At 70.8% G+C, this 56,520-nt stretch carries 51 protein-coding genes, 1 tRNA gene and 2 pseudogenes (1 of these 54 running past the window's edge); 21 read left to right on the top strand and 33 right to left on the bottom strand.

The window, feature by feature from the left end; all coding sequences use genetic code 11:
• Positions 1-2,942: the 5' portion of a D-alanyl-D-alanine carboxypeptidase/D-alanyl-D-alanine endopeptidase gene (dacB, locus tag AC07FN_RS28250; RefSeq protein ID WP_478398342.1), read on the bottom strand. Its footprint begins 805 nt before the window's first position; the window shows 2,942 of its 3,747 coding nt (coding positions 1-2,942); the start codon lies at positions 2,940-2,942; the stop codon falls past the left edge of the window.
• A gap of 146 nt (positions 2,943-3,088) precedes the next feature.
• On the opposite strand from dacB, the gene AC07FN_RS28245 reads away from it, so the two are divergent.
• Positions 3,089-3,577, top strand: a complete 489-nt coding sequence (locus AC07FN_RS28245) for an inorganic diphosphatase (RefSeq protein WP_010308085.1) — start codon at positions 3,089-3,091, stop codon at positions 3,575-3,577.
• A gap of 272 nt (positions 3,578-3,849) precedes the next feature.
• On the opposite strand, the gene AC07FN_RS28240 is transcribed toward AC07FN_RS28245, so the two are convergent.
• Positions 3,850-5,469 carry an MDR family MFS transporter gene (locus AC07FN_RS28240; RefSeq protein WP_478398341.1) on the bottom strand — a complete coding sequence of 540 codons (1,620 nt, stop codon included), beginning with the start codon at positions 5,467-5,469 and terminating at the stop codon, positions 3,850-3,852.
• Between the two features lie 173 nt (positions 5,470-5,642).
• Entirely contained in the window at positions 5,643-5,894 is a 252-nt protein-coding gene (locus AC07FN_RS28235; protein WP_478398340.1) for a hypothetical protein, read from the bottom strand.
• 157 nt (positions 5,895-6,051) lie between these two features.
• Between AC07FN_RS28235 and AC07FN_RS28230 the strand changes: the two genes are divergently transcribed.
• Positions 6,052-8,667: a PEP/pyruvate-binding domain-containing protein gene (locus tag AC07FN_RS28230; RefSeq protein ID WP_478398339.1), complete on the top strand. Its 2,616-nt coding sequence runs from the start codon at positions 6,052-6,054 to the stop codon at positions 8,665-8,667.
• Between the two features lie 134 nt (positions 8,668-8,801).
• On the opposite strand, the gene AC07FN_RS28225 is transcribed toward AC07FN_RS28230, so the two are convergent.
• The 4 genes from AC07FN_RS28225 to AC07FN_RS28210 form a co-directional block, all read right to left on the bottom strand.
• Positions 8,802-9,497, bottom strand: coding sequence for a hypothetical protein (locus AC07FN_RS28225; RefSeq protein ID WP_478398338.1), 696 nt, complete (start codon positions 9,495-9,497; stop codon positions 8,802-8,804).
• 162 nt (positions 9,498-9,659) lie between these two features.
• A complete protein-coding gene (locus tag AC07FN_RS28220) occupies positions 9,660-10,472 on the bottom strand; it encodes an SLATT domain-containing protein (protein WP_478398337.1) in 813 nt (270 codons plus the stop codon).
• Positions 10,473-10,735: 263 nt separating this feature from the next.
• Positions 10,736-11,323 carry a M23 family metallopeptidase gene (locus tag AC07FN_RS28215; RefSeq protein WP_478398336.1) on the bottom strand — a complete coding sequence of 196 codons (588 nt, stop codon included), beginning with the start codon at positions 11,321-11,323 and terminating at the stop codon, positions 10,736-10,738.
• Between the two features lie 479 nt (positions 11,324-11,802).
• Entirely contained in the window at positions 11,803-12,345 is a 543-nt protein-coding gene (locus AC07FN_RS28210) for a YceI family protein (RefSeq protein ID WP_478398335.1), read from the bottom strand.
• A gap of 100 nt (positions 12,346-12,445) precedes the next feature.
• Here AC07FN_RS28210 and AC07FN_RS28205 point away from each other — a divergent pair, with 100 nt between their 5' ends.
• A complete protein-coding gene (locus tag AC07FN_RS28205; protein ID WP_478398334.1) occupies positions 12,446-13,300 on the top strand; it encodes a helix-turn-helix transcriptional regulator in 855 nt (284 codons plus the stop codon).
• 43 nt (positions 13,301-13,343) lie between these two features.
• On the opposite strand, the gene AC07FN_RS28200 is transcribed toward AC07FN_RS28205, so the two are convergent.
• Positions 13,344-13,988, bottom strand: a complete 645-nt coding sequence (locus AC07FN_RS28200; RefSeq protein ID WP_478398333.1) for a TetR family transcriptional regulator — start codon at positions 13,986-13,988, stop codon at positions 13,344-13,346.
• Positions 13,989-14,077: 89 nt separating this feature from the next.
• Here AC07FN_RS28200 and AC07FN_RS28195 point away from each other — a divergent pair, with 89 nt between their 5' ends.
• Both AC07FN_RS28195 and AC07FN_RS28190 read left to right on the top strand, forming a co-directional pair.
• Positions 14,078-15,004, top strand: a complete 927-nt coding sequence (locus tag AC07FN_RS28195) for a zinc-binding dehydrogenase (RefSeq protein WP_478398332.1) — start codon at positions 14,078-14,080, stop codon at positions 15,002-15,004.
• Positions 15,005-15,040: 36 nt separating this feature from the next.
• Positions 15,041-15,313, top strand: a complete 273-nt coding sequence (locus tag AC07FN_RS28190) for an FAD-dependent oxidoreductase (protein ID WP_478398331.1) — start codon at positions 15,041-15,043, stop codon at positions 15,311-15,313.
• A 56-nt stretch (positions 15,314-15,369) separates the two neighbouring features.
• Here the strand turns inward: AC07FN_RS28190 and AC07FN_RS28185 are convergent, their stop codons facing one another.
• Positions 15,370-17,085, bottom strand: a complete 1,716-nt coding sequence (locus tag AC07FN_RS28185; protein WP_478398330.1) for a 2-isopropylmalate synthase — start codon at positions 17,083-17,085, stop codon at positions 15,370-15,372.
• 175 nt (positions 17,086-17,260) lie between these two features.
• On the opposite strand from AC07FN_RS28185, the gene AC07FN_RS28180 reads away from it, so the two are divergent.
• Complete coding sequence (locus AC07FN_RS28180; RefSeq protein ID WP_478398329.1) at positions 17,261-17,944, top strand: FadR/GntR family transcriptional regulator; 684 nt, start codon at positions 17,261-17,263, stop codon at positions 17,942-17,944.
• A 59-nt stretch (positions 17,945-18,003) separates the two neighbouring features.
• Here AC07FN_RS28180 and AC07FN_RS28175 read toward each other — a convergent pair whose 3' ends face one another.
• Together AC07FN_RS28175 and AC07FN_RS28170 are read right to left on the bottom strand one after the other, a co-directional pair.
• Positions 18,004-18,849, bottom strand: a complete 846-nt coding sequence (locus AC07FN_RS28175) for an MMPL family transporter (RefSeq protein ID WP_478398328.1) — start codon at positions 18,847-18,849, stop codon at positions 18,004-18,006.
• Positions 18,850-18,895: 46 nt separating this feature from the next.
• Positions 18,896-19,555 (bottom strand): annotated as a pseudogene (locus tag AC07FN_RS28170) (MFS transporter); the annotation flags it as partial.
• Between the two features lie 159 nt (positions 19,556-19,714).
• Between AC07FN_RS28170 and AC07FN_RS28165 the strand changes: the two are divergent.
• A complete protein-coding gene (locus AC07FN_RS28165; protein WP_478398327.1) occupies positions 19,715-20,623 on the top strand; it encodes a LysR family transcriptional regulator in 909 nt (302 codons plus the stop codon).
• Here the strand turns inward: AC07FN_RS28165 and AC07FN_RS28160 are convergent.
• A complete protein-coding gene (locus AC07FN_RS28160; protein ID WP_478398326.1) occupies positions 20,620-21,519 on the bottom strand; it encodes a LysR family transcriptional regulator in 900 nt (299 codons plus the stop codon). The genes AC07FN_RS28165 and AC07FN_RS28160 overlap by 4 nt on opposite strands.
• Positions 21,520-21,642: 123 nt before the next feature.
• Here AC07FN_RS28160 and AC07FN_RS28155 point away from each other — a divergent pair, with 123 nt between their 5' ends.
• Entirely contained in the window at positions 21,643-23,010 is a 1,368-nt protein-coding gene (locus AC07FN_RS28155; protein WP_478398325.1) for an MFS transporter, read from the top strand.
• A gap of 128 nt (positions 23,011-23,138) precedes the next feature.
• Positions 23,139-23,276, top strand: a complete 138-nt coding sequence (locus AC07FN_RS28150) for a hypothetical protein (protein ID WP_478398324.1) — start codon at positions 23,139-23,141, stop codon at positions 23,274-23,276.
• Positions 23,277-23,292: 16 nt separating this feature from the next.
• Here AC07FN_RS28150 and AC07FN_RS28145 read toward each other — a convergent pair whose 3' ends face one another.
• Positions 23,293-23,751 carry a DinB family protein gene (locus AC07FN_RS28145; RefSeq protein ID WP_478398356.1) on the bottom strand — a complete coding sequence of 153 codons (459 nt, stop codon included), beginning with the start codon at positions 23,749-23,751 and terminating at the stop codon, positions 23,293-23,295.
• Between the two features lie 162 nt (positions 23,752-23,913).
• On the opposite strand from AC07FN_RS28145, the pseudogene AC07FN_RS28140 reads away from it, so the two are divergent.
• Positions 23,914-23,988, top strand: a pseudogene (locus tag AC07FN_RS28140) (VOC family protein); the annotation flags it as partial.
• Entirely contained in the window at positions 23,970-24,287 is a 318-nt protein-coding gene (locus AC07FN_RS28135) for a VOC family protein (RefSeq protein WP_478398355.1), read from the top strand. The pseudogene AC07FN_RS28140 and the gene AC07FN_RS28135, both read left to right, overlap by 19 nt.
• Positions 24,288-24,452: 165 nt before the next feature.
• Here the strand turns inward: AC07FN_RS28135 and AC07FN_RS28130 are convergent, their stop codons facing one another.
• Positions 24,453-25,379 carry an SMP-30/gluconolactonase/LRE family protein gene (locus tag AC07FN_RS28130; protein WP_478398323.1) on the bottom strand — a complete coding sequence of 309 codons (927 nt, stop codon included), beginning with the start codon at positions 25,377-25,379 and terminating at the stop codon, positions 24,453-24,455.
• A 97-nt stretch (positions 25,380-25,476) separates the two neighbouring features.
• Here AC07FN_RS28130 and AC07FN_RS28125 point away from each other — a divergent pair, with 97 nt between their 5' ends.
• The 3 genes from AC07FN_RS28125 to AC07FN_RS28115 all read left to right on the top strand — a co-directional run bounded on the left by AC07FN_RS28125 (position 25,477) and on the right by AC07FN_RS28115 (position 28,013).
• The gene (locus AC07FN_RS28125; protein WP_478398322.1) at positions 25,477-25,911 is read left to right on the top strand and encodes an Lrp/AsnC family transcriptional regulator; all 435 of its coding nucleotides are present in this window, start codon (positions 25,477-25,479) and stop codon (positions 25,909-25,911) included.
• Positions 25,912-26,100: 189 nt separating this feature from the next.
• Positions 26,101-27,507, top strand: coding sequence for an MFS transporter (locus AC07FN_RS28120; protein WP_478398321.1), 1,407 nt, complete (start codon positions 26,101-26,103; stop codon positions 27,505-27,507).
• Positions 27,508-27,524: 17 nt separating this feature from the next.
• The gene (locus AC07FN_RS28115; protein WP_478398320.1) at positions 27,525-28,013 is read left to right on the top strand and encodes a pyridoxamine 5'-phosphate oxidase family protein; all 489 of its coding nucleotides are present in this window, start codon (positions 27,525-27,527) and stop codon (positions 28,011-28,013) included.
• 171 nt (positions 28,014-28,184) lie between these two features.
• On the opposite strand, the gene AC07FN_RS28110 is transcribed toward AC07FN_RS28115, so the two are convergent.
• On the bottom strand, positions 28,185-28,718 hold the full coding sequence (locus AC07FN_RS28110) for a hypothetical protein (RefSeq protein ID WP_478398319.1): 534 nt from the start codon (positions 28,716-28,718) through the stop codon (positions 28,185-28,187).
• Between the two features lie 272 nt (positions 28,719-28,990).
• Here AC07FN_RS28110 and AC07FN_RS28105 point away from each other — a divergent pair, with 272 nt between their 5' ends.
• Both AC07FN_RS28105 and AC07FN_RS28100 read left to right on the top strand, forming a co-directional pair.
• Positions 28,991-29,428, top strand: coding sequence for an SAM-dependent methyltransferase (locus AC07FN_RS28105; protein ID WP_478398318.1), 438 nt, complete (start codon positions 28,991-28,993; stop codon positions 29,426-29,428).
• Positions 29,429-29,601: 173 nt separating this feature from the next.
• On the top strand, positions 29,602-30,090 hold the full coding sequence (locus AC07FN_RS28100) for a GNAT family N-acetyltransferase (RefSeq protein WP_478398317.1): 489 nt from the start codon (positions 29,602-29,604) through the stop codon (positions 30,088-30,090).
• Positions 30,091-30,288: 198 nt separating this feature from the next.
• Here AC07FN_RS28100 and AC07FN_RS28095 read toward each other — a convergent pair whose 3' ends face one another.
• From AC07FN_RS28095 to AC07FN_RS28085, 3 genes are all read right to left on the bottom strand, one after another.
• Positions 30,289-30,504 carry a hypothetical protein gene (locus AC07FN_RS28095; RefSeq protein ID WP_478398316.1) on the bottom strand — a complete coding sequence of 72 codons (216 nt, stop codon included), beginning with the start codon at positions 30,502-30,504 and terminating at the stop codon, positions 30,289-30,291.
• Positions 30,501-30,983: a hypothetical protein gene (locus AC07FN_RS28090; protein WP_478398315.1), complete on the bottom strand. Its 483-nt coding sequence runs from the start codon at positions 30,981-30,983 to the stop codon at positions 30,501-30,503. The genes AC07FN_RS28095 and AC07FN_RS28090 overlap by 4 nt, the downstream gene beginning before the upstream one ends.
• Positions 30,984-31,010: 27 nt before the next feature.
• A tRNA-Thr gene (locus AC07FN_RS28085) sits at positions 31,011-31,084 on the bottom strand.
• A gap of 231 nt (positions 31,085-31,315) precedes the next feature.
• Between AC07FN_RS28085 and AC07FN_RS28080 the strand changes: the two genes are divergently transcribed.
• Complete coding sequence (locus AC07FN_RS28080) at positions 31,316-32,698, top strand: hypothetical protein (RefSeq protein WP_478398314.1); 1,383 nt, start codon at positions 31,316-31,318, stop codon at positions 32,696-32,698.
• A gap of 123 nt (positions 32,699-32,821) precedes the next feature.
• Here the strand turns inward: AC07FN_RS28080 and AC07FN_RS28075 are convergent, their stop codons facing one another.
• Positions 32,822-35,167: a helix-turn-helix domain-containing protein gene (locus AC07FN_RS28075; RefSeq protein ID WP_478398313.1), complete on the bottom strand. Its 2,346-nt coding sequence runs from the start codon at positions 35,165-35,167 to the stop codon at positions 32,822-32,824.
• A 191-nt stretch (positions 35,168-35,358) separates the two neighbouring features.
• Between AC07FN_RS28075 and AC07FN_RS28070 the strand changes: the two genes are divergently transcribed.
• Both AC07FN_RS28070 and AC07FN_RS28065 read left to right on the top strand, forming a co-directional pair.
• Positions 35,359-36,435 (top strand): alpha/beta hydrolase, encoded by a 1,077-nt coding sequence (locus AC07FN_RS28070; RefSeq protein WP_478398312.1) that lies wholly within the window; start codon positions 35,359-35,361, stop codon positions 36,433-36,435.
• Positions 36,436-36,519: 84 nt separating this feature from the next.
• Entirely contained in the window at positions 36,520-36,759 is a 240-nt protein-coding gene (locus AC07FN_RS28065; RefSeq protein WP_478398311.1) for a hypothetical protein, read from the top strand.
• A gap of 66 nt (positions 36,760-36,825) precedes the next feature.
• Here the strand turns inward: AC07FN_RS28065 and AC07FN_RS28060 are convergent, their stop codons facing one another.
• From AC07FN_RS28060 to AC07FN_RS28035, 6 genes are all read right to left on the bottom strand, one after another.
• Complete coding sequence (locus AC07FN_RS28060) at positions 36,826-38,049, bottom strand: DNA polymerase III subunit delta' (protein ID WP_478398354.1); 1,224 nt, start codon at positions 38,047-38,049, stop codon at positions 36,826-36,828.
• Between the two features lie 63 nt (positions 38,050-38,112).
• Positions 38,113-38,445 carry a hypothetical protein gene (locus AC07FN_RS28055; protein ID WP_452618902.1) on the bottom strand — a complete coding sequence of 111 codons (333 nt, stop codon included), beginning with the start codon at positions 38,443-38,445 and terminating at the stop codon, positions 38,113-38,115.
• A 63-nt stretch (positions 38,446-38,508) separates the two neighbouring features.
• Positions 38,509-41,379 carry a type I DNA topoisomerase gene (gene topA, locus AC07FN_RS28050; protein WP_478398310.1) on the bottom strand — a complete coding sequence of 957 codons (2,871 nt, stop codon included), beginning with the start codon at positions 41,377-41,379 and terminating at the stop codon, positions 38,509-38,511.
• 179 nt (positions 41,380-41,558) lie between these two features.
• On the bottom strand, positions 41,559-42,152 hold the full coding sequence (locus AC07FN_RS28045) for a hypothetical protein (RefSeq protein WP_478398309.1): 594 nt from the start codon (positions 42,150-42,152) through the stop codon (positions 41,559-41,561).
• Positions 42,153-42,556: 404 nt separating this feature from the next.
• Entirely contained in the window at positions 42,557-43,159 is a 603-nt protein-coding gene (locus AC07FN_RS28040; protein ID WP_478398308.1) for a hypothetical protein, read from the bottom strand.
• 239 nt (positions 43,160-43,398) lie between these two features.
• On the bottom strand, positions 43,399-45,774 hold the full coding sequence (locus tag AC07FN_RS28035; protein WP_478398307.1) for a sodium-translocating pyrophosphatase: 2,376 nt from the start codon (positions 45,772-45,774) through the stop codon (positions 43,399-43,401).
• A 443-nt stretch (positions 45,775-46,217) separates the two neighbouring features.
• On the opposite strand from AC07FN_RS28035, the gene AC07FN_RS28030 reads away from it, so the two are divergent.
• Positions 46,218-48,596 (top strand): DEAD/DEAH box helicase, encoded by a 2,379-nt coding sequence (locus AC07FN_RS28030; RefSeq protein ID WP_478398306.1) that lies wholly within the window; start codon positions 46,218-46,220, stop codon positions 48,594-48,596.
• 103 nt (positions 48,597-48,699) lie between these two features.
• Here AC07FN_RS28030 and AC07FN_RS28025 read toward each other — a convergent pair whose 3' ends face one another.
• The 8 genes from AC07FN_RS28025 to ssd form a co-directional block, all read right to left on the bottom strand.
• Complete coding sequence (locus AC07FN_RS28025; RefSeq protein ID WP_452618896.1) at positions 48,700-49,371, bottom strand: bifunctional DNA primase/polymerase; 672 nt, start codon at positions 49,369-49,371, stop codon at positions 48,700-48,702.
• Positions 49,372-49,701: 330 nt separating this feature from the next.
• Positions 49,702-50,049 (bottom strand): Rv3654c family TadE-like protein, encoded by a 348-nt coding sequence (locus tag AC07FN_RS28020; RefSeq protein ID WP_478398305.1) that lies wholly within the window; start codon positions 50,047-50,049, stop codon positions 49,702-49,704.
• A complete protein-coding gene (locus tag AC07FN_RS28015; protein WP_478398304.1) occupies positions 50,046-50,429 on the bottom strand; it encodes a TadE family type IV pilus minor pilin in 384 nt (127 codons plus the stop codon). Before AC07FN_RS28015 ends, AC07FN_RS28020 begins: the two co-directional genes overlap by 4 nt.
• Complete coding sequence (locus tag AC07FN_RS28010) at positions 50,429-50,638, bottom strand: DUF4244 domain-containing protein (RefSeq protein WP_132484423.1); 210 nt, start codon at positions 50,636-50,638, stop codon at positions 50,429-50,431. The genes AC07FN_RS28015 and AC07FN_RS28010 overlap by 1 nt, the downstream gene beginning before the upstream one ends.
• A 34-nt stretch (positions 50,639-50,672) precedes the next feature.
• The gene (locus AC07FN_RS28005; RefSeq protein WP_478398303.1) at positions 50,673-51,374 is read right to left on the bottom strand and encodes a type II secretion system F family protein; all 702 of its coding nucleotides are present in this window, start codon (positions 51,372-51,374) and stop codon (positions 50,673-50,675) included.
• Complete coding sequence (locus AC07FN_RS28000) at positions 51,371-52,171, bottom strand: type II secretion system F family protein (protein ID WP_478398302.1); 801 nt, start codon at positions 52,169-52,171, stop codon at positions 51,371-51,373. Before AC07FN_RS28000 ends, AC07FN_RS28005 begins: the two co-directional genes overlap by 4 nt.
• Entirely contained in the window at positions 52,165-53,334 is a 1,170-nt protein-coding gene (locus AC07FN_RS27995) for a TadA family conjugal transfer-associated ATPase (RefSeq protein ID WP_478398353.1), read from the bottom strand. Before AC07FN_RS27995 ends, AC07FN_RS28000 begins: the two co-directional genes overlap by 7 nt.
• A 154-nt stretch (positions 53,335-53,488) precedes the next feature.
• Positions 53,489-54,574 (bottom strand): septum site-determining protein Ssd, encoded by a 1,086-nt coding sequence (gene ssd, locus AC07FN_RS27990; RefSeq protein ID WP_478398301.1) that lies wholly within the window; start codon positions 54,572-54,574, stop codon positions 53,489-53,491.
• A gap of 685 nt (positions 54,575-55,259) precedes the next feature.
• On the opposite strand from ssd, the gene AC07FN_RS27985 reads away from it, so the two are divergent.
• Positions 55,260-56,099: an HAD family hydrolase gene (locus tag AC07FN_RS27985; protein ID WP_093268185.1), complete on the top strand. Its 840-nt coding sequence runs from the start codon at positions 55,260-55,262 to the stop codon at positions 56,097-56,099.
• Positions 56,100-56,520: the final 421 nt, after the last annotated feature.

Raw genomic sequence — 56,520 nt, 5'->3', positions numbered from 1 at the left:
CTGGTGTCGACCTGCACGGACGACACGTTCCCGCCGGTCGCGGCCATGACCTGCGCCGCCAGGTCGTCGAGCCGCGGCGCGCCGTCGTACACCGACTCCTCGCCCGCCGGGAGCTTCGACAGCGTCGGGTCGCCGCCGCCGACCAGCACCACGCTGCCCGGCGTGCTGCCGCGAACGACCTTGGTGGTGAAGCGGTGCTGGTGGTCGAGCGCGAGCAGCGCCGCGCTGGTGGTCAGCAGCTTGCCGGTGGACGCGGGCATGAGCGCCTGGCCCTGGTTCTGCTGCCACAGCACCGAGCCGGTCTGGGCGTCGAGCACGACGCCGCCGAGCGTGCCCAGGGCCTGGGTGTTGGAGAGCGGGCCCGCCAGCGCCGAGCGGATGCCGGACTGCTGCGGCTGCGGCGCGTTCCGGTCGAGCGGCTTGATCGACGGGTCGAGCCGCACCGGTGCGGGCGGCTCCGCGATCTGCGTCTTCATCAGGGCGTCGACCAGCTGCGGGCCGAACGCGATGCCCGCCCCGAGCAGCACGACGACGGCCACGGCGACCGCGATCAGCGTCTTGCGCCGCCGCGGCGGCTCGGCCTTCGGCGGCTCCGCCCGCACCGGCGGCGCGGGCGGCGGGATCCGCTGCGGCTGCGCCCGCGAGCCGGTCAGGCCCGCGAAGTCCTCGGGGGCTGCCGGTTGCGGCGCGGCGAGACCGGCGAAGCCCGCAGGCGTTGCGGCCTGCGGCTCGATGCGCTGCGGCTGCGCCCGGGGCGGGGCCAGACCCGCGAAGTCATCGGGCGACGCGGTCGGCCCGGGCGGCGGGAGCGGCCGGCCGGAGGGCTTGGCGTGCGGCGCGGTCAGGCCCGCGAAGTCCGCCGCCGACGCGGCGCGCGGCGGCGGGCCGTCGAAGTCGGGCCGGGCGAACTGCTGTGTCTGCTCCGCGGGAGCGACCGGCGGCACGGCCTTGAACTGCTGCGTCGCGGGCCCCGGGTCGGCGGCGCGCAGCGCTTCGAGGTCCTTGAGATCGATCCGGGTGGTCTTCTCGGACTCGGTCTCGGCCGGGATCCTCGCGATCTGCTGCGTCGAATCGATGGGCGCGGACTGCTTGGGCGCGTCGATCCGCGGGATCTGCTGCGTCTCGTGGATCTGCGGCTGCCCGGCGAGACCGGCGGCCTCGACCCGGCTGATCTGCTGCGTCTGCGCGACACCGCTGGGCGGCGGTGCCGCCGGGGTGCCGCTCGGCGGCGGTGTCGCGTCGGTGATCGGCGAGAACTGCTGGGTCTGCTCGACCGGCGCGACCGGCGGCTCGACGACCCGAGCTTTTTCTTCGGCGCCGTCCGCGCGCTCGGGTTCCGGCTCGGCGGCGGCACCGGTCTCCGCCTCGGGCGTCGTCGCGGTTCCGGTATCCGCTTCGGCCCCGGCGGTCGCCGTGGTCTCCGCGTCGTCCGCTCCGGCTTCGGCCGCATCGGTTGCCGTGCCAGCGGCGGCTTCGGTGGCGTCTGCTGACTCGGTGTCCGGAGCAGCCTCTTCGGACTCGGTCGCCGAGGACGGCTCGGTCTTGGCGTCGGCCTGCTCCGGGGCGGAGTCCGCAGTCGTCGCGGCAGGGGCCTCGGTGTCCGCAGATTCCGCATCGGGCTCGGAGTCGCTCGGCTCGGCTTCCGCTTCTCCCTTGACCGGAGCACCGGATTCGGCCGGCGAACCGGATTCAGCAGCGGTTGCCGACTCCTCTTCGGCACCGGTCGTCCCGGTCTCGGCTTCCGATTCCGCAGCGGCTCCGGTACCGGTCGTCTCGCCCTCGGCCTCTGCCGCGGCTTCGGTACCGGTCGTCCCGCTCTCGGCTTCCGCAGCGGGTTCGGCTTCGGCCTCGCCGGATTCGGCCTCGGTCTCGGCGTCGGTCCCGGCTTCGGCCTCACCAGCGGATTCGGTGCCGGATTCGGCTGCCTCGCCCGCATCCGTCGCCTCGTCGGCTTCGGCAGCGGGTTCATCGCCCGCCGACTTCTCCGATTCGGCGGCGGGTTCGGCTTCAGCCGCAGGTACGTCCGGTGCGGAGTCGGCTTCTGCTTCGGCGTCGGCGCTGGGGAAGACCGGTTCGGCTTCGTCGCCGGACTCGACAGCACCGGATTCCGCGCCGGCCGCACCTTCCTCGGCCGCCGGAACGGGCTCGGGCTCGGGCTCGGAGGCCGGATCCTCGTCGGCTTCGGCCTCGTCGTCGGTCTGCGCTTCCCCCTCGTCGTCGGCCTGCGCTGCCGCATCCGACGCGGGTTCTTCGCCGAGGCTCCCGGCGACGCGCTTCGTCGAGCTCGCAGCCTCTTTCGCCGCCCCGCCGGCCTCGGCGGTGATCGGCATGGTCTCCTGGACCGCGCCATCCTCGACGGCCTGCGAAGACGCATCAGCGGCGGCCGTCTTCAGCCGCGCGCTCTGCTGCACGGCGGCCTCGTCGTCGTCCGAAACCTCGGCCTGCGAGTCGCTGTCCGGCTCTTCGCGATCGACGGTCTTCAACCGCGCCGTCTCCGCCTCCTGAGGAGGCTGTTCCTCGCTCCCGGCGGCGGTCTTCAGCCGCGCGGTCCCCGGCTCTTCCGAAGGCTGCTCGTCGGCGACGGTCGACAGCCGCGCGGTCTCCGCCCCGGCGTCGTCCTCGTCAGGCTCTTCGAGGCTGCCCGCGACCCGCTTCGACGCGGTCGCCGGCTGCTCGGCCGATGTGTCGTTGATCTCATCACCGGCGGATTCGCCGGAATGCTCGGAATCCGCGGCGTCCGACGAGGTCACAGCCTCGGTCGCCGGGTTCGGGTCGTTCCGGGGCGGGGTGCTCTTCGACGGCTCCGCGTCGTCGGCGGGCCGGTCCGGCGGCGTGCCGTCCTGGGACGACGCAGCGGTTCGGGTCGGGCTCTCGCTATCCGGTGTTGACGCGCGGACGTCGGTTTCGGCCACCTCACCCCCGGTGTTCTGGGGTTCGGGCACGTGCTCCTCCTCGACGGATCGTCAGCCTGCCAGATTGCGAGCTCCCACACTGCGGTGGGGCTCGGTGAGCCACCGTGGTCCACACTAGACGTGGTCGCGCGCGCGAGCGGGCGGCCGCATCCGACGCAAGACGAGTGAGGAACCGCGTGGACTTCGACGTCACGATCGAGATCCCCAAGGGGAACCGGAACAAGTACGAGGTGGACCACGAGACCGGACGCATCCGTCTCGACCGGACGCTGTTCACCGCCACCCAGTACCCGGCGGACTACGGGTTCGTCGAGGACACCCTGGGCGAGGACGGCGACCCGTTGGACGCGCTGGTCCTGGTGCAGGAGCCCACGTTCCCCGGCTGCCTGATCAAGTCCCGCGCCATCGGCATGTTCCGGATGCGCGACGAGAAGGGCGGCGACGACAAGGTCATCTGCGTGCCCTCGGATGACCCGCGGCAGGAGCACCTGCGCGACATCCACCACCTCGCCGAGTTCTACAGGCTGGAGATCCAGCACTTCTTCGAGGTGTACAAGGACCTGGAGCCGGGCAAGAGCGTGGAGGGCGCGACGTGGGTCGGCCGCACCGAGGCCGAAGCGGAGATCAAGCGCTCGTACGAGCGGGCCAAGGAACAGGGGCACTGAACCACCGCCCCGCAGGAGGGCCCCCACCGCGCTGGATGCGGTGAGGGCCCTTCGCATTTTCGGGGCGAACGTTTCCGCAGGTGATCGCCCGTGCACGGCAGGGGCGCTATAGCACCCCACCGCACTCACGGGCCCCGACCAGCGGCTCGGCAAACTTATCCACAGGCTTGTGGATAACAGGGTTTTCTGTGGATAAGTCGCCGTCCTGTGGATAACTTGTGCAATTTCAATGGAAATCGACGGTCCGATTTCCATTGAAATTGCGGCGCCGGTCAGTCCAGGCGGATGTCGCGCAGGAACCAGGTGAGCGCGAAGGCCACCAGCACCACGCAGCCGCCGACGAAGAACACCGTGTCCATCGAGCTGGCGAAGCCCTCCAGGACCGGCCGCGCCAGGCGCGGGTCCAGGCCGTACAGGAACGACGTGTCGTTGATGTCGATCCCGGCCGCGCCACCCGACTGCAGCGCCTCGACGAACGTCCGGTTCACCGGGTTCGCCAGCACCTCCGGGTCGCGCAGCGCGGCGGTGAACTCCGGCGTGGCGAACGCCGCGCGCGTCGAGTCCGCGATCCGCCCGCCGACCGTGCTGAACAGCACCGACAGGAACGCCGCCGCGCCGACGGTGCCGCCGGTCTGCCGGAACAGGTTCACCGACGCGGTCGCCACGCCCATGTCGCGCGAGGTGGCGCCGGTCTGCACGACGAGCGTCAGGGTCTGCATCAGCATGCCCAGTCCGCCGCCCATGATCACCGCCGTCAGTCCCACCTGGACCAGCGAGGTGTCCACGCCGATCAGGCTGAACAGGAACAGCGCGGTGGCCATGAACGCGGCGCCGACGATCGGGAACACCTTCAGCCGGCCGGTCTTGGAGATCAGCTTGCCGACGACGCCGGTCGACACCATGATCCCGGCGGTCATCGGCAGCAGCATCATCCCGGCCTCGGTCGGGTTCAGGCCCTTGACGATCTGCAGGTACAGCGGCACGGAGCTCAGCCCGCCGAACATGCCGATGCCGACCAGGAAGTTCAGCAGGTTGCCCATCCGGAACGACGGCCGCCGGAACATCCGCAGCGGCAGCAGGGCCTCGGCGCCCGCCCGGTTCTCGGCGAACACGAACAACAGAAGCCCGACCGCGCCGATGCCGTACATGGTCAGCGAGGTCGACGACAGCCAACCCCACTCACGGCCCTGCTCGGCGACGGTCAGCAGCGGCACCAGCAGCACGACCAGCGCCACCGCGCCCAGGTAGTCGATGCGGTGCCGGACCCGCTCGGTGGCCACGTTGAGCACCTTGGCGACGACGGCCAGCGCCGCCAGCCCGACCGGCAGGTTCACCAGGAACACCCAGCGCCAGCCGTCGATGCCGAGGAAGCTGTCCAGGCCGGCGAACAGGCCGCCGATCACCGGGCCGATCACGCTGGCGGTGCCGAACACCGCCATGAAGTAGCCCTGGTAGCGGCTGCGCTGCCGGGCGGGGACCATGTCGGCGATGATCGTCAGCGCCAGCGACATCAGCCCGCCGCCGCCGAGGCCCTGGATGGCGCGGAACGCGGCGAGCTCGTAGATCGAGTTCGCCATCCCGCACAGCAGTGAGCCGGCCAGGAACAGCGAGATCGCGGCCAGGTAGAGGGGCTTGCGGCCGTAGATGTCGGAAAGCTTGCCGTACAGCGGCGTGGTGATCGTGGCCGTGATCAGGTAGGCCGTGGTCACCCAGGCCTGCGCGGTCTGCCCGTGCAACTGGTCGGCGATGACCCGGATCGCCGAGCCGACGATGGTCTGGTCGAGCGCACCCAGGCCCATGCCCAGCATCAGGCCGGTGAGCACGGTCAGGATCTGGCGGTGGGTCAGTGCGAGTGCCGGGGCCTGCGCCGGGGGCACAGCCGTTTCCGACATGGCTTTCCCTTTCAGGGGTTGCTCCTCGGGATGGACCGGCGTGCGAGGCCGGCAGGAGCGCTGCGGCACGAACATCCCCAGAAATTTGCTTGCAGCACTCAACTAGTTGGCGCGGTCAAGCATGACCTCGGATCAAATGCGAAGCAACTTCGTTTCCTGTGCCCTGGGCCACGTCAGCGCCGTCGCGACGGCCTGGCCATTCCCAGCGTCGTGCCGTCGGCCCGGCGGAGCACGACGACCGGAGCCGTCGCGGCGTGCTTGCCGCTGCCCGGCGTGAACCGCTCGCGCGGCGAACGCGGTTGGTAGAACCAGGCGAGCTCGGTCCGCGCCCGCGCCACCGCGCGCCGCCGGCGCAGCTGCCTGCAGATCGCCGGGGCGAGCACCACCAGGCCGGACATCGTCGCTACCGCCATCCACCAATGCATCCCCGCTCCCTTCCTCGGGAGGAGAAATGGCACTCGGCCCGGCTCGTGATGCGACGGCCGTCGATACCCCCCGAATGGCCTAGCGGAAAATTCAACGCATGTTGATTTCTTGGCCATCGGCGAGCTACCTTGCTCCCAACGGCGAGGGAGGTATGCGATGAGCACCCTGGAGACCCGAACCCTGCTCGACCTCGGCGAGATCGGCGCCGGCGACGGCGAGCTCGTCGGCGGCAAGGCCGCGAACCTGGGCGAGCTGTCGGCGGCCGGCTTCCGGGTGCCACCCGGCTTCTGCATCAGCACGCACGCCTACGACGAGGTCTGCCGGGAACCGGCCGAGGACCTGCTGGACCGGCTGCCCGGCTCGGCCGCCGAGATCCGCTCCCGCCTGGCCGGCGCCGAGCTCCCGGCCGGGCTGGCCGCCGAGATCACCGCCGCCTACGCGGAACTCGGCCCGGACGCGCCGGTGGCGGTGCGCTCCTCCGCGACCGCCGAGGACCTGCCGCACGCCAGCTTCGCCGGCCAGCAGGACACCTACTTGAACGTCGTCGGGGAGGCCGAGCTGCTGGACGCGGTGCGACGCTGCTGGAGTTCGCTCTGGACGGACCGGGCGGTGGCCTACCGCGCCGCCAACGGCATCGACCACCGCACGGTGCGGCTGGCCGTCGTCGTGCAGCGCATGGTCGACGCGACCGCGGCCGGCGTGCTGTTCACCGCGAACCCTGTCACCGGGCGGCGGTCCGAGGCCGTGATCGACGCGAACACCGGGCTCGGCGAATCGGTGGTATCGGGCTCGGTCACCCCGGACCACTTCGTGGTGGAGTCCGGCCGGGTCACCGCGAAGCGGCTCGGCGACAAGCCCGCCAGCATCCGGCCGAAAACCGGCGGCGGCACGGAATCCGTTGCGCAGCAGGCCGATCTGCCGTCGATCACGGACGACCAGGCCGCGGCGCTCGCCGCGCTGGGCGCGGAGGTGGCGCGGCACTACGGCGCGCCGCAGGACATCGAGTGGGCCATCGACGGCGACGACACCGTCTGGCTGACCCAGTCGCGGCCGGTCACCACGCTGTTCCCGCTGCCCGCCGAGCCGCTCGGCGGCCTGCACGTCTACCTGTCGATCAACGTCGTGCAGGGCGTCTACCGGCCGATCACGCCGCTGGGCGCGGCGACGCTGGCGCTGATGCTCGCCAACCTGATGCGCAACATCGGCATCCCCGCCGAGGGCCACCGCCCGAAGCCGTGGCGGCAGGCCGACGGCTGGCTGTTCGCCGACATCACCGGCATGACCCGCAGCAGGATCGGCCGCGCCATCGGTCCCCGGGTGTTCGCGGTGGCCGAAGCCCGCGCCGGCAAGGTCTTCGAGTCGCTGCTCGACGATCCGCGACTTCCCCTGGACCCGAAGATCCCGTGGCCGCTGCTGCGCCGGATCGGCGGAATCCTGTTGCACACCAAGGCGCCCATCCAACTCGCACGCACGCTGCGCGATCCCGCGCGCGCCCGCGAGCAGCTCTTCGGCATGGTGCCGGAGATCCGGGCGGCCCTGGCCGCCGATGAGCCGTCGTCCGCGCGCGAGCGGCTGGCCGCGGCGCGGCGGGGCATCGCGGAGGTCGCGGTCCCGCGCATCGCACAGATCCCGCCGCGGATGCTGCCCGTCCTACTCCTCAGCCGGCTGCTACCGAAGCTGGTCGGCCGGGCCGCCACCGCCGAGGAAGTTCAGATCGTGCTGCGCGGCATCCCGCACAACGTCACCACCGAGATGGACCTGGAGCTGTGGGGCATCGCGCAGCTCGCCCGCCGGGACCCCGGAACAGCCCGGCTGTTCGGCGAATCCTCCCCCGACGAGCTCGCCGCGCACTACCGCGACCGGGCGCTGCCCACCGACGTCCAAACTGGACTCGATGACTTCCTGGCGCGCAACGGGCACCGGACGGTGGCGGAGATCGACGCCGGCGTGCCGCGCTGGTCCGAGGACCCGACGCACGTGCTCGGGCTCGTCGCGAACTACGTGCGGACGGGCGAGAGCGGGCACGACGCCGACGAGCAGTACCGGCGCGGCGTGGCCGAGGCGGAGCGGACGGCCGCCGAGATCGTGTCCCGGCTGCGGCGCCGGAATCCGCTGCGCGCACGGGTCGCCGGGTTCGTGGTGGACCGGGTGCGGCAGCTCGCCGGGCTCCGCGAACTGCCGAAGTACTGCATCGTGCTGGCGATCGCGAACGCCCGCCGTCACCTGCAGGCCGTGGGCGAGGAACTCGCCTCGAACGGCCGCCTGGAACGCGCGGACGACGTGTTCTTCCTGGAATACGAGGAGATCGACGCGGCCATCTCCGGCGCCGACCACCGGGATCTGGTGGCCCGGCGCCGCGAAACGCACGAGCGGGAGCTGCGGCGCCGGAACCCGCCGCGCGTGCTGCTCTCGGATGGCACCGAGCCCGAGGCGGCGCTGCCGGTGGCGACGGTCGACGGCCAGTTGGCCGGGACTTCGGCTTCGGCGGGCACCGTGACCGGGACGGCGCGCGTGGTGCACGATCCGGTCCGCGCGCAGCTCGCGCCCGGCGAGATCCTGGTCGCGCCGTCCACCGATCCCGGCTGGACGCCGCTGTTCCTGACCGCGGGCGGCCTGGTGATGGAGATGGGCGGGCCGAACTCGCACGGCGCGACGGTGGCCCGGGAGTACGGAATCCCCGCGGTGGTGGGCGTTCCCGACGCCACCACCCGCATCGCCGACGGCCAGCGGATCACCGTGCACGGCTCGGCCGGAACCGTCGAGCTCGCCTGACGACGATGGCCCTCGCCGGTTCGGCGGGGGCCATCGAGTCGTCATCGGGGGCGCCGTCGGCGGAAGCGTCCGCCGGTGCAGCGGTGCAGTCGATCGCGTTCTTCGGTTGTCGACTTCCGGCGTGGCGGGCGCGGTCAGGCGCCGAGCTGGTTGACGCCGCCGAGCGGGCCGTGGCTGACCACGTCGTTGACCTTGTCCAGCGCCGTCGCCGGGTCGGTCTTGCCGACTGGGAGGTTGCCGGTCAGGCTGCCCAACGGGCCCTGCGGGCCGGCGATGCCGCCGAGCGCGTCGCCGCTGCGGGACAGCGGCAGCTGGCTGCCGGCGAGCGGGGTGCTGGACGCCACGCCGTGGACCGCCTCGCCGACCATGTCGACGTCCTGCTGCGCGGGCGTGGTCTGCGGCCCGCCCGGCAGCGCCGAGTCCGCGCCGACCGGCAGCAGGTCGTTGGTCGGGCCGCCGGTGCGGGCCACGGGCGAAGCCTGCACGGCCGGGACGACGTCGCCGACCGGCGTCGCGCCGAGCGCGCTGCTCGGGTCGAGGCTCTTGCCGCCGGTCACGCCGCCGAGCAGGGCGCCGGCCGGGGTGCTGCCGAGCGGGTCGCCGCCGCTGCGGCCGGCGAGGTGCTCCTCGACCGGGACGACGTCGCCCACGGCCTGCTGCGCGGAGTGCAGCGTGCCCCCGAAGTGGTACGCCGTCTGCGCGAGGTTGTTGTCCGTGGGCAGCTCCGCGGGCAGCTGCGGGGTCTCGGCCGCGTTCGCGGTAGCTGCGAAGCCGACCGCGCCGGCGCCGCTGACCAACACAGCGGCCGCTGCGGTAAGGGTGCGCTTCATCGCAATGCTCCTCTCTGCACAGGCCGATTCCTGTGCGCCGGGCCGGAGATTACGGAAGGATCACCCACCACCATTCAGCGATCACATAGGTGGAAAATGTGGACAACCAGTGATCGTTTCCTGCGAAATAACGCCACTTTCGTGTACATGAGACGGAAGTGATTACTGGCCGATCCCCTCCGTCGATGCCGACGGCAATCGGCGCGCCCGCTCGGCCCGCAGCGACTCGACCGCGTCGGCGAACTCCGCGTAGGCCTCGCTCTCGCTGTCGAACCGCCGGTACCGGCCCACCCGCAGCTCCACCGACTCGTACTCGCGCTCCAGCGCGTCGCCGGCCTGCTGGCACGCGGCCGACCGGTCGCGGTACTTGGCATGCCCGGCGAACGCCGCCGCCACCGCCACCAGCAGGCACAACGCCACCGCAGCCCACCGGAAGTCCACGGCGGACACCGATGCCGCCGTCGCGGTCGCGGCGACGATCGAGCCGCCGATGATCAACGTCTGCAGGACGTTGTCCTTCCAGCGGTCCCGCCGGGCCTCGCTCCGGTAGCGCTCGATGAGCTCCGGCAGCTGCGCCCGGTAGCGCTTGTGCGCCCCCAGCAGATCCCCAGGCCCCAGTTCGTCCAGCAGGTGCTCGCGGTGCGCGTACTCCAGCGCGCGCAGTTCTGATTCCACCGCGCGAACCTTAAAGTGCTGCTGGTAGAGGAATTTCGCCGACACCGCCAGCGAGGCCAGCGCCAGCGCGAACACGATCGCGGCCGGCAGTGCGGACGTCCATAACCACAGCGCGGCCACGGCCGCGCCGATCAGCAACAGATTGCCCGGCACCGCCCAGACCAGCAGCAGCCGCTGCACCAGCCGCGCCCGGTAGTGCTCCTCGGACCGTTCGGCGATCCGGCGTTCCCAGTCCGCCGGCCGGCCGCCCCCGGCGAGCACTCCACCGCCGACGATCCCGGCCGCATCCACTCGCTCCATCACATCGATCCTTCCAGCGCGTTAGTGCGATCGAAGTAGCTCCCGGAGCACCACGACAATCGGCCAGGAGGGTGATGATCCATTCGGCCGATCGGTTCACTGCCGGATGTGCCGAGTGATCGTCGCTGAGTTCGCGCGACGCTGCACGATCGATAATGCGCAGTGATAACAGCGAGTACTGCCGCGCCCGACGCCGTGGGCGCGGTTTCCGGGGCCTGCCACTCTGACAGCGGCCGGGACGCTCCGGTCGACTTGGGGGTGCGCTACCGGTCCGTCAGCTCGGCGTCGACGTCGCGGTAGAACTGCTCCGGATCCACCGGCTGCCCGGCAACCTCGATCTGGAAGTGCAGGTGCGGTCCGGTGGATTCGCCCCGATCGCCCATGGTCGCGATCTGCTCCCCGGCGCGCACCTCTTCCCCGACCTCGACGAAATCCTCGTCGATGTGGCCGTAAATCGAAACGACGTCGCCGCGGTGCGCAATTCTGATCCACATGCCGTATCCGGAGGCCGGGCCGGAATCGATGACGGTGCCCCGGGCGGCGGCGCGGATCGGCGTGCCGATGTCGTTGGCGATGTCCACGCCGTTGTGCATGGTGCCCCAGCGGCCGCCGAAGCCGCTGCTGATCTCGCCGTCCGCCGGCGACACCCATGCATCGTCCGACTCGTCCGCCGACGCGGGCTTGGCGGGTGAGCGCGCGGCGAAGTGCACGGCCAGGTCGGGCCTGGACTTCGGGGGCTGCCAGTGGGCATCGTGCACAACCGGGGCAGCAAGGGCTCCTGCGGTGCAAAAAGCGCCGCCGAGGAGCAGGCCGGTCAACACGGCGGCCGCGGTCTTCTCTCGCATTGCCATTGCGCTTTTCCACTCCTCCCGCCACCGCGGTATTCACGCGGCGGCCGGGCCGAATTCCGCACCTGATCGCCGGTCATTCGAATCCGGCAGGCAAGCGGTTCCGGGCAAGATTGGAGCCGAACTGCGCTGGCAATGCATTTCGGAACTGGCTCAATGGCATGAATGCCGGGCAATTCGCGGTGTCCCGCGCGCAGGTGTCGGCGAATCCACCACAAGGAATCGCCATCGACACTGAGCGTCCACAGTGGTCGCAAGTCTCGGTGAACGGCGTGCGGCCCGGACCCGAAGCCCCTTCACCCGACCACGGAGGGTGCCGGGTGCGTCCATTCCGCCCGGTCACCTCCCCGGTCGGCACACCACCCGACCGGCAGTCACACGATCGAGTTAGAAATGGGCCCGCGCGGCGGTGCGGGTAGCGGCCCCGGCCGCCGGGTGCGCGACCGCGAGCCTCCTGGGCCGCCCGGGAGGCTCGCGCCCGGTCACTCGGGCTCGACGAACTGGACGTCGAGCTGGATCTTCACCACGTCGCCGAGCAGCGCCTCGCCGGGGCCGAAGTTGATGCCGTAGTCGCGGCGGCGGATCTCGCCGTTGGCCTCGAACCCGGCGTGCCGGCTGCCGTCGGGGAGGTCCTGAACGCCGCCGAACTCGACGTCGAAGGCGATCGGCCTGGTCACCTCGCCGATGGTCAGCTCCCCTTCGAGAGTCCAGTCCTCGCCTTCGCCGCTCAGCCGGGTGGAGCGGAACGCCAGCGTCGGGCGCTTCTCGACGTCGAGCAGGTCGGGGGCGAGGACGTGCGCGTCGCGGTCGGCGTTGCCGGTGTCGATGGACGCGACGGCCACGGTGGCGTTGATCGCGCTGCCGTCGAGCGTCCCGCCGACCACCAGCTCGGCGTCGATCTCGGCGAAGCGGCCCCGCACCTTCGAAACCCCGAGGTGGCGGATCGCGAAGCCGACCGAGGAGTGCAGCGGGTCCAGCGCCCAGCGGCCGGTCTTGAGGGGCAGTGCGGTCGTTTCAGTCGTCATGGCTCGAACCTGCCCGGCTCGCCGCCGCGGAGGGAGACCGCGCTGAGACTGTCCCTGGCAGGGCCACCACGGGCGCGACGCGGGCAGGTAGGTTCCGATCGTGCGCGACAACGAGTTCGGAGCCTTCCTGCGCGCCCGCCGGGAGGCCATCACCCCGGCCGAGGTGGGCCTGCCCACCGGGCCCCGCCGGCGGACGCCCGGGCTGCGGCGCGCCGAACTGGCCACGATCGCCGGGATCAGCGTCGAGTACCTCACCAGGCTGGAGCAGGGCCGGGACCGCCACCCGTCCCCCGAGGTGCTGGGCGCCATCGTCGACGCCCTGCGGCTGTCCACCGAGGATCGCGAGCAGCTGTGGCTGATCCTCGGCCACAACAAGCCGACCGCGCTGTGCCCGCGGGTGGCCGAGCCGCCCGGCCAGGCCGTGCGCCCGAGCGTGCAGGCGATCCTCGACCGGCTCGAACCCGGCCCGGCACTGGTGGTCAACCGGGTCTGCGACGTGCTCGCGTGCACCGGCGGCTACCGGCGGCTGGCGGGGCCGCTCGGCGTCCTGGACGCCGATGCGCCGAACCTGCTGCGCTACGTGTTCACCGACGACCGCGCCCGCGCCGCGCATCCCGAGTGGGCGCGCATCGCCGACGGCCTCGCCAACTTCCTGAAGCACGGGTTCCGCGTCGACGACCCGCACTCCGCGGACCTCGCCGCTGAGCTGACCGATGCCGCCGGGGCGTCCTTCACCAGCCGGTTCGAGACGCCCGCCGCCGTGCTCCAACGCACCGGCGCGGAGCGCTGGATGCATCCCGAGGTCGGCGAGCTGCTGCTGGGCTTCGAGATCGTGGAACTGCCGGACGTCGACCAGCGGATGATCATCTACCTGCCGGCCGACGAAGCGACCTCCGCGGCGCTCGACCGCCTCGACGGCCGCCAGCCCGGCGCCCTCCGGGCGGTCTCCGGCTGACCCCCTCGTGAGCGAAGGCTCCGGTTCTTACCGGACTCAACGCTCACGAGCGCCACTCGCCCGGCGACAGCGTGAGGACGCCCGGGATCGCGGCGAAGGCGCGCCGGGCGCATTCGACCAGGTCGTCGCGGGTGTGCGAATCCTCCCGCGCCAGCCACATCTCCATCGCGCGGTGGAACGCGGCGATCAGCAGGTCCATCACCAGGCGGGCGCGCACGTCGGCCTGATCGGGCAGCCCGAAGCGGCGGTGCAGGGTCTCCATCGCGGCACGGGTGGTCCGGCCGCAGAACTGCAGGCCGTGCGCGTCCATCGACGGCGTCGCGGCGGCCAGCCGCCTGCTGAGCAGCACCCGCTCCGCCCAGCCTTCGGCGGGCATCCGCTGCAGCGCCGCGAGCAACACGTCCTGCGCGACCTCCAGCAGCGGGCGGTCGTCCGGCTCGCGGGTTTCGAGGTCGGCCAGGAACTCGGTCCAGAGGTCTTCGGTCGGTGCCAGCGCCACGTCTTCCTTGCAGCCGAAATAGCGGAAGAACGTGGTCTTGGAGACCTCGACCGCCTCGCACAGCTCGTCGACCGTCGTGGCGTCGAAGCCCTGCTCGGTGAACTTCGCCAGGGCGGTGTCGATCATCGCCTGCCGGGTGCGCAGCTTCTTGCGCTCGCGCAGCGAGACGGGGCGGGACGGGGCGCTCATCGCGGACAGATTACCCGAGCCCTAGTGTGACCCGGAAACTTATGGTACTCAGTTACATAAGTTACTGGATCACATTCATGCGAGGAACCATGCGCGCACTGCTCGTCGACCGCTCGGCACCCGGCGGCCTCCGCCTCGGCCGGGCCCCGGATCCCGTTCCCGCGCCGAACCAGGCGCTGGTGCGGGTCACGGCGACCTCCCTGAACTACGGCGAAGTGCGGCACATCCTGGAGGAATCCCCGGACGGCAGCGTCCTCGGCTGGGACGCGGCGGGAGTCGTCGAGCGCGCGGCGGCCGACGGCTCCGGCCCGGCGGAAGGCACGCCGGTCGTCACCCTGGCCCCGGACGGCGCGTGGGCCGAACTCCGAGCCGTCGACACCCACCTGATCGGCACCGTCCCGCAGGGCGCCGACCTCGGCGCGATCAGCACCGTTCCGGTGGCCGGCGCGAGCGCACTGCGCGCGCTGCACCGGATCGGGCCGATCCTCGGCAAGCGGGTGCTGGTCACCGGCGCCACCGGCGGGACCGGGCGATATGCCGTGCAGCTGGCGCGGATGGGCGGCGCGCACGTCACCGCGTCCACCGGGAATCCGGCCGCGCACGGCGAGGGGTTGCGCGCGCTCGGCGCGCACGAGGTGGTGTCCAACCCGGCCGAATCGGCCACAGTGGACGGTGTGGTCGACCTGGTCGGCGGCGAGCAGTTGGTGGCCGCCCACGACCGGCTCGCCGAAGGCGGCACGCTGGTGGCGGTCGGGCACACCACCGGCGAGGGCGAGAACTTCCCGTTCGGCGCGCTCTTCGGCGCTCCGGAACGGCACGACCGCACGATCGCCACGTTCTTCCTGCTCCGCTGCACCGACCTGGCACCGGACCTGACCTGGCTGGCCGAGCGCATCGCGACCGGCGACCTGGACCCGCAGGTGTCCTGGCGCGGCGCCTGGGACCGCGCCCCGGAGGCGATCGAGGCGCTGCTCGGCCGGAAGCTGCACGGCAAGGCGGTCCTCGAAATCTCTTGAGGACCACGTAGGTTCGTCGCCATGGCAAGGTAGATCGTGGTCATCGGGGCGGGCATCGTCGGGGCATCGATCGCGGCGCAGCTGCCCGAGGAGGTGTCGGTGACGGTGCTCGACCAGGGCCCGTCCGGCCGGCTGCGGGGTTCGACCGGGCATGCGCCCGGTTTCGTGGGCCTGCTTGCGACAAGCCGTCGAGCTTCCCCGGCCTGGACAGCCTCCGCCCGGACCGCTTCGCCGGTCAGGACCCGACGGACCTCGAAGCCCGAGCACTTCGGCTGTACCGGGACATCTACGCCAGCCTGTGACCCGTGACTCGTGAGCACTTTGGAGCGCCAGAGCGATCCAAAGTGCTCACGACGCAAAGGGGCTCAGCCCGCGGCGGCCATCACGGCCCGCAGGCTCGACGCGACGACCGAGACGTCGATCCCGACCGCCCACGCGGTGCCCTCGGCCGTGCGGTGCTCCAGGTACGTCGCGGCGCGCGCCGCACGCCCCGGCTCGATCGACTGCTGGACGAGGCTCACGATGTCCACCGTCCGGTCGTGCTCCGCCAACATCTGCACCAGTGCGGACACGGCACCTTCCGCGGTCACCTCGTGCGTTGTGGTCTCGCCGCCGATCTCCAGCGTCGCGGTCAGCCGATCACCCGACGGCCCGTGGCCCACCGACCAGCCCGTCAGCGCGATCGACCGATCCGGGTTCTCCAGGTAGGTCGCGGAGAACAGCTTCCACAACGTCGCCGCGTCCGCCTCGGTGCCGGTGTCGTCGGTGTGCCGCTGCACCACCTGCGCGAATTCCGCCTGCAACCCGCGCGGCAGGTCCAGCCCGTGCTCGGTTTGCATGAGGTAGGCGATGCCGCCCTTGCCGGACTGGCTGTTCACCCGGATCACCGCCTCGTAGTCCCGGCCGACGTCGTGCGGATCGATCGGCAGGTACGGAACCTCCCAGCGCTCCTGGGATTCCGGGACTCCGCTCTCCCGCGCGCCCAGCGCGTGCCGCTGGAACCCCTTCCGGATCGCGTCCTGGTGCGTCCCCGAGAACGCGGTGTAGACGTACTCGCCGACGTACGGGTGCCGTTCGTGGACGCCTATCCGGTTGCAGTGCACGACGGTGTCCCGGACCGAATCGATGTCCGACAGGTCGATCATCGGGTCGACGCCCTGCGAGTACAGGTTCAACGCGAGCGTGATCAGGTCGACGTTCCCGGTCCGCTCGCCGTTGCCGAACAGGCAGCCCTCGACGCGCTGCGCACCGGCGAGCACCGCCAGCTCCGCGCACGCGACCCCGGTGCCCCGGTCGTTGTGCGGGTGCACCGACAGGATCACGTCGTCGCGCCGGTCGAGGTTGCCGCTCAGGTGCTCGATCTGGTCGGCGTACACGTTCGGCGTCGCGACCTCGACCGTCGCGGGCAGGTTGATGATCACCGGGCGGTCCGCGCACGCGTCCCACAGGTCGATCATCATGTTGCAGACCTCGATCGCGAAGTCCGGCTCGGTCAGGTTGAAGACCTCCGGGGAGAACTCGTACCGGATCCCCGGCCGGTCCCCGCCGCAGCGGAGCACGTCCTCGCCGGCCTTCCGGATCAGCTCGCGCAGGTCGCCCCGCCCGGTGCGCAGCACCGCGTCCCGCCACAGCGGCGCGGTCGGGGTGTACATGTGGACGACGACCCGGTCCAGGCCGGCGATCGATTCGAAGGTGCGCTCGATCAGATCCCGGCGAGCCGGGGTGAACACCGCGACGGTGACGTCGTCCGGCACCAGATCCGCTTCCGCCAGCCGCCGGACGAAGTCGAAGTCGGTTCGCGACGCGGACGGGTATCCGACCTCGATCTCCTTGTACCCGATCGAAGTCATCATCTCGTAGAAGCGCCGCTTGCGCGCCGGGTCCATCGGTTCGGCCAGCGCCTGGTTGCCGTCGCGCAGGTCGACGGGAACCCACAGCGGCGCCTGCGTGATGCGGTTCCGCGGCCAGGTCCGGTCGATCTCGGCGACGGCGACGCGGTCGAACGCGCTCCGGTAGCGGTGGTGCGGCATTCCCGACGGCTGCTGCGGGTTCCAGCGCGCGGGGATGTGTTGGGAGGTCATGTCTGCCTTCCGGGTTCGAACGGTCTCCACCAGCGCGCGACAACACCCCGCGACAGGGGGCGCCGGTCCGGTCAGCCCCTGCCGCGGCCGCTAAGGCCGCGAGCTCCCAACCACATGGCAGGCAACGTACAATACGTCAGGTCCTCAGACAACCTGATAATTCGGGAGGCTGTTCGTGTCGCTGCGTCGATACCCGCTGTCGGAGCAGGCCACCGAGGCGATGTTGCGGCGCATCGGTTCCGGCGACTGGCCGGTCGGCGGGAAGATCCCCAGCGAGACCTCCCTCGCCGCCGAGTTCGGAGTCGGCCGGTCGACGGTCCGGGAGGCGGTCCGCGAGCTCGCCGGCCGCGGGCTGCTCGAATCCCGCCACGGCTCCGGCGTCTACGTCATCCGGACCGATCCCGTCGAGGACTGGGCGACGACCGTCCGCAAGGCGGTGATCTCGGACGTGGCGGAGGGCCGCATCGCGGTGGAGGTGGAGGCCGCCCGCCTCGCGGCCGCGAAGCGCACCGACGAGGACCTCGCCGCGATCACGGCGGCGGCCACCCGGCGCGAGGCGCTCCAGCACGCCACGCCCGAGGAGTTCGTGGACGCCGACCTCGCGTTCCACCGGGCGATCGCCGAGGCGGCGCACAACACGATCATCACCGGCCTGTTCGATTCGCTGGCCGAGCGCGTCCGCGAGGCGATGCTCGACATGCTGGGCCTGATGCGGGAATCCGACGCGCAACGACCGGTGGACCAGCACGAGCACCAGGAGATCGCCGATGCGATCCGGGCCGGCGACCCCGAGGCCGCGGGCCGGGCCGCTCGGAACCACCTCGCGAAGATCCTCTCCTACGTCCGCCCGGAACCGTGAGCACCGGCTCGTGAGCACTTTGGAGCGTCATAGCGGTCCGAAGTGCTCACGAGCGTTCGTCAGCCGACCGGATCTGCCTGCCGGACCGGGATCGGGGTGGTTCCCGGTTCGGTGCGGTGCACCAGGCGAGACGGCCACCAGGTCGCCCGGCCCAGGAGGGTCAGCGCGGCCGGGAGGACCAGGACGCGGATCACGAAGGCGTCCAGCAGGACCGCGACCGCCAGGCTGAAGCCGATCTGCTTCATCTCCGCCAGGTGCAGGAACATGAAGGTGGCGAACACCGTGACCATCACGATCGCCGCGCTGGTCACGACCTTCGCCGACTGCCCGACGCCCTGCAGGACCGCCTGCCGGGCCGGGACGCCGCGCAGCACGGCCTCCCTGATCCGGCTCACCACGAACATCTGGTAGTCCATCGACAGCCCGAATAGGATGACGAACAGGAACAGCGGCACCCGCGAACCGATCGCGCTGGTGGCGCTGGGATCGAAGCCGAACAGCGTCGAGGCCAGCCCGTACTGGAAGAAGATCACCAGCAGCCCCATCGACGCCGCCGCGGACAGCAGGTTCAGCGCGACCCCGACCAGCCCGATCACCACCGAGCGGAAGACGACCACCGACACCACGAACGTCAGCACCAGCAACGCGATGATCACCAGCGGCAGCTTGCCGTTCTGGTGGGCCAGGTAGTCGACGTCGTGCGCGACGTCCCCGCTGACCGCCACCTCGACCCCGGGCAGCGCGCGGAAGGCCGCGGGCACGTAGTCGGACCGGAGGTGCGTCAACGACCGGGCCGCCTCCGCCGAGCTCGTCTTGAACGGCACCGGGACCTGCAACATGGCCACCCGCCCGTCCCACGAGGTCTGCGGCGGCGCGGACGCCATGAACAGCCGACGCCGCGCCACCTGCGAAGTTCCCGGCCACACCGGCCAATCCGTACGCCAGCAGGAGCGCGCTGATCAATCCGGCGTCTACAGAGGACACTTGTTCCAGCACGGGCCGCACGTACGTGTAGGCCGCGAAATGCCCGGACACCAGCAGCAAGATGACGAACAGCCCAACCCGCACCGCGCCGCTGCGCAACAACTGCGGCACGGCGCTGAAGCGCATCGGCTCCTCGGCGGGCAACGGCGGCAGCAGCACCGCGAGCGCGACCGCCACGACCAGCGACACAACGCCCATGACGGCGAACGACGCGCGCCAGCCGCCGAGCTCGCCGATGAACGTCCCCGCCGGGACGCCGAGCACCGAGGCCACCGCGATCCCGCTGAAGATCAGCGACGTCGCAGCGCCCACCGACCGCTCCGGCACCAGCCGCACGGCCGAGCTCGCCGCGATCGCCCACACCCCGCCGATGGACACGCCGACGAGCACCCGCAGCGCGACGAGCAGCGGCAGGTTAGGCGTCACCGCCGAGAGCAGGTTCGCCGAGGCCAGCAAGGCCATCAGTGCGACCAGCACCCAGCGCCGGTCCAGCCGCCCGGCGGCGACGGTGGGCAGCGGCGCGGCGAACGCCGCGATCAGGCCGGGCACCGTCATCGTCAGACCCGCCAAGCCTTCCGGCGCGCGGAGCTCCGCGGCGAGCGACGTGAGCAGGCCGACCGGCAGCATTTCGGTGGTGACCACGGAGAACGTCGCCGCGGCGACCGCCGCGACGGCGGGCCAGCCCCGCACCACGGGCGGGGTCGAGGTGTCGGTCGTTGTCATGGTCACAGCCTCGGTGGCCCGCCTACCGGGAACAACGCCGAAGTCCTCATCCTTGGATCAGCTGTGCTCATCGAGCGGAGGAGGGACATGGGCGGCCTGGAGGTGCGGGAGCTGGAGTGCTTCCGGGTGCTCGCCGAGGAACTGCACTTCGGCCGCGCCGGCGAACGCCTGTACGTGTCGCAGAGCCGGGTCAGCCAGCTGCTGCGCTCGCTGGAGAGCAGGCTCGGCGCGCGGCTGATCGACCGCACCAACCGCAGGGTCCGCCTCACCGCGCTCGGCGAGCGCTTCCTCGCCGAGCTCCGCCCGGCCTACGACGGCCTCAAGGACGTCGTCGAACGAACCCGAGCGGAGGCGCGAGGCGTGCGGGGCGTGCTGCGCCTCGGTTTCCAGGGACAGGTGTCCGAGCCCGTGATGGCCCGGATCGACGCCTTCCAGTCGCGATTTCCCGACTGCGCCACCGAGATCACCGAGATCCCGCTGAGCGATCCGTTCGGCGCGCTGCGCCGCGGCGAGGTCGACGCGGCGATCGTGCTGCTGCCGGTGCAGGAGCCGGATCTCGTGGTGGGACCGACGTTCTCGCGCCAGCAGCCGAACATCGCGGTCTCGCTGCGGCATCGCTTCGCCGCCCTGGATTCGGTTCCCGCCGAAGAACTCGCCGACTCCGAGCTGATCGCGCCCGCCGAACCGGCGCCGCCCTACTGGCGCGACGCCCAAACGCCGCCGCGCACGCCGAGCGGCCGCCCGATCCCGCGCGCGAGCACGATCACCACCCTGCAGGAAGGCATCACCCGCGCCGCCACCAACCGCGGCGCGATGCTGCTCTGCCGCCCTTGCGCGATCTCCCACGCCCGCAGCGACATCGCGTTCGTCCCGGTCACCGGCCTGCCGGACTCCGTCCTCGGCCTGGTCTGGCCCCGCGCCGCGGCGACCACCCGCGTCCTGGCCTTCGCCGACGTCCTCGCCGACGCCTAGCGGCTCGCGAGGTCTCGCGCGACCGCGTTGGCGGTGCGGGCGAAGGCTTGCACCGCTCCGTTGGTGTCGGCCGATCGCCAGACGAGGCCGTATCCGACCGGCTCGGCGTCCATGAAGCGCACGTACGAGACGCCGGGCCTGGCGAAGTAGGTGGCGGTGTGCGCCGCGCACAGCAAGGCGCCCTTGCCCGCCGCGACGAGCATCAGCGCTTCCTGCATGTTGGTGACCGCCGGGCCGCGGCCGATCGGCCGGCCGCTGGGCGTGTGCGTCGGCACGTGGTGTTCCAGCAGGTAGTCCGGCAACGCGCCGTCGATGGTCAGCAGCGGCACCTCTACGAGGTCTTCCACCGACACGGCGTCCTTGTCGGCCAGCGGGTGGTCGGCCGCGATCGCCAGCGTGCGCGGCTCCGTGAACAGGCCCGGGCTCCCGCTGAGATCGTCCTCGCGCACCGGGAACTCCGTCAGCTGCACGTCGAACTCGCCCCGGCGCAGCTGGCCGTACGGGTCCGCCATCGGCACCTCGCAGATCTCCACGGCCAGTTCCGGGTGCTCGGTGTGCATCGCCTCCGCCGCCTTCAACACGATCTCGCCGGCCAGCGGGTTGGAGAAGCCGACGTGGAGCACGCCGTTGATGCTCCGCGCGTTCGACACGGCACGCGCCAGGGCGGCGTCGATCGCGCGGTGGTGCGGTTCGAGGTCGTCGCGGAGCTGGCGGCCGAGCGGGGTGAGCGCGACGCGGCGGCTCGTCCGGGCGAACAGCGGCGCGCCGACGCGGCGTTCGAGGCGCTGCACGAGCTGGCTCACCCTGGCCCGCGACAGGCGCATCCGGTCGGCGGTTCGACCGAAGTGCAGCTCTTCGGCGAGGATCAGGAAGCACTCCAGTTCATCGCGCTCCATGCGCCGCCCTCCCCATCGGTAAGCCTGGTTGAACGAACGTCGAGGTCTTCGCCGTTGTTCCCGGCGGGCGGTGGTTCGACGCTGGTGTCATCGGAAATTCCCAACACCTTTGAGGAATCGCAGATGACTGCGCGCAACTGGGGCGTGCTGATGGTCCTGTGCGGGGCGATCTTCCTGGAAGGCATCGACGTGGCGATGCTCAACGTCGCGCTGCCCGCCATCCGCGCCGAACTCGGCATGTCCACCGGCGAACTGCAGTGGGTGATGAGCGCCTACGTCCTCGGCTACGGCGGGTTCATGCTGGTGGGAGGCCGGGCGGCGGACCTGTTCGGGCGCCGCCGGATGTTCATCGGCTGGCTGGCCGTCTTCCTGGTCTTCTCCGGCCTGGGCGGGCTCACCTCCGATGGCTGGATGCTGATCGTCGCCCGGTTCGTGACCGGTGTCGCCGCCGCCTTCATGACGCCCGCCGGGCTGTCCATCATCACCACGAGCTTCGAGGAAGGCCCGAAGCGCAACAAGGCCCTGCTCGTCTACTCCGGCACGGCGGCGGGCGGCTTCTCGATCGGGCTGGTCGTCGGCGGCCTGCTCACCGCGATCGGCTGGCGGTGGGTGTTCTTCGCGCCGGTCGCGATGTCGTTCCTCATCCTCGTCGGCGCGCTCGCCCTGGTGCCCAAGTCATCGGAGCCGGAGCGTCGCGCCGGACGCGTCGACGTGGCCGGCGGCGTCGCCATCACCGCCGCCATCGTGCTCCTCGTGCTCGGCGTCGAACGAGCCACGCACACCAGCATCGAGTGGACGCTGATCACGTTCGCGACAGGCGGCGCCCTGCTGGCCGCGTTCGTCGCCATCGAACGCCGTGCCACCGCACCGCTGGTGCGGCTGGGCATCTTCCGCAGCGCTCCTCTGCTGCGCACCAACGCCATCGGGCTGCTGCTGTTCAGCGGATTCTTCGGCTTCCAGTTCTTGGTGGTGCTGTACCTGCAGGAGCTGCGCGGCTGGTCGACGCTGCAGACCAGCTTCGCGCTGATCGCTCTCGGCCTCGATGCGGTGCTCGCGCCCACGCTCACGCCGTGGCTGGTCCGGCGGTTCGGCAACGCCCGGCTGATCTTCGGCGGCCTGCTGGTCTCCGCGCTCGGGTACGCGCTGTTCCTGCCGCTGGGCGCGGACTGGACGTACGCCGCGATGGCCCCGGGCCTGGTGATACTCGGCGTGGGGTTCGCGCTGGTGTACGGCCCGCTGACCATCGTCGCCACCGACGGCGTCGATGACTCCGAGCAGGGCCTCGCCGGCGGCCTGCTCTACACGTCGTTCCAGTTCGGCGCGGCGCTCGGCCTCGCCGGCTCCGCCGCGGTCAACGTCGCCGCGCTCGGAACGCCGCTCGACGGCTTCCGCGCGGCGCTCGCGGTCCCCTTCGCCGCGGCCCTGATCGCCACCGCGATCGGCGCCTTCAGCCTCCGGACCGGCAAGCGCCGGGAGCCGGTCCCGGCGTGACGAGCAGCGGTGCCCCGGTCGGTGGTATCCGACCGGGGCACCCGCACCTCAGTTGATCGCCATGGGCGGCGGGCTGCTCTTCCCGCCGGCTGTCGGCCGGGAGCTGTACCCGCGACCCGGAGTGTCCTATGGTGTCCTATGTGGACGTCACCGACCTGGAGCCGTGGACGTCCGCACTGGCCTGGCTGCCCGCCAACCACGACAAACCGTTCGTCGCCGCCCTGCGGAAGGCGGCGCGGGCGGTCCTGTCCCGCACGTGCGGCTGACGGTTCCCGGGCGCACTCAGGCCCCGACGACCCCGTCGATGCCCTCCCGCAGGAAATCCGCGTGGCCGTTGTGCCGGGCGTACTCGTGGATGAGGTGCAGCATCACCAGCCGCAGCGACACGTCCTTGCCCCACCTCGGCTGGGGCGCGGTCACGTCGAGCGACTCGGCGGCGGCTTCGATCCGGCGCGAGTGCTCGACCTCCGCCTGCCAGGCGTCGAACGCCTCGGAGCGGGTGGCCGCGCTCGCGTCGTAGGCGACCTGGAAGTCGCCGTCGTCCGACCACACCAGCGGAATGTCCTCGCTGTCGATCACCCGCCGGAACCAGGTGCGCTCCACCTCGGCCATGTGCCGCACCAGGCCGAGCAGCGAGAGCGTCGAAGGCGGCATCGACTGCCGCCGCAGGTCGGCGTCGGACAACCCTTCGCACTTCATGGCCAGGGTAGCCCGGTGGAAGTCGAGGTATGCCCGCAACATCTCCCGCTCGCCCCCGACCACGGGCGGATCGATCCGCTCGACCACAGCAATCCCCTTCGCTCGACGAACGCCCACAGTCTTCCTGCCCCGGCAAGGCCGAGTCGAACCATTAACCGGTCGAGTTCTGGACGAATACCGTGATCGGCCGACTACGGCGGCGCCATGATCCTTCGCCATGTTTCCATCGATTGCGCCGATCCCTACGGGCTGGCGACGTTCTGGAGCAAGGTGACCGGCTGGCCGATCTCCGGCGAGGACCGGCCTGGCGACCCCGAGGTCTGCTGGAGGCACCATTTCCCGTGCCAGGACTGCTCTTCCTCCGCGTCCCCGAGGGAAAAGCGGTCAAGAACCGGATCCACTTCGACTGGATGCCCACCGAGCGACTCCGCGATGAGGAGGTGGAGCGCATCCTCGGCCTCGGCGCAACGCTCTACGAAGACCACCGAACCGCCGACGGCCTCGGCTGGGTCACCCTGCTGGACCCGGAATCCAACGAGTTCTGCGTGGAACGCAGCAGCACCGAACGCGGCGGCTGAACCCACACCAAGCCGTTCGAGCAGGCCGGACTGTCCGCAATGGACACCGCGAACGTGCACGCCTACGCGTGCAAGGACAGAGCTTTGGTTCGGCCGGCCGTGTGCCCACTGCCAGTAACGCTGGAAGCCGCAGGCCACGCGCAGCCTCCGGCTTCTTGCTCCCGGTTACGAGCGGGCGCCCGGCAGCGGCGGGGTGCCGGTGACGGACATGACGACGGAGTAGAGCGCGGTGTCGGCAGCGATGAACATGCGGTTCCGCTTGGCGCCGCCGAAGCGGATGTTGGCGACGACGTCGGGGACCAGGAGGCGGCCGAGGAGCGTGCCGTCCGGGTCGTAGCAGTGCACGCCGCCGCCCATGGCTGCGGCCCAGAGCCGGCCGGCGTCGTCGAAGCGGATGTTGTCGAAGTTGCCGATCGCGCACTCGGTGAAGACGTCGCCGCCGGTGAGGGTGCCGTTGTCGTGGACGTCGAAGCCCCGGATGTGGTTGGCCCGGCTGTCCGAGACGAACAGCCGGCTCTCGTCGGGCGAGAAGACCAGGCCGTTGGGGCCGCGGAAGCCGTCGGCGACCATGCGCACCTCGCCGCTCGCGGGGTCCGCGCGGTAGACGTTGCACGCGCCGATCTCGCTCTCGGCGCGGTGCCCCTCGTAGTCGGTGGTGATCCCGAAGTCGGGGTCGGAGAACCAGATCGAGCCGTCGGACCTCACGGCGGCGTCGTTCGGGCTGTTGAACCGCTTGCCCTGGAAGCGGTCGGCGATCACGGTGATCGACCCGTCGTGCTCGGTACGGGTGACGCGGCGGTTGCCCTGCTCGCAGGTGATGAGGCGGCCCTCCCCGTCCAAGGTGTTGCCGTTGGGGTGACCGGCGGGCGAGCGGAAGACGCCGACCTCGCCGGTGGTCTCGTCCCAGCGGAGCAGGCGATCGTTGGGGATGTCGCTCCACACCACGTACCGCCCGGCCGGGACGTAGACGGGCCCCTCGGCCCAGCGGCAGCCTTCGAAGAGGGTCTCCAGCTTCGAGTCGCCCGCGTGGCACCTGCCCGCGCGGAACCGGTCATCGAGGATCTCGTACAACTGCGGTCGCTCGCCGAGCATGCTGCCGTCCCCATCATCGAACCGAATGTTGATCTGATCGACCCAAACTATGCAGAATGAGATTCGACAGATCAAGATGTTCACCGAAGGAGATCCGTTGGACGACGTCGATCGGCAGCTGCTCGCCATCCTCCAGGACGACGCCACGAGGCCGTATGCGGAGCTGGGGCAGGCCGTCGGGCTGTCCGCTGGGGCAACGCACGACCGCGTGCGCAAGCTCCGCGAGCGAGGCGTCATTCGCCGGACCGTCGTCGAAGTCGACCCCGCGGCGATCGGGCGGGGCGTGCTCGCCTTCGTCATGGTGGACTCGACGAAGTGGGTGGGCGACTCCGGCGACCAGTTCGCGGCCATTCCGGAGATCCAGGAAGCGCACGTCATCGCGGGTAGCGCTTCGATCCTGGTCAAGGTCAGGACTTCGACGACGGAGCAACTCCAGGACGTGCTGCGCCGCATGTACGCGATCGAAGGAGTCAGCGGCACGCAGGCCACCGTCGTGCTGGAGACCTTCTTCGAGCGCCCCGCCGCTCCGTAGCACCCGGGTTCCCGAAAGCGCTTCGCGTGAGGCTCGCCGCCGCATGCCAGGAACTTGAGGAAGCGATGTCCCGGCAGGAGACCGGTAAGCCTGGCTGAACGAATGTCGAGATCTTCGCCGTTGTTCGCCCGCACGCCTCGGCAGATCGTGTTGGTACGAGGCTTTTTCCAACGAGAACGAGGAATTCAGATGCGTGCGCGCGACTGGGGAGTGCTCTTCGCCATGTGCGGAGCGATCTTCCTGGAAGGCATCGACGTGGCGATGCTCAACGTGGCCCTCCCCGCCATCAGGGCCGAACTCGGTATGTCCACCGGCGAACTGCAGTGGGTGATGAGCGCCTACGTCCTCGGCTACGGCGGGTTCATGCTGGTCGGCGGCCGAGCCGCCGACCTCTTCGGACGGCGCCGGATGTTCGTCTTCTGGCTGGCCGTCTTCCTGCTCTTCTCCGGCTTGGGCGGGCTCGCCTCCGAAGGCTGGATGCTGATCGTCGCCCGATTCGTCACCGGCGTCGCCGCCGCCTTCATGACCCCGGCCGGACTTTCGATCATCACCACCAGCTTCGAAGAAGGCCCGCAGCGCAACAAGGCCCTGCTGATCTACTCCGGCACGGCGGCCGGTGGCTTCTCGATCGGCCTGGTCGTCGGCGGCCTGCTCACCTCCGTCCACTGGCGGTGGGTGTTCTTCGCACCGGTCGCGATGTCGTTGCTCGTCCTGGTCGCCGCGCTCGCCCTGGTGCCCAAGTCGCCGCGCCCCGAACGGACCGGCCAGCGCATCGACCTGGCCGGCGGCATCACCATCACCGCCGCCATCGTGCTGCTCGTCCTCGGCGTCGAACGCGCCACGCACACCGGAATCGGCTGGACGCTGGGCACGTTCGCCGCGGGGCTGGCCTTCCTCGCCGCCTTCATCGCCATCGAACGCCGAGTCGCCGCGCCGCTCGTCCGGCTGGGCATCTTCCGCTCCTGGGCGGTGGTCCGCGCCAACGCCATCGGGGTGCTCTTCGTCGGCGCGTTCTTCGGATTCCAGTTCCTCGTGGTGCTTTACCTGCAGGAACTGCGCGGCTGGTCGACGCTGCGGACCAGCTTCGCGATGATCGTCATCGGCCTCGACGCCGTCCTCTCGCCCACGCTCACCCCCAAGCTGGTCAACCGGTTCGGCAATGCCCGGGTGACCTTCGGCGGGCTGCTGCTCGCCGCGCTGGCGTACGCGCTGTTCCTGCCGGTCGGCGCGGACTGGGCGTACCTGATGATGCTCCCGAGCCTGATCCTGCTGAGCCTCGCGTTCTCGCTGGTGTACGGCCCGCTCACCATCGTCGCCACCGACGGGATCGACGAGGCCGACCAAGGCCTGGCGGGCGGTCTCCTCTACACGTCGTTCCAGTTCGGTGCCGCGCTCGGGCTGTCGACGGTCACGGCCGTCAACATCGCCGCCACGGCCTCCGGAACCCCGGCCGCGATGCTCGACGGCTACCACGCGGCCCTCGTCGTTCCGCTCGCCGCCGCGCTGATCGCCGGCCTCATCAGCGCGTTCGGGCTGCGGTCCCGCAAGAGCCAGGCGATCGAGCTGGACGACGCCAAGATCCTCACCACGCACTGACCGCACAGGAGCCCGGCATGACCACCAGGACCACCGACTTCTCGGACGTCCAGGACACGTTCAACAGCTACATCCGCGACATCAAGTACGCCACGATGATCACCGTCGACAGCCGGCACCGCCCCCGGGCCAGGGTCCTGCTCCCGGTCTGGGAAGTCGTCGACGGACAACCGGTCGGCTGGCTCGCGGCCTACAAGACGCCGATCAAAACGGCGCACCTCGCCAACAACCCGCACACGACGTACTCGTACTGGAACCCGCGCCAGAACGCGGTCTTCGTGGACAGCACCTCGGCCTGGGCGGACGACGAGGAGTCCAAGCGCCACGCCTGGAACGTGTACGTCGAAGGAGGCCCACGAGGAGTGGGCTACGACCCGATCCACTACTGGCGAGGAGGCCCGGAAGACCCGGAGTACGCGGTGATCCGAATAACCCCCTGGCGAATCCAACTGGTCCGGGGAACAGACCTCCACACCACGATCTGGCAACCAGAAAAAACCAGCTGAACCAGGCACCCAAGCACGGTCGGCTCGCCCGAACCCGGCGAGCCGACCACTCACGTCGGCTCTCCGGTCCGCCCGACCAAAGAGATTCAGTGCGCTTCTTGACCGGAAACCGCCCTTAGGCGTCGTCCGCCGGACCGTTCGGAGGCACGAACTCGCTGCGATGGGACTGGGTCAGGGCTGGTACCGCGCGGCGATCTTGATGACCTGGCCGCTCTCATCGAACCAGATCTTGGCCGACTGGTTGTCCTGCTGGATGAAGTCATCCAAGGTGATCGGCACTACCCCCAGCCCCTCCGAGTCGAGCTGGGGCTCGGCGGTCGGCGTGGCGCCTTCGAACGGGCTCAGCAACTCGACATCCGGAGCGAGCGCGACCACCTGAGTCGGTCCGCCTGCACTGACCGGGTGGGGAGCCGCCATGGAGGAGTCGTCCCACTTGCCTTCGACGTAGAAGACCATCCAGTCCCCGTTGTCCTTGGCGAACTCCAGATCGACGGCAATGTCGACGGTGTACCTGTTCGAGGCGATGACGTCTGCCCCGGCGCCCGTCTCCGAACTGGCCGTACCCCCGGCACTCGCGACGCCTGCCGCCGGTCCGGGCGGGGTCGATGCCGACTGCCCGGCCAGGGACGTGCACCCGCTCACGAACACCGCCGCGGCCAGCAACCCACCGGGAATCAGAACGGCCATACGACTGATCTTGCGCATCTGTCTCTCCTGCAACCGGGTTGTTTTCCGACTCTTCGATCAAACAGACGTGCCGGGACCACGGCGGTTGTCTGCAGTCGGAAAAACGATCATCCACCCCCGGACCCACTGCCCGAACGGGCATCACGGGTGCATGGAGAGCCAGGATCGTGGGGAACGGCTGGCCAATGAGCCTTCCCGCGCCGACCTACACTCCGCCGGATTCGGCGGCCGAACCCGGCTTCGAAGACCGGTAGCCTTCCCGTTCACTGATTTCGCCCTAGGCTCGGCCTATGCCAAGAGATCTTTCGCCTCGTCTCGGCGAGATCGTGGACGCGCTGCCGCTTACCCCGCAGGCGCGAGTTCTGGAGATCGGGTGCGGACCAGGCGCCTCCGCGCGCGCCGTGGCGGCGCGGTTGACTTCGGGGCACATCCTCGCGATCGACCGTTCTGCCAAGGCGATCGCTCAAGCCAAGACGGCCTCGGCCCAAGAGATCGCCTCGGGCCGCATGAGCGTCCGGCAGATCACGGCGGAAGATTTCGTGCTGGAACCCGGTGAGGCTCCCTTCGACATCGTCTTCGCGGTACGCGTGGGCGCACTCGATGGCCGCCATCCAGAAGCGGGGCGACGCGCGCTGGAGCGCATAGCCGCCGCATTGGTACCCGGTGGCCGGCTGTTCGTCGACGGCGGTCAACCGTTGCGCGAAATCCCGATGCCACCCCAGCGATAACCGACGACGAGATCAAACGCCGAGGCGCGAAAGGCGAGATTCCGGCGGCGCCCTGCCACACGGATTGCTGTTGTGCTTTGAACTCCCCCTGAGGCCTAGGGCCTGTCCCCGTGGCCCTCTGCGCACGCCTCTGCCCCATACGATCATGGCCATGCCTGCTCTTCCGTTAGACGATGCCCTGGCCGAGGTTCTGCCCGGGGGCGGTTACGAGCCTGTTCGCTCCGCAGGACCTGGCCGAGCTGGTCGTGTTGCAGCGCTGCTGCTGGGTCTCAGAGGCCATCGGGAACAACACGCTGGATGTGCCCGCTCTGCATGAGACCCACGACCAGGTCCTTGCCTGGGCACAGTCCTGGACGACCCTCGTCGTGCGTCGAGGCGGACGTCTGGTCGCCGCCGTGCGTGGACGGGTGGAAGGCGAGCAGGACTGGCAGGTCGGCCGTCTCATGGTCGCCCCCGACCTGGCGGGCAACGGCATCGGGTCCGCGCTGCTGGCCCTGATCGAAGCCCAGGCCCCAACGTCGGTGCGCCGGTTCGTGCTGTTCACTGGCGGCACAAGCCAGCGCAACATCCGCACCTACCAGCGGGCCGGCTACCAACTGACGCCAGCCCCGCACGTGCCCGGCCACATCGCAGGGGCCGTGTTCATGACCAAGCCCCGTTGAGACCCGGCTGCGGCAGTTTGGTTCGCGGCGCAGGTGCTCGGCCTTGAACACGATGGCCGGGCCATGTTCGTGACTACTTCCTGTCGGCGAGTACGAGTTGGTAGGTGTCGACCAGTTGCAGCCGTGCCCCACGGCCCGGCCTCACGCGGACGCGCGTAGGTCGCTACCCGGTTCGGATCACCATTTGGCTCTTTGAGATCAGCTCATGCGCGCTGATCTGATTTGAGCTGAAAGTGATCCGGACGGGTTGAGGAACCACATGGAGCCTTGCCCAAAGCCCTTGCGCTCACTGGTGACTTCGGCGCGTTTGCGGGCGCGTTGTTTGAGCGTGGCCTCGGCGATTCCGTCGGCCTTGGCGGCTTTGAAGATGTCGGCGACCTTGGCGCTGCCGCCGTTGTCGGCGAGGTAACTCATGAACCACTCGGCGGCCTCGTTGCGCTCGGATCGTCCCTCCGCAGATCCGGTGTCCTGGTTGAGCAGGTCACTGACGTTCTGGTCGGTTTCGCCGAGGACGATGAAGTGGCCGACATCGGTAGGCCGTCCGAGGTGTCAACGACTGCGGGTTCGACGCGGTAGCGAATGCTCGGCAGGCCCGACGGCGCGATATTCGTCTTGATCAGCGACAGGACGCACGATCCGTCTTCGGCTTCACGGTCGGCAGCGAACCCGATGGCCGAACGCATCACCTGCCCGAACTTGGCAGAGCCCGAGATCATGTGCAGTGGGTTGGCGTCGCCCGCCTTGCGGAAGTGGGCGACACCCACGACAGCGATCCGACTGGTTCCACGGACGCGCACCGGTACCGATGGGCACGCATCGGGCACGCAGAGACCGTTCGCGGGGAAGCTGCGTAACGCCGCCTTGCCCAGTGCAAAAGAAAAACCGCAGGTCACCTGAGTGATCCTGCGGTCTTCCGAGCGAGCCGCCTAAGGGAATCGAACCCTTGACCTACGCATTACGAGTGCGTCGCTCTAGCCGACTGAGCTAAGGCGGCGTTGCGTGGTCAAGTGTAGCTGGCCCGGAGCCGAGGTCGTTCTCGGCCCCCGCCGCTCCACGCACTCCCGGTTTTCCCTGGTCAGACGCCTGGCCAGGGAACTCCGACGTCCCGGCTTCGGCGGGATCCCACCTCTTGCCAGGGGGCTCTCGTCAACTTCTTCCGTCACCTCCTGGGATTCGGCTCGTTGGATCGGCAGTGATTCCTGTCACGCGATCGGGAGGTCGCCGGATGCGGGCTCTTCGCCGCTTCAGCACGTGTTCCGCCGTGGGGCTGGCCCTCGCCGGGTTGTCGTTGCCCGCCGCCTTCGCGCAGAGCACGCCGCCGACCACGCCCATCCCCGCGCCCGAGAACCCCGGGCAGCCTCCGGCGTCCGAGCCGACCTCGGCTCCCGGTCCGATCGTCGCCGATGCCGGCACCATGGTCGGGATCGTGCGCATCCTGCCGGACACCGTGCCGACCGACTCCGTCATCGACGATCCCGAGTTCGAGGAGCAGTTGCCCAAGCAGTCCGTGGCCGAGGCCGGGATGGGCCGGGCGATCGCGCAGGCGAACTCCACCGCATTCTTCGCCCACGAGCGGGCCATCGCCGAAGCCTCGCCGTTCGGCGTGGCGCTGTTGGGCAAGACTCCGCAGACGCCGACCGGGCTGGCGCAGACCGCGCTGCCCGATCACGCCGCGCCGACCAGCGGCGGTCTCCCCATGCCCGCGTCGCCGGCGGATCAGCTGGTCAAGCTCAGCGGCTTGGACGGCAGCGTGCACGCGCGCTGGGACGAGCAGGCCGGGCCGTGCGTGTCACCGATCGCCGATGCCCGGATGTCGCTGGGCAGCGCTTCGGCGGTCAACGCGCTGCCCGGCGGGCTGTCGCTGGACGGGCTCCTGAGCGGGGCACCCACCGCGGACGGCACCGGGTCCTTGCTGCACGTGCCGGATGCCGTCAACGCGCATTCCAACGTGCAGCTGGTTTCCGTCGCCGGGCAGACCGGCAAGGCCGTGCAGTCGACCTCGACGCTGCAGGTTGCGAGCGTTCGGCTGTTCGCCGGGACCTCGCAGGAGATCCGCGTCGACGTCGTCGGCGAGCCCCGGCTGGTCGCCACGGCCACCGGTGACCCCTCGACGTCCACTGTGGACTACAAGGCGCCGGTGCTGCGGGTCAGCCAGGGCGGCGAGGAACTCGGCGTCCTGGATGCGGCGCATCCGGACCTGGATCTGCCGCTGCCCGGGCTGGACCAGCGGATCGTGGACGCCGGCGTGCTGCGGATGAGCGTCGGGGAACTCCGGCACGACGTCGTCGGCACCGAGGTCCGGGCGGCGGCGAAGCTCTTCGACCTGCAGCTGCTGCGCGGCCACCCGGTGGGGCTCCCGACTTCGCTGGTGCAGATCACCTTCGGCGAGCAGATCGCCCGCGCCGGGGCTCCGGCGGGCGGCGTGGACTGCGACGGCTCGGCGGCCGTCGCGCCGCCGGCGGGGACCGGCCCGTCGGCCCACCTCCCGGACGTTCCGCCGCTCGCCCTGACCAGCAGCTCGTACTACGTGATCCCGCTGTTCTGGACCGGCACGGCGCTGCTGCTCCTGGGCTCGATCCTCATCGCCGCCCTCCCCCGCCGCAGCTGAGCAGTTCCCGATTTCCGGCCCACTCGACCGAAGCTCCGATTCAGGGGCCGTTCCAGAACGGGACGGCCTGACCGACTGGAACGCGGGGCGCCGAAAATCGCCACCCAGCCCGGCCCGGCGAGTTCAGGTGGCGGCGGGATGGTTCGTCCGGGTGGCGGGGTCGAGCCGGGCCTGGTTGGCGTGCTGCGCCCGGTAGGCGCGGCCGAGGTGGGCTTGGAGCCGGGCGTGCCGGAACTGGTGGACGGCACCGGCCTGGCGCAGCACTCCGCGGTCGTACGCGTCGTCCAGGAAAGCGATCACCTGCCAGGGAAGCCGGCCCGTCAGCGGCAGCCAGACGCGGGCCAGGAGAACCCACTGCCCCCAGGCGGTGAACGCCGCCGCGTAGGCGATCGCTCCGCTCGTCCCGCCCACCGCGCCGATGATGAGCCCGTCGAGCAGCGGCCAGTTGAGCGGGCCCAGCGAACCTTGGAAGAGATCGACGACGAGCCGCCCGCCGATGGCGATCAGGAGCATGGCCAGGGGCGCGAACAACGCGGTCTGGCGCACCACCGCCGAACGGTTCGCGGCCAGCATGCCGATCGGGGTGGCGGCGGAGTTGATGTCGAGGGGCGTCTCCAGCACGGACACGAGCGCGAGTCCCGTCCCGAGCGCCAGGCCGAAGATGAGCCCGAACACGAGGAAGTTGACGAGCATCAGCTCGATCGCCAGGTCATCCGGGATCGGGGTCTCGCTGAGCATCGTGCGCATGAACGTGCTCACCGGCGCGTATCCGAGCGCCACCACGAACCCGCCCAGCAGCCCGGCGCCGAACCTGGTGACGGCGGTGCGGGCGCGGCGGCCGGTTCTCCTGCCCTTGCCCAGCAAGCGCACCCGCATGCGGGACGGCTCGAACCCGACACCCCCGTACACGACCAGAAGCCCGTACAGCAGCCCGAAGGCCAGCCCGAGCTCGGTGCCGGTCATCAAGCCGTCCAGCAGGGCCAACCCGATGCCGAAACCGATCCCGTGCTGGATCGCGTAGCAGGGCAGGAAGACGAGCGCATCGACGACGGCGGTGACGAACGCGGACGCCAGCACGACGGCGAGGATGCGCGACGAGCGGCGCAGCGAGCCGCCGACCAGCCACCACTTGAGATCGCCGGTGCCGAGCCGGTCCAGGTTGTCGGCGAGATAGCCAAGCCAGTGCCGGGCCCGGTCCGGATCCCAGTTCCGCCGCCCGGCGGACGGCTGCGGGCGGTAGACGGCGGGCACGAAACTGCTCAGCAGGTGGTCTTCGAGGGCCGCCGGCGTCGGGAAGCGGTCGATGTCCAGCAGGTCGGCCGGGTCCTCGCCGGTTTCGCCGTAGACGGTCCGGGCGAGGCCGACCATCAGCGGCGTGCTCAGCACCGCGGCGAGGTTGGCGCTCGCCTCGCTGCCCGGGCGTTCGCGCAGCTCGTCCAGGACGGGATCCCAGGCGGTGCCCCGGCGCGCGGTGCGCGGCAGGTAGTTGATCAGGTCGGCGCGGCCGAGTTCGACCAGCTCGACACCGGCGGCGCCGGCCAGGGCGGTCGCCTCGACGGCCGCGGCGTACTCGTCGGGCCGGCTGGTCAGCAACAGCGGTAGCGACGTGGTGTTGAGCGCTTCCACCGCGCTGCGGTGCAGGCCGTGGGCGATCTCGTCGAACCCGTCGAGAACCGGCAGCACGCGGCCGCTTTCGACCAGCGCGGCGGCCAGCGTCGACCCGTTGGGGGCGCTCGCGACCAGGCCCGGGTAGTCGCGGGAGAGCTGGTCGATCAGCCAGTCCCGCAGCGCGGTGGCCGTCGGGTCCCACGATCCGACGCTGAAGATCACCGGCACCGGGTCGGTGGCGGCGCGGGTCCGCAGGTAGTCCAGGGTGAAGCGCAGCGCCAGGATCGTCTTCCCGGATCCGGCTCGCCCCAGCACCGCCAGCCGGCCGGACGGGATGCGCCGGTAGACGTCCGCGATCTCGGTGAGGTCGCCGGTCAGGTCCAGCGGATCCGCCGTGGATCCGGGCGGCACGCGGCGGATGTTGTCCGGGTGGTCGGTCAGGTCCGCGGACACCGGCTGCCACCGCACCGGCAGCGGGAACGGGTCGTGGATCCGGCGCTGTTCCGCCTCGCGCTGCCAGCGGGCGGCGACCGCTTGCGCGAGTTGATCCGCGGCTTCGGTCAGCGCATCCCGCGGCGCGAGGGACGGATCGGTGTCCGGCGCTGCCTCGGGGACCTCGACGACGGTGTCCTCGGCAGGCGCGCTGCCGACTCCGGCCAGCAGTTCCCGGTGCTCGTCGGGCGAGAGGTCCAGCGCGTCCGCCAACAGCTTCACCGTCCCGATCCGGGGATCGGTGGGCGAGTTGTTCTCCAGCCGGCGGATGGTGCGCACGCCGACCCCGGACCGCTCCGCCAGCTGCTCCTGCGTCATTCCCGCCCGACGTCGCAGCTGACGCAGTAGCGGACCGAACCGGCTCGTCACTTCGGCGCCTCTCGATGCGGCGTGTCCTGGCTCGGGGACCTTAGCGCGAAGAACGCGGGGACCGGCCGTATTTGGCCGGTTCGTGCCCTGGCCCGCTGACCAGCGCGAACAACATCATCTTCGGCACCGGCCGGCACCCGGCGGCCGGCGCTCGCCGAGGCGGCGAGGTCAGCCTTCGACAGGGGAACCGCATGACCCGTTTCCGGAAATCACTGTGGCGGGCGGTCGCGATGGCGGCCGGCCTGACCGTCGCTTCGACTCTCGTCGCCACCGCCGCGACCGCCGAAACCGAGCCGCCGCGCCTCGACGACGGCTTCGGCCTGACTGTGGTCCGCCAGCCCGAGTGGGTCGACGACGCCCACCGGACGTTCGTCTTCTCCGTGGCCTCCGACCAGGTTCCGAATCCCACGCTGCTGCCGGGCCAGACCGCGGGACAGCACGACATCATGGTCACCCTGCCCGAGGGCTACACCGGCAACGCCGACCGCTACCCGGTGCTGTACTCGCTGCACGGCAACCCCGACCGGGCGAACACCCAGGTCAACCAGCAGATCGCCGAGCAGGCGACCAAGGACGCGCCGCTGATCACGGTGCACCCCAACGGGGTTCGCAGCTGGTACTCGAACTGGGTGAACCCCGGCGGGCTGGGGCCGCAGAACTGGGAGAACTTCCACCTCGACCAGGTCATCCCGCTGATCGACGCGAACCTGCGGACCATCCCCACCAGGGAAGGCCGGGCCATCGCCGGCCATTCGATGGGCGGGTTCGGGGCGTTCCACTACGCCGAGCGCCGGCCTGAGCTGTTCAGCTACGTCGGCAGCTTCTCCGGCGGCCTCGACCTGCTCAACCAGGCGCAGCGGGCGGCGGTGATCGGCACCGAGCTGCTACCGGAGTCGGGCACGCCGACCGTCGCGGTCGATGCGATCTTCGGCTCGCCGGTCTGGCCGCTCGACGGGGTGTGGAACGCGCAGAGCCCCGCCCAGCACGTCGAGTCGCTGCGCGGCATGGGCGTGGCCATGTACACCGGCAACGGCGGCGACCTGACCGTCAACCCGCCCCAGGCCGTCGTCGAGAGCGTGGCCAGGGACACCAACCTGGTGACCGCGGCGAACCTGAACGCCGCCGGAATCCCGCACTACTTCGCGGATTACGGCGACGGCAGCACGTGGGCGCCGGGCTGCACCGGGAAGCACGCCTCGGTGCCGTGCCTGCAGAAGGACATGGAGCACTACGTCTCGCTGATCATGCAGCGCCTCCAGCACCCCTGATCTGCCGCAACCGGGAGTCTGGTCGGTCGGGCGGCGGGGAGGCGCCCGACCGGCCGGGGCGGCACGCGCTGGGAGAGAAACGGCATGGCCGACGAGAAATACCGGTACTGGTGCGGGGAATGCGACTACCGGACGCCCTGGCGCACCGAGTCGGCGGGAGCCGAGGAGCAGATCGAGCACTACGACCGCCGCCATCCGGGCACGCCGCCCGGCGGCCGCGTCGAGCTCCGCGCGAAGAAGACCGACGGTGTCGGATGCCTTGTGCTCCTGGCGGTCCTGTTCCTGCTCCTGCTGGCGGCGTTCACGTTCCGGTACTGGCCGTGACGCGATGGCATCGGCGGTGCAAGATCGTTCAGGGCTCCTCGAAGGCCCTGAGCGTCCACTGTGGAGTCAGCCGGTGTAGAGGGTGGCGAGCATGGCCTCCACCGCGATGATGGGCTTCACGTTCTGGGTCAGCGCGAGCCGGCATTCCAGGACCGAGTCGAGGCGGCGCAGCGCCGATTCCGACGTCCACTCCCCGGCCGCCTTCGCCACCGAGCGCTCGAAATCCGGGTGGTTGAGCGGCGCCGTCGAACCCGTGCGCATCACCAGCACGTCCCGGTAGAAGCCCGCCAGGTCGACCAGCGCCAGGTCCAGCGCATCGCGCTGGGAACGGGTGGCGCGGGATTTCTGGCGCTTCTCAAGCTCTTTCAGCGCGGCGTTCGCGCCGCGGGTCGCCGACGCCGTGCCCTTGCCGGTGCCGCCCGCGCCCATCGCGGTCTTCAGCTCTTCCTTCTCGGCCTCGTTGCGGTCCTCGTTCGCGGTGACCGCTTCCGTCTCGGCCAGCTTCACCAGCCCGGTGGCCGCCGTGAACACGTCCGAGAACCGGCGCAGCCCCAACGGGATCCGCAGCACCGACTCGCGCCGCTCCCGCGCCTCCTCATCCGTCGCCAGCCGCCGCGCCCGGCCGATGTGCCCGCCGCACACCGACGACGCCCACTGCGCGAGCTCCGCGTCCACGCCGTCGCGCTCGTGCAGCACCTCTGCGATCGCGCCGGCCAACGGCGTGCGCAGCTGCACCACGCGGCACCGGGAGCGGATCGTGACGGACACGTCCTCGGGGTGATCGGACGGCGCGCACAACAGGAACACGGTCCTCGACGGCGGCTCCTCCACCGCCTTGAGCAGCGCGTTCGCCGCGCCCTCGGTGAGGCGGTCGGAATCTTCGATCAGCACGATGCGCCACTGGCCGGTGGTCGGGCGCCGCGCCGCGGCCTGCACGAGAGCCCGCATCTCCGCGACCGAGATCGACAGGCCTTCGGGCGCCACCAGGCGCACGTCGGCGTGCGTGCCGTGCAGCACCGTCCGGCACGCCGGGCAGTGCCCGCAGCCCGGCTGCTCGGCATCGGAGCACTCCAAAGCGGCGGCGAAGGCACGGGCCGCGATCGACCGGCCCGAACCGGGCGGCCCGGTGAACAGCCACGCGTGCGTCATCGAACCCGGCGGAACCGGCTCGCCCCGCACCTGGCGGTGAGCAGCGCGCACGGCGGTGTAGAGCGTCCGCACCGCGTCGGGCTGCCCGACGACCTCCGCCCACACCCCGGTGCTGGGCACGTCCGGAGCGTCGGTTTGCATCACGTCGCCTCCAGTACTTCGCGAACACCCAGACTGTACGGGGCGGCACCGACCGGGCTGCGGTCAACCGGAGAACGCTTCGAGCACCCGGCGCAGCACCGCCAGGGCGACGAGCACCGCGACGGCCAACACGATCAGGAAGCCCACGACCGCCCCGGGCGTGCGGCGCGGCCTCTCCCCCGGCGGCTCAAGACGAGGTGTCTGGGGGCTGGCCGCCGGAGCGCGACGGCGCCGAATCGGCCTGCGCACGTCCTCCGCCGTACTAGGCGGCGTCCAGGGCTGCGGCGGCGCGGTCCGCTGCTGCGGCACCGCGAACGTGCCGAACAGGGCATCCGGACGAACCGGCAAGGGCGGCAACGGTTGCGTGCCGTCGAGACCGTGCAAGGCATCCCGCATGTCCGCCTCCCCGAGGCTTCCGGTAATCGGAAGTCTCCGCCTCGGGGCGGCGGAACACCAGGATCAGGACGACTTCGAAGTGGAACTCGCCCGCTTCTTCGCAGCCGTCGTCTTGGACGCCGTCGACTTCGCCGCGGTCGTCTTCGAAGCCGTCGTCTTCGACGCGGTCTTCTTGGCCGGGGCCTTCTTCGCCGGCGCCTTCTTCTTCGCCGGGGCCTTGGCCCGCCGCTCCGCGAGCAGCTCCACCGCGCGATCCATGGTCAACGACTCGACGTCATCGCCCTTGCGCAGCGAGGCGTTCGTCTCGCCGTCGGTGACGTACGGGCCGAAGCGGCCGTCCTTGATCACCAGCGGCTTGCCGGTGTCCGGCTCCTCGCCGAGCTCCCGCAGCGGGGCCGCAGCCGCCCGCCGACCGCGCTGCTTCGGCTGTTCGTAGATCTTGAGCGCCTCTTCCAGCGTGATCGAGAAGATCTGGTCCTCGGTCTCCAGCGACCGCGAGTCCGTGCCCTTCTTCAGGTACGGGCCGTAGCGGCCGTTCTGCGCGGTGATCTCGTTGCCGGACTCCGGGTCCTTGCCCACGACCCGCGGCAGCGACAGCAGCTTCAGCGCGTCGTCGAGCGTCACGGTGCCCAGCGACATGTGCTTGAACAGGCTGCCGGTGCGCGGCTTGTTCTTGTTGCCCTCGGGCAGGACCTCGGTGACGTACGGCCCGAACCGGCCTTCCTTCGCGACGACCTCGTGCCCGGAATCCGGGTCGGTGCCGAGGCTGCGGCCCTCCATCGGGGTGGCGAACAGCTTCTCCGCGATCTCCACCGTGAGCTCGTCCGGCGGCAGGTCGTCCGGCAGGTTCGCACGCTGCGACGAACTGTCGGCGAGCGTCCGCTCCAGGTACGGGCCGTAGCGGCCGACCCGCACGTAGACGGTGCGGTCCTCGTCGTCGTTGAACATCGGGATGGAGTTGATCTCCCGCGGGTCGATCTCCTCGACCCCGGAACCGACCAGCTTCTTCAGCCCGCCCGCGCGACCGATGGAGCCCTCCGGCCCCACGTCGCCGCCGAAGTAGAAACCGGACAGCCAGCTGGTCCGCTCCTCGCGCCCTTCCGCGATGCGGTCCAGCTCGTCCTCCAGCGCGGCCGTGAAGTCGTAGTCCACCAGCCGGCCGAAGTGCTTCTCCAGCAGCCCGACCACGGCGAAGGCGATCCACGACGGGACGAGGGCGGAGCCCTTCTTCCAGACGTAGCCGCGCTCCTGCACGGTGCTGATGATCGACGCGTAGGTCGACGGGCGCCCGATGCCCAGCTCTTCCATCGTCTTCACCAGGCTGGCCTCGGTGAAGCGCGGCGGCGGGTTGGTGGTGTGCCCGTCCGGCGACAGCTCCGGCGCGGTGATCGCCTGGTCCTGCACCAGCTGCGGCAGCCGCGACTCGGCGTCGTCGGCGACCCCGCCGGCCTCCGAGTCGACCGCCTCGACGTAGGCCTTCAGGAACCCGGCGAAGGTGATCGTGCGACCGGACGCGGCGAACGTGCACTCCTCGCCGCTGGTGGCGGTGCCGGTGATGCGCACCGACAGCGTGGTGCCCTTCGCGTCGGCCATCTGGGACGCGATGGTGCGCTGCCAGATCAGCTCGTAGAGCTTGTAGCCGTCGACGTCGTTGCGCAGCTCGCCCGCGACCTCGCCCGGGGTGCGGAAGCTCTCGCCCGCCGGGCGGATCGCCTCGTGCGCCTCCTGGGCGTTCTTGACCTTGCGGGTGTACTGCCGCGGCTGCGGCGACAGGTACTGGTCGCCGTAGAGGTCCCGGGCCTGGTTGCGCGCCGCGTTGATCGCCGTCTCGGACAGCGTCGTCGAGTCGGTACGCATGTAGGTGATGTAACCGTTCTCGTACAACCGCTGCGCCGTGCGCATCGTGCGGTCGGCCGAGAACCGCAGCTTGCGGCTGGCTTCCTGCTGCAGCGTGGAGGTCATGAACGGTGCGTACGGCTTCCGCGTGTACGGCTTCTCCTCGACGCTGGAGACGTGCAGCTCCACGTCGCCGAGCGCCGCGGCGAGGCTGCGCGCCTCCTGCTCGGTCAGCACCCTCGTGTCGGCGTTCTTCAGCCGTCCGTCCGGGCCGAAGTCGCGACCGGTGGCCAGCTTCGCGCCGTCCACGTTGACCAGGCGCGCGCCGAAGCGACGCGGCGAGGCGTCCGCGCCGGCGTCCATCGTCGCGGAGATGTCCCAGTACTCGGCCGGGACGAACCTGATCCGCTCGCGCTCCCGCTCGACCACGATCCGGGTCGCCACCGACTGCACGCGGCCCGCCGACAGCTTCGGCATGACCTTCTTCCACAGCACCGGGCTGACCTCGTAGCCGTACAGCCGGTCCAGGATGCGGCGGGTCTCCTGCGCGTCCACCAGGTCGTGGTCCAGGTCGCGCGGGTTCGCGGCGGCCGCCTGGATCGCCGATTCGGTGATCTCGTGGAACACCATCCGGCGCACCGGCACCTTCGGCTTCAGCGTCTCCAGCAGGTGCCAGGCGATCGCCTCGCCCTCGCGGTCACCGTCCGTCGCGAGGTAGAGCTCGTCGACCTGCTTGAGCGCGTCCTTGAGCTCGGTGACCGTCGCCTTCTTGTCCGAGCTCACCAGGTACAGCGGCTCGAAGTCGTTGTCGACGTCGACGCCCAGCCGGGCCCACGCCTGGCCCTTGTACTTCTCCGGCACGTCCTTGGCGTTCTTCGGCAGGTCCCGGATGTGGCCGCGAGAAGACTCGACGATGAAGTTCGAGCCCAGGTAGGAGGCGATCTTCTTCGCCTTCGCAGGCGACTCGACGATCACCAAGCGCCGACCCGCGGAGCCAGCCCCGTTGGGGGACCCCGAAGCCCGGCCGGTCCCGCCGGCCTTCTTCGTCCGTGTCGACCCAGCCACGCTTACCTGCTCTCTTCTTCCGGAGGCTTCCATTGCACCCGGTGCTACCCGACAAGTTCCTCAGTGTGCCCCTTATGCGCCGATTCGCAGCACGCCGGGAAGGCACAGGGTTGCACATAACACGCTGAGACTCGTCCACGTCTTCTTCTACGAACGTATCGGGTGACTGTGGTGTTCCGTTGCGTGACCTGGCGTGATGTGCGTCAAACCGGTCAGGACACCAGCGGCCACGTTCGCTCGATCGCACCATCGGGCATTGGACCGACGAGCTCGGCGAGGCGGGCGAGCCCCCGCCGACCGGTCACGCGCAGCGCCGGTCCGCCGGCGCGCGGGCCGACCGGCTTCGCCGGGAGACCGCAGCCGCGCAGCGCCGTGACCAGCGGCGCATGCGTGTCGGGCGCGTGCGGATCGAGCCCGAGGCGGTAGCCGGTGGGCTCGGCGGAGCCGGCGGTCAGCGCCCAGAGCCGGAGGGCGGCGCCGTCCGGGACGAAGTCCGGCGGGACCGACTTCACGGCGCCGCGCAACCAGCGGGCGGCGAGGCCGGTGAGGTCGGCGCGGAAGGCGGTGCGGATCAGCGGACGGCCTTCTTCGGAGCGGCCGAGCTCGGCCTCCACGCCGCGCTCGGCGCAGGCCGCGACCAGGGAGCGGGCGCGCCATTCGGCGTCGACCACCACGGACAGCCGGGCCGCGGTGCCGCGGCCGAAACCGACCGCCTGCCCCGGACCGCACAGCATGCCCGCGAGGTCGGCGACGTCTGGCTGCCGCGCCTCGGCCGAGTAGAAGGACAGCTGGTCCACGGCCCGCATGCTAGAACAGCAGTTCGACCTTGGCCAGCACATCCACCCGTTTGGTCACGGGTCCACCGCAGTTTCAATTGAAACCGGCCCCCACGAGCACCAGACGACAGTTTCAACGAGCGTTTTTCATCCTGGTCGGCCCGCAGCTGCGGGTCGCAAAGCTGTGCGTCGATGGGTGTCGCATGCGCCGCAGGCGCATAGCCCACCTACGCCACCGGCGCCGCCGCGGGTGAGGGGCACCCACAGTCCAGGGAGCCTCTGAGGTTCCGCTACCCGCACCGCCACGCAGAACGAGGTTGGAAAAACCTCAATTGAAACCGTCATCGGGGTTGTGAGTTGGAGCGAACGGCCTGTTCGCCTCACGAATCGAGGTGACAGGCCGTTCGCGTCACCATCCAGCCCAGTGGCCGTTCTCAGCGCGGGGGTTGCTGCTGGGGCGGGGCGAAGAACTGCTTGCACTCCGGGGCCTGCTGCGAGGCCGCCTTGAGCTCCTCGTTCCGGTCCAGCGCCGCCAGCTCGTCCTTGAGGTCCAGCTGCTGGCCCTTCTGCAGCTCCTGCTGCATCGCGGCCATGCCCTCCTGGAAGCTCTGCTCGTTGGTCGGATCGACCTGCTTCGCCTTCTCCGCCGCCGACGCCAGCAGGTCGCGGACCTGCGTGAAGCCCTGCTGGAAGCCGTCGTTGACCGAGTCCGCGCCCGCGATCGGCGCCGGCCCGAGGGCCCGCAGGCCGTTGATGGTGTCGTCGGCGGAGCGCACCGCCGAGTCGATGCGTTCGGTCACCGTCTGCTTGACCGTGGCCGTGTTCGTCTTGTCGATTCCCGGCAGCTGCTTCTGGGAGGTCGCGAAGTCACCCACCAGCCCGCACATCCGGCCCGCCCACGCCACTCCCTCCGGACTCGGGGCGGCCGGCTTCGGCGGCGGGGCGGGAGCGGGGGCCTGGGGCGGGCCTGCCGCGCACCCGGCGAGTGCCAGCGGGACGGCGGCGAGCACCGCGATGGACGTCGAACGGATCTTCATGCGCACTCCTCGCAGAGATCGGAGTTGCCTTCGGCGTGCGCTCGCAGACTCTTCCCCACCGCCTACCGCGCTCCGGAAGGCGGGGTCGCCCATCCGGCAAAACCCCAGCGCACGAAAAGGGCGCCGCCCCGCTCGGGGACAGCGCCCTTCCAGATCCGCACCGCCGGCGCGATCGGAGCGAACGGACTGCCCGCCTCGGAAATCGAGGTGAACGGTCCGTTCGCTTCACCGCCGACGCATCAGGCCGCGCCGTTGACCGCCTTGTCGTCCGAGGTGGATGACTCTGCGATCGCCGTGGAACGGCGCTTGGAAACCACCACGGCCGCGATGATCACCACGACCGCGACGGCCGCGATGCCGTACCGCACCACCGGGTTCGCGTCCGCGCCCAAGGTGAAGGTCACCACGGCCGGTGCGATCAGCAGCGACACCAGGTTCATCACCTTCAGCAGCGGGTTGATCGCCGGGCCGGCGGTGTCCTTGAACGGGTCGCCGACGGTGTCGCCGATGACCGTGGCGCCGTGCGCCTCGGACCCCTTGCCGCCGTGGTAGCCGTCCTCGACCAGCTTCTTCGAGTTGTCCCACGCGCCACCGGAGTTGGCCAGGAAGATCGCCATCAGGGTGCCCGTCGCGATCGCACCGGCGAGGTAGCCGGCCAGTGGGCCGACGCCCAGGCCGAAGCCGACCGCGATCGGCGCCAGCACCGCGAGCAGACCGGGCGTGGTCAGCTCGCGCAGCGAGTCGCGGGTGCAGATGTCGACGACCCGGCCGTACTCGGGACGCTCCGAGCCGTCCATGATCCCCGGCTTCTCCTTGAACTGCCGCCGCACCTCGTAGACCACGGCCCCGGCGGCGCGGGATACCGCGTTGATCGCCAGCCCGGTGAACAGGAACACCACAGCCGCCCCGATGATCAAGCCCACCAGCACGTTCGGTGCGTAGACGAAGAACTCGGAGACGCTGAGCTGTCCGGCCACATCGGCCAGCGCAACGCCGATGGCGTCCGTGTAGGACCCGAACAGCGCTGTCGCGGCCAGCACCGCCGTGGCGATCGCGATGCCCTTGGTGATCGCCTTGGTGGTGTTGCCGACGGCGTCCAGCTCGGTGAGGATCTTCGCGCCCTCGCCCTCGACGTCGCCGGACATCTCGGCGATGCCCTGCGCGTTGTCGCTGACCGGGCCGAAGGTGTCCATCGCGACGATCACGCCGACGGTGGTCAGCAGGCCGCAGCCGGCCAGCGCGATGGCGAACAGCGCCACCGGCAGCGAACCGGACAGCAGGAACGCGCCGAACACCGCCGCGCCGATGATCAGCGCGGTGTACACGGCGGACTCGAAGCCCACCGACAGGCCCGAGAGGATCACGGTGGCCGCGCCGGTCAACGACGACTTGCCGACGTCGCGCACCGGGCGGTGCTCGGTGGCGGTGAAGTACCCGGTGAGCTTGAGGATGACCACCGCGAGCAGGATGCCGATGATCACCGCGACCAGCGCGATCACCGCCGGGTTGCCGCTGGTGGCGCGGATCTCCTCGGATACGCCGGTGAGCTCGCCGAAGGAGCTCGGCAGGTACAGCAGCGCGGCGATCACGCAGAGCACCGCGGAGATGCCCGCCGAGATGTAGAACGACCGGTTGATCGCGGTCAGCGCGCTCTCGCCGGCACGTGCCTTGGTGATGTAGACGCCGATCACCGCGGTGATCACGCCCAGCGCGGGCACGATCAGCGGGAACAGCAGGCCGTGCAGGCCGAACGCGGCGGTGCCCAGGATCAGCGAGGCGACCAGGGTGACCGCGTAGGACTCGAACAGGTCGGCCGCCATGCCGGCGCAGTCACCGACGTTGTCGCCGACGTTGTCGGCGATCGTGGCGGCGTTGCGCGGGTCGTCCTCCGGGATGTTCTGCTCGACCTTGCCGACCAGGTCGGCGCCCACGTCGGCGGCCTTGGTGAAGATGCCGCCGCCGACCCGCATGAACATCGCCAGCAGGGCCGCGCCGAAGCCGAAGCCCTCCAGCACGCGCGGGGCGCCACCGGCGTAGACCAGCACCACCAGCGCGGCGCCGAACAGGCCGAGGCCGACGGTGATCATGCCGACCACGCCGCCGGTGCGGAACGCGACCCGCATCGCCTTCTCGCGACCCTCACCTTCCTCGCGGGCGGCCGCCGCGACGCGCACGTTCGCGCGGGTGGACAGCCACATGCCGAGGTAGCCGATGGTGGCCGAGAACGCGGCGCCGAACAGGAAGAAGATCGATCGCCCGATCGTCTCGCCGGTGCTCTCCGAGGGCAGCGCGAACAGCACCAGGAACACGATCACGGCGAAGATCGCCAGGGTGCGGAACTGCCGGCTCAGGTAGGCCGAGGCGCCTTCCTGCACGCCCTTGGCGATGTCCTGCATCTTGGCCGTGCCTTGGCCGGCGGACAGCACCTCCTTGATCAGGACGTAGCCGAAGGCCAGGGCGGCCAGGGCGATCACCATCACGGCGCCGACGACGACGTAGTCGGCGCCGCCGAGCTCGATACCGGTGGCTTGTTGGGCGAGGTCCATCCGGGTTTGCGAGCTCGGTGGTGCAGCGCCCTGGGCCCAGCCGTGCTGGACCGGGGTGAGCAGGGACATCCGTCCTCCTGGGTTGTGCTCGGTTCAGCACCGGGGCTCCGCAACGTTCGACGGGGCTCCGGTGCGCGGTAGGCGGCCCCGCCCGGTACGGCCGGTGATCGGTTGCTGGCCGTCCGTGGCGACGTCGTGGCTCGGGAGTCTATTCAGGCCACGAGTGGCTTACCTCACGGTGTGATACGCAACTCGTCTCGACGTGGGTTTCTGTTACGAAAGAATCGATTCAGATGGGTACTTGATCACCCAATTGGGCAAAGGTTGATTTGGCCCAAACGGGTTACATGGGGTATGAGGCACGACTTCGACGGTCCACCGGGTCGCAGCCGGAGTCAGCGCCACCGCCCCGGACCGCGGCAAGAACCAGCCGATCGAGCGATACCGACACGGATGCGGGAACCGGGAACGCGTGCGCGGTGCGCGATCGGCGCTGTGCGAGGCTCGCTAGCGTGCGCGCAGCGGACCAGGACAAGGGGCGGCGGTTACTCGACCGCGCGGTAGCCGGCATTCCGGCCGACGAAACACCGTTGCGGCACGTCGCGCACCTGCCCACCCGCCCGGCCCGCACCGCCGACTGGCCGGAGTGGGCCCCGCCGCAGCTGGTGGACGCGTTCCGCGAGCGCGGCGCGCGGGAGCCGTGGATGCACCAGATCGAGGGAGCCGAGGCGGTCCGGGCCGGCGAGCACGTGGTCGTCGCGACCGGCACGGCCTCCGGGAAATCGCTGGTCTACCAGCTGCCGGTGCTCTCGCGGCTGCTCGAAGACGATCGGGCGACCGCGCTGTACCTCGCCCCCACGAAGGCGCTCGGCGCCGATCAGCTGCGCACCATCGGCGAGCTCGGCATGGCGGAGGTCCGGGCGGCGAGCTACGACGGCGACACGCCGCAGGTCGAGCGGGACTGGGTGCGCGCGCACGGCCGGTGGATCTTCACCAACCCGGACATGCTGCATTACGGCGTGCTGCCCGGGCATGGCCGCTGGGCGCGGTTCTTCCGGCGGCTCAGCCACATCGTGGTCGACGAGTGCCACACCTACCGCGGGGTGTTCGGCTCCCACGTCGCGCTGCTGCTGCGCCGCCTGCGCCGCGTCGCGCAGCACTACGGCGCGGACCCGGTCTTCGTGCTCGCCTCGGCCACCGTGTCCGACCCGGAATCGCTGGCCGAGCGCCTGACCGGCGTCTCGTGCCGCGCCGTGACCGACGACGGGTCGCCGCGCGGGGCCCGGACGGTCGCGTTCTGGGAGCCGCCGCTGCTCGACGAGATGATCGGCGAGAACGGCGCCCCGGTGCGCCGGGCGGTCGGCACCGAGGCGGCGCGGATCATGACCGAGCTGGTCATCGAGGACGCCCGGACGCTGGCGTTCATCCGGTCCCGGCGCGGCGTGGAGCTGGCGGCGCTGTCCGCGCAGCGCGCGCTGTCCGAAGTGGACGTCTCGCTCGCCGCGAAGGTGGCCGCCTACCGCGGCGGTTACCTGCCCGAGGACCGCCGCGAGCTGGAACGTTCCCTGCTCTCGGGCGAGCTCCGCGCAGTGGCCACCACCAACGCGCTTGAACTCGGCGTCGACATCTCCGGGCTCGACGCCGTCGTGGTCGCCGGGTATCCCGGCACCCTCGCGTCCTTCTGGCAGCAGGCCGGACGCGCCGGGCGGGACGGCGACGGCGCCCTGGTCGTCTTCGTCGCGCGGGACGATCCGCTGGACACCTACCTGGTGCACCACCCGTCCGCGGTGCTCGAGCGCCCGGTCGAGGCGACGGTGCTCGACCCGACCAATCCGTACGTGCTCGAACCGCACCTGGCCTGCGCAGCCGCCGAACTGCCGCTCGACGAGGACTCCTTCGACGTCTTCGGCGGCGAACCGGCGCGGCGGGCCGTGGCAGCGCTCACGGCGGACGGGGTGCTGCGCAAGCGCCCGCACGGCTGGTTCTGGACCTCCCGCGAGCGTCCACATCGGAACGTCGAGCTGCGGGGCGCCGGCGGGCATCCGATCGCCGTCGTGGAAGGCGAATCCGGGCGCATGCTCGGCACCGTGGACCCGGACTCGGCCTGCGGAACGGTGCATCCGGGAGCGGTCTACCTGCACCGCGGCGAATCGTTCGTGGTGGACGAGCTGGACCTGGAGACCGGGATCGCGCTTGTGCACGAGGAAAGCCCCGATTGGACGACCTCGCCCCGCAACGTGGTGGACATCTCGGTGCTGCGGACCATCGAGCGGCACGACACCGGACGCGGCGTCACGGTCTGCCTCGGCGAGGTGGAAGTCACCTCGCAGGTCGTCGGCTACCTGCGGAAACGGCCCTCCGGGGCGGTGCTGGACCAGGTTCCGCTGGACCTCCCCGCGCAGACCCTGATGACCCGGGCGGTCTGGTACACGGTCGGCGACGAGCTGCTGGTGGGCAGCGCGCCGGGGGGCGCCGGGCTGGATCCGGCGCGCATCCCCGGCGCGCTGCATGCCGCCGAGCACGCGGCGATCGGCCTGCTACCGCTGTTCGCGACCTGCGATCGATGGGACATCGGCGGGGTTTCCACCGCGCTGCACGCCGACACCGGGGAGGCAACGGTGTTCGTGCACGACGGTCATCCGGGAGGGGCCGGATTCGCCGATCGCGGTCATGCCGCATTGGTCCCATGGTTGGCCGCGACGCGGGAAGCGATCGCTTCCTGCGACTGCCCGGCGGGATGCCCGTCCTGCGTCCAGTCGCCGAAGTGCGGGAACGGCAACGAGCCGCTGGACAAGGCGGGGGCGGTGGCTGTTCTCGATGCGGTGTCGGCCGCGCTCGGGGGCGGCGCCGGCGGATCGGCTGGGCTGCACGACCGTCCACAAGAGAGCTGAGCACGAAGGGCTGGTGCGTGCTCGGAGGAGACGCGTTCGGTCGTGTCGGGGAGCCCGGGGCGCGGATGCCGATCCGGTCGGCGTCGGTGCGGCCGGCAGGTGGTCACCTGCCCGCTGCGAGAAGTTCCGCCACGTTCTCCGGACTGCTGTTGTCAAGGAGTTCGAGACCCGTGCGGAGCGCGTCCTGCACGAAGTCCGGGGTGGGCAGCTGCCAGGCGCAGACCTCCGGCTTGACCCGCCAGTGCACCGCACCGCCGGGGTAGGCCGTCGGGGGCATGGGCACCCAGCTCCCGTTGCTGTGCAAGATGATTCCGCCCAGCTCGGCCAGCTCGGGGTAGAGCTCGCCGCCGCCGGACATCAGGAAGTACCAGCGGCCGTCCGGGGTGGCCACGATCGGCACCGGGAAGCCGAGTGCGCGCAGCACCAACGCGGCGCGGTGGCCTAGGTTCGAGTCGACCTCGATGGCGTCGACCGTGGTTCCGGTGGCGACCAGCAGGCCGTAGGGCCGCTCCGTCCACCAGGACGTGACCTCGTCGGGGTTGGTACCGAGGCGGTCCTGCCAGTCGCGGTACACCGGCCGCAGGCCGGTCTCCTGGCGTCCGCGGCGACCGATCCAGCCGTCTTCTTCGGGGTAGGTTCCGGGTAGCACCGGCCAACCGCGCGAGGCGAATCCGATTGCCTGCACGCGAAGTTCGATCCGGCTGCTGGTCAGCCCGGCCGGGTGGGCCGGGATGCCGCGGAAGGCGCTTTGCCACCTGTCCGCCGACCGTTGCATTTGCTCCGCCTCCTTGTTCCACAGTGGGCGCCGGACCGGCGGCTCGGGGGGTGCCTCCGGCAGAACCTTCGGCAGCCGCCTGATTCTCGACCTCGTTGTCGTGAACCTTGGGTCTTGCGCTCACACCACTAATCAACGTCATCCGAACCGGGTGAGTACACCCCCAGTCGACGACCGGTAGCTGAGCCGCGACGAACGCTCCCGCCCGGAACACGTGAACTATAAGGATCATCCTGTTGAGCGGCACCGGAACGACCGCTCGCTCGGGTGAAATCCGGTCGCCCGACCGCTCGTCGACCGTTCGTCGCGGCCGGAACGATCGGCCGCCGTTCAGCTTCCCTCCGGCCCGGCACGAGCCCGTGCGCTGGCCTTTCGCCCGCCGGGGACGAACGCGGGAAGATCGGCTCGGACCGTCACGAGGGCGTCCCAGCCGTCCATCCGGCATTCCGTGAGCTCGGCTCGCATCCCGCTCGCGACCCGGTTCGCCCGCTCGCACGCGACCTGCTGCCCGTGCGGCGCGTACGCGGCGGCGGCCAGCGCGGCGAGATCCGCCGCCCCTTCGGCCCGGTGGCGGGCGACGGTGACCGCGCCCAGTTGCAGGACGACGGACAGCAGGATGATCAGCGCCAACGAGAGCACCGCCGCAACCACGGTGGCCGCTCCCCTGTCGCCGCTCATGGCGCCACCCCTGGTTCCAGCACCGCCACCGCCCGCGCTTTCAGCCAGCGACCGGGCAGGAACTCGCCGGGCAGCGGGGCGCTCACCTCGGTGCTGACCTGATCGCCCTCGACCAGCACCGAAAGCGACGCGCCGCCGGGCGCGATGCGGCCGACCGCCTCGTCCGCGCGGGGCCGGTCGCCGCGCGCCACCAACCGCGCGGCTTCGATCGCCGCATCGGTGCAGCGGAGCTGGCCGATCAGCGCGCCGATCCCGGTCAGGATCAGCGCGAACACCGCGATCACCGAGCAGATGCCCAGTGCCGCCTCGACCGTGACCGCCCCGGCGTCGCGGCAGGCCGTTCCGGCGCCGGGCGACGCCGGAACCACCTGCGCGGCCATCAGGTATCGCCGCCTTCGAGCCCGCGGGCGATGAGCCCGGCGAGCGCGTCCTTGACCGAGTTTCCGGTCACGACGTCGTAGAGAAGCGAGGCGAACGCCACCGCGGCGACGGTTCCCACCGCGTATTCGGCGGTGCTCATGCCGCCGTCTCCGTGCAGCAGGGCGCGCAGTCGGCGCGTCGCCGTCCACCGGTTCGACCGGGCACTCATCTCGATCAACCTCCAGTTCAGATCCACAATGGACTCACAAGGGCACCGCGAGGCGATGCATCATGCCGACCACCACGGGCAGCACCCCGAGGCACAAGAACGCGGGCAGGAAGCACAGGCCGAGCGGCGCCGAGATCCACACCGTTGCGCGTTGCGCGCGTGCTTCGGCCTGCTCGGCAACCGCAGCTCGCGCGTGGGCAGCGATTTCGCCCGCCACGTCCGCCAGCGCGCTGCCGGTCCGGGCGGTGCGCCGGGCCGCCCGGGCGAGTTCTGCGGTGTCCGGGTTCCGCAGCGCCGGTTCCCAGCCGGTTGCGGCATCCGCGCCCAGCGCGAGGTGGTCGGCGACCTCGCGCAGAGTTCGATGCGCCGCACCGGTGAGTTCGTCGGCCACCGCGCGCACGATCACCGGCACCGGCAGCCCGGCTCGCATCCCGGCGGCCAGCAGGTCCCAACCGGCGGCCAGCGCGAGCGGATCCGTCCGGTCGCGGCGCCGGTCCGCGAGCGCCGACCACCGGCGCACGGCGAAGGCGGCGGCCAGCCCCATCGAGATCCCGACGACCGGGCCCAGCACCTGCACCGCGCCAGCCCCGACGGCCAGCGGCAACGCCCAGACCACAATGGACTTCCTGGGACGCACGCGAGCCGGCGAGCGCGGGCCGAGCGACCGGAGCCTCGCCCGCGCCGAGCTCGGCGGCACGAGCAGCAGAGCCGCGGCCGCGAGCAGCAGTTCGATCACGGCTGCACCACCGCCCTGGTCAGGCGCAACGTCCAGCCGACCCCGGCGCCCAGCAAGGCCACTCCGACCAGCAGGAGCAGTTGACCGAGCAGCCCGCCGGTCAGGACGGTGATCGGCCCCGCCCCGACGGCTTCGCCGAACAGCAACCCGAAGACCGGCAGCCCGGTGAGCACGGCGGCGGTCGATCGCGGGCCGGCCATCTTCGCCTCGACGTCCCGCCGGAACGCGGTCCGCCGCTCGACGTCGCGACGCACCGCATCGAGCAGGTCGGCCAGCGCAACGCCATGCCGCTCCGCCAGCGCCCAGGCCCTGGCCATCCGGTCCTGCGGCCCGCGCAGCTCGGCGATCCCGTCGTGCCCTTCGAGAGCCGCCGCGACATCGCCGCCGAGCCGGACCGTGGTGGCCATGTCCTGGAACACCCCGGCCACCGCCGGACCGGCCTCTGCCGCCGCGCCCTCCGCAGCGGCGGCCGGGTGGGCTCCAGCGCGCAGCTGCGCCACCAGCAGCCGCAGCCCCGCGGTCAGCTCGTCGGCCCGCTCCAGCCGATGTCGCCAGTCCCGCTGCGTTCGCCAGTACTTCGCGCCGAGCAGCGACAACGCAACAGCCGCGCAAGAACCGGCCGGACCGGCGAAGCCCCAGCCCGCGACGGCACCGGCTGGAATCACGAGCAGCCGACCGACACCCCGGAACGAGGGTCTGGCAACGCGCACCGGCTCGGCGAGGAGCCGGTCACGCGCCCTGATCTCCGGCCAGCAGAGAGCGGCTACGGCCAGCACGACCAGCGCGTGGATCAGCACGGCAACGCACCTCCTCTCGCGGCCAGCAGCGCCGCCAACGCGTCTTTGCCCTGCCCCCACCCGCTCTCGGCCTGCCAGGCAGGGAGTACCTCGACCAGCTCGCCGTTGCGCCGCAGCACGCCTATCCCGGCGAGATGCCTTCCGCGCCGAGCGCTCCGGCGAACGTGCAGCACCACCTGCACTGCCGCAGCGAGCTGGCTGTGCAGGGCCGCGCGCGGCAGCCCGCCGAGCGCCGCCAGCGCCTCCATCCGGGCCGGAACCTCTTGCGGCGAGTTGGCGTGCAGCGTGCCCCCGCCTCCGTCGTGGCCGGTGTTCAGCGCGGCCAGCAGCTCGCGCACCTCACCGCCGCGCACCTCACCGACGACGAGCCGATCGGGCCGCATGCGCAGCGCCTGCCGGACCAGGTCGCGGACCTGGATCTCGCCTGCTCCCTCGACGTTCGCCGGGCGGGTGAGCAGCCGGACCACGTGCGGATGACGCGGGTAGAGCTCGGCGGCCTCCTCGACGCACACGATGCGCTCGGATTCCGCGACCTCGCCCAGCATCGCCGCCACCAACGTCGTCTTGCCGCTGGCAGTACCTCCGACGACCAGGAAGGCCAGCCTGGTGGCGACGATTTCGCGCAGCACCGCGGCGGTCGGGCCGTCGAAGGCACCGGAGCCGCACAGCGCGTCGAGATCGTGCGCGGCCGGGCGCAGGACGCGCAGCGAGATGCAGGTGCCCTCGCCCGCGATCGGAGGAAGCACCGCGTGCAGCCGGACCGGACCGGATGCGCTCTCCTGCGGCAACCAGGCATCGACCCACGGCTGGGCGTCGTCCAGCCTGCGGCCGCTGGCTACCGCGAGCCGCTGCGCGAGGCGGCGCACCGCGTCTTCGTCGGCGAAGCGCACCGCCGCGCGCTGGAGCCCTTCGCCTCGGTCGACCCACACCTTGTTCGGCGCGGTGACGAGCACGTCGGACACCGCCGGATCGCGCAGCAACGGCTCCAGCACGCCTGCCCCGCGGAATTCCTGCTGCACCAGGCGAAGTGCGGCCAGCACGTCGGCATCGGCGACCAGCCCGCCCGACTCCTCCCGCACCGCGGACGCGACGGCGGCCGAGGTCAGCGTGGCGCCGCTGCCGACCAGCCGGTTGCGCACCCGCTCTAGCAACTCACCGTCGATCGAATCGGCCACAGTGGACGATTCCGCCGATCCGCCGGGGATCGGGCCGACTTCCAGGACACGACTCATGGACATGACTCGACTCACTTCCGTTCCGATGGAGCACCGAAAGAGCTGATTCCCCGCGCCGCCCGACCAGCGCGCATCCCTGCCGTCAACCAGCCACTGTGGACGGTTCCGGGCGGCCGAGCGCGGCCAGGACTTCCCGCGCGACCCGGGCCACCGGGCCCCGCCGCGCCGGGCCGGCCGCGGCGAGACCGCCGCGATCCAGGACCGCCGGCAGGCGCGGCTGCGGCCGCATGACCGCCAGGACCTCCGCGCCCACGGCTCGCGCCACGTCCGCCGTGCGCAGCCCACCGGGCGCGGGCCCCCGGACCACCAGCCGGACCGGACCGGCCGCGTGTTCCCGGATGCTCGCCACCGCGCGTGCCGCCGCCGCGCAGGCACGCACCTCGGCAGGCACGACGACGACCGCCAGGTCCGCGTCGCGCAGCCCGGCCGCGGCCGCAGCCGGAAGGCTGCGCGGGAGATCGCAGACCACGGTGTCGCCGGCCCGACGACCAGCGCAGAGCACGGCTCGCACCGCCTCCGGCGTCAGCCCGGTCGACGGCCCGTCGCGGTCGCAGGACAGCACCGTGATCGCGCCGCTGCCGATCCGGCGCTTCGGCAGCGCCTCGTGCAGCGCGCTCGCGGCGAGCCGGCCGGCGTTGACGGCCAGCCCCGACCAGCGCAGGCCGTCGGCAGCCTCCGCGCCGACGGCGAGATCGACCCCGCCGCCGAGCGGATCGCAGTCGACCAGCAGCGACCGTTCTCCGCTGCGCGCGGCGAACACCGCCGTCGCGGTGGCCAGCACGGACGCTCCCGCCCCACCGCAACCGCCCAGCACCGCGAGCACCCGGCCGCCCTGCGCCGGAGCGTCGCCGGCATCCGCCAGCAGCTCGATGAGACCCGCCTCGTCGGCAGGCAGTTCGAGCACGCGCTCGGCGCCGATCTCGAACGCGGCACGCCAGAGATCGGGCGTCGGATCCTTCGACAGCACAACGACTCCGCGTCTTCGCGGCAGCCCATCGGCGGCGCCGAGCGCAGCGGCGTCGAGCAGCACCAGCGGCGCGGTCCGCCAGCTCGGCGGCGCCGGGCCCGGCACGTGTTCCACTTCGCCGCCGGCCGCCGCGGCCAGCCGGGAGACCTCTTCGGCCAGCGCGGAATCCCGCGCGACGAGCAGCGGGCGTGCAGCAGTCATGGCGATGCCTCCGGCAATCGAATGGTGAGGATGGATGCGCGCCGAATTGGCGCTCGATAACCAAGGTGGCCGGATCATCGGCAGCTGCCAACCGACTTTTCCAAATCTGTGGACAAACCGATGTCCTGTGGATAACTCGCATACCCCGAAAGCGCGACATCGCCCGCGAAAAACGGAAAGAGTTCACATTTGGTTTCCGGCGGAATGGGCCGCGGCGGAGCTCCGGAAAGGGGACGGCCCCCGCCAGGGGGGAGGGGCGGGGGCCGTCTGCAGTTCAGCTCCGGGGGGTCGAGCTGAACCTGCCCGGTAGCACCGGACTCCTCTCACTCTAGCTCGTAGATCCCCCGCAATGCCCCCCGTCCATTTGAGCGAACGTTCTCGCTCTCAGTGCGCACCGAACCGATCAGTAGCCGACATTCGAGTCAAGAAAAAACTCCCGCTAGACGAAAACAACGCCCGACACCACACACAGCGTGAGTTCTCGATGCGTGGCAACCCGCCCCCGCCCCAGGCGCGCGAGATCGCGCCGCCAGGGCCCTCGGAACCAGCAAATCCCGGGCCGTCGACGGCGCGACAACGGGCGCGGCGACTAACGGATCGATTGCGGAAACGATGTGCAAGGCCACCACCGGGAATGGAAAACCCTTCGGTAATGCGCGCCCGCAGCCCGCCGAAGCGGGCTCGTATGCTGTGCGGCGTGACAGAGCCCGCGAACCCATCGACCCACACCGGACGCCGGGTGGCCGCGTTCTTCGACCTGGACAAGACCGTCATCGCCAAGTCGAGCACCCTCGCCTTCAGCCGCCCCTTCTTCCAGGAAGGGCTGATCAACCGACGGGCCGTGCTGAAAAGCGCCTACGCCCAGTTCGTGTTCATGCTGGCCGGCGCCGACGCCGACCAGATGGACCGGATGCGCGCGCACATCACGTCGCTGTGCACCGGCTGGGACGTCGAGCAGGTCAACGCGATCGTCGAGGAAACGCTGCACGACATCGTCGATCCGCTGGTCTACAAGGAAGCCACGCAGCTCATCGCGGAGCACCAGGAGCAGGGCCACGACATCGTCGTGCTGTCGGCCTCGGGCGAAGAAGTGGTCGCCCCCATCGCGAAGCTTCTCGGCGCCACGCACTGGTCCGGCACCCGGATGGTCGTGGTGGACGGCCGCTACACCGGCGAGATCGAGTTCTACTGCTCCGCGGAGAACAAGGCGACCGCCGCCCGCGAGCTCTCCGACGAATACGGCTACGACCTCGCCGAGTGCCACGCTTACTCGGACTCGATCACGGATCTGCCGCTGCTGGAAGCCGTCGGGCACCCGACCGTCGTCAACCCCGACCGCGGACTGCGCAAGGAGGCCGTCCAGCGCGGCTGGCCGACGCTGTCCTTCGAGCACCCGGTGTCGCTGCGCGCCCGGATCCCCACCCCGTCCCGCGCGGCGGTGACCGCGGCCGGCGTCGGCATGGGCGCGGTGGCCGCAGCCGGTGCGGCGTGGTGGGGCCTGCGGGCCTGGCGCCGCCGGCGCTGACCGCCACAGCGGGCGCGCGAAACCGCACCGCCGGCGAAGATCGCCATCCGAAAAACCCATACCTACGGCCTGCATACGAACCCTTGCAGTGACGCGCGTCACCGACTACAAAGGAGGTGCGGACCCTGGTTGGCCAGGGATGTTACGGAGGAGAAGTAACATCCACCCCGATCAGACTCCGCGCGCGAGGCCCGGAGCACCCACGCGTTGCCGCACACAAGGCTGGTCGTTCCACGGGGTTGCGTACCGGGACGCCGGACGCCTAGCCCGGAAGTTACGACAAGAGTGCACGCTTGGTAACCCGAGTACTCGCGCAGAGGGGCGGGGGGGGGGGGGGGGGGGGGGGGGGGGGGGGGGGGGGGGGGGTGTGCTTTTTTTCTCTTTTTTTTGTTCTTTTCTCTCCCCCCCCACAGTCTCTTCT

The sequence above is a fragment of the Saccharopolyspora sp. NPDC045941 genome (assembly GCF_056431445.1).
This window is presented reverse-complemented; position numbering and strand designations above follow the sequence as displayed.

Coding starts and splice junctions, on each gene's coding strand:
- AC07FN_RS28240 (WP_478398341.1), bottom strand. CDS start 5,469: ATGTCGGAAACGGCTGTGCCCCCGGCGCAGGCCCCGGCACTCGCACTG.
- AC07FN_RS28235 (WP_478398340.1), bottom strand. CDS start 5,894: ATGCATTGGTGGATGGCGGTAGCGACGATGTCCGGCCTGGTGGTGCTC.
- AC07FN_RS28230 (WP_478398339.1), top strand. CDS start 6,052: ATGAGCACCCTGGAGACCCGAACCCTGCTCGACCTCGGCGAGATCGGC.
- AC07FN_RS28225 (WP_478398338.1), bottom strand. CDS start 9,497: ATGAAGCGCACCCTTACCGCAGCGGCCGCTGTGTTGGTCAGCGGCGCC.
- AC07FN_RS28220 (WP_478398337.1), bottom strand. CDS start 10,472: ATGGAGCGAGTGGATGCGGCCGGGATCGTCGGCGGTGGAGTGCTCGCC.
- AC07FN_RS28215 (WP_478398336.1), bottom strand. CDS start 11,323: ATGGCAATGCGAGAGAAGACCGCGGCCGCCGTGTTGACCGGCCTGCTC.
- AC07FN_RS28210 (WP_478398335.1), bottom strand. CDS start 12,345: ATGACGACTGAAACGACCGCACTGCCCCTCAAGACCGGCCGCTGGGCG.
- AC07FN_RS28200 (WP_478398333.1), bottom strand. CDS start 13,988: ATGAGCGCCCCGTCCCGCCCCGTCTCGCTGCGCGAGCGCAAGAAGCTG.
- AC07FN_RS28195 (WP_478398332.1), top strand. CDS start 14,078: ATGCGCGCACTGCTCGTCGACCGCTCGGCACCCGGCGGCCTCCGCCTC.
- AC07FN_RS28185 (WP_478398330.1), bottom strand. CDS start 17,085: ATGACCTCCCAACACATCCCCGCGCGCTGGAACCCGCAGCAGCCGTCG.
- AC07FN_RS28160 (WP_478398326.1), bottom strand. CDS start 21,519: ATGGAGCGCGATGAACTGGAGTGCTTCCTGATCCTCGCCGAAGAGCTG.
- AC07FN_RS28155 (WP_478398325.1), top strand. CDS start 21,643: ATGACTGCGCGCAACTGGGGCGTGCTGATGGTCCTGTGCGGGGCGATC.
- AC07FN_RS28150 (WP_478398324.1), top strand. CDS start 23,139: ATGGTGTCCTATGTGGACGTCACCGACCTGGAGCCGTGGACGTCCGCA.
- AC07FN_RS28145 (WP_478398356.1), bottom strand. CDS start 23,751: ATGTTGCGGGCATACCTCGACTTCCACCGGGCTACCCTGGCCATGAAG.
- AC07FN_RS28130 (WP_478398323.1), bottom strand. CDS start 25,379: ATGCTCGGCGAGCGACCGCAGTTGTACGAGATCCTCGATGACCGGTTC.
- AC07FN_RS28120 (WP_478398321.1), top strand. CDS start 26,101: ATGCGTGCGCGCGACTGGGGAGTGCTCTTCGCCATGTGCGGAGCGATC.
- AC07FN_RS28115 (WP_478398320.1), top strand. CDS start 27,525: ATGACCACCAGGACCACCGACTTCTCGGACGTCCAGGACACGTTCAAC.
- AC07FN_RS28110 (WP_478398319.1), bottom strand. CDS start 28,718: ATGCGCAAGATCAGTCGTATGGCCGTTCTGATTCCCGGTGGGTTGCTG.
- AC07FN_RS28105 (WP_478398318.1), top strand. CDS start 28,991: ATGCCAAGAGATCTTTCGCCTCGTCTCGGCGAGATCGTGGACGCGCTG.
- AC07FN_RS28100 (WP_478398317.1), top strand. CDS start 29,602: ATGCCCTGGCCGAGGTTCTGCCCGGGGGCGGTTACGAGCCTGTTCGCT.
- AC07FN_RS28095 (WP_478398316.1), bottom strand. CDS start 30,504: ATGAGTTACCTCGCCGACAACGGCGGCAGCGCCAAGGTCGCCGACATC.
- AC07FN_RS28080 (WP_478398314.1), top strand. CDS start 31,316: ATGCGGGCTCTTCGCCGCTTCAGCACGTGTTCCGCCGTGGGGCTGGCC.
- AC07FN_RS28070 (WP_478398312.1), top strand. CDS start 35,359: ATGACCCGTTTCCGGAAATCACTGTGGCGGGCGGTCGCGATGGCGGCC.
- AC07FN_RS28065 (WP_478398311.1), top strand. CDS start 36,520: ATGGCCGACGAGAAATACCGGTACTGGTGCGGGGAATGCGACTACCGG.
- AC07FN_RS28060 (WP_478398354.1), bottom strand. CDS start 38,049: ATGCAAACCGACGCTCCGGACGTGCCCAGCACCGGGGTGTGGGCGGAG.
- AC07FN_RS28055 (WP_452618902.1), bottom strand. CDS start 38,445: ATGCGGGATGCCTTGCACGGTCTCGACGGCACGCAACCGTTGCCGCCC.
- topA (WP_478398310.1), bottom strand. CDS start 41,379: ATGGAAGCCTCCGGAAGAAGAGAGCAGGTAAGCGTGGCTGGGTCGACA.
- AC07FN_RS28045 (WP_478398309.1), bottom strand. CDS start 42,152: ATGCGGGCCGTGGACCAGCTGTCCTTCTACTCGGCCGAGGCGCGGCAG.
- AC07FN_RS28040 (WP_478398308.1), bottom strand. CDS start 43,159: ATGAAGATCCGTTCGACGTCCATCGCGGTGCTCGCCGCCGTCCCGCTG.
- AC07FN_RS28035 (WP_478398307.1), bottom strand. CDS start 45,774: ATGTCCCTGCTCACCCCGGTCCAGCACGGCTGGGCCCAGGGCGCTGCA.
- AC07FN_RS28025 (WP_452618896.1), bottom strand. CDS start 49,371: ATGCAACGGTCGGCGGACAGGTGGCAAAGCGCCTTCCGCGGCATCCCG.
- AC07FN_RS28020 (WP_478398305.1), bottom strand. CDS start 50,049: ATGAGCGGCGACAGGGGAGCGGCCACCGTGGTTGCGGCGGTGCTCTCG.
- AC07FN_RS28015 (WP_478398304.1), bottom strand. CDS start 50,429: ATGGCCGCGCAGGTGGTTCCGGCGTCGCCCGGCGCCGGAACGGCCTGC.
- AC07FN_RS28010 (WP_132484423.1), bottom strand. CDS start 50,638: ATGAGTGCCCGGTCGAACCGGTGGACGGCGACGCGCCGACTGCGCGCC.
- ssd (WP_478398301.1), bottom strand. CDS start 54,574: ATGACTGCTGCACGCCCGCTGCTCGTCGCGCGGGATTCCGCGCTGGCC.
- AC07FN_RS27985 (WP_093268185.1), top strand. CDS start 55,260: ATGCTGTGCGGCGTGACAGAGCCCGCGAACCCATCGACCCACACCGGA.